The 54,364-nt window shown below is 70.5% G+C and carries 60 protein-coding genes, 1 pseudogene and 2 riboswitches (1 of these 63 cut by a window edge); of the genes and pseudogenes, 33 read left to right on the forward strand and 28 right to left on the reverse strand.

Annotated features, from left to right (window positions below; genetic code table 11):
* Positions 1-153 precede the first annotated feature (153 nt).
* Positions 154-282, reverse strand: a complete 129-nt coding sequence (locus ABZ953_RS28510; protein WP_361729362.1) for an LPFR motif small protein — start codon at positions 280-282, stop codon at positions 154-156.
* A gap of 196 nt (positions 283-478) precedes the next feature.
* Between ABZ953_RS28510 and ABZ953_RS28515 the strand changes: the two genes are divergently transcribed.
* From ABZ953_RS28515 to ABZ953_RS28525, 3 genes are read left to right on the forward strand one after another with little or no spacing between them, the layout of a single operon-like run.
* A complete protein-coding gene (locus ABZ953_RS28515) occupies positions 479-1,012 on the forward strand; it encodes a 2Fe-2S iron-sulfur cluster-binding protein (RefSeq protein ID WP_361729365.1) in 534 nt (177 codons plus the stop codon).
* On the forward strand, positions 1,009-2,004 hold the full coding sequence (locus tag ABZ953_RS28520; protein ID WP_361729368.1) for a xanthine dehydrogenase family protein subunit M: 996 nt from the start codon (positions 1,009-1,011) through the stop codon (positions 2,002-2,004). The genes ABZ953_RS28515 and ABZ953_RS28520 overlap by 4 nt, the downstream gene beginning before the upstream one ends.
* Before the next feature lie 30 nt (positions 2,005-2,034).
* A complete protein-coding gene (locus ABZ953_RS28525) occupies positions 2,035-4,143 on the forward strand; it encodes a xanthine dehydrogenase family protein molybdopterin-binding subunit (protein WP_361729371.1) in 2,109 nt (702 codons plus the stop codon).
* 16 nt (positions 4,144-4,159) lie between these two features.
* Here ABZ953_RS28525 and ABZ953_RS28530 read toward each other — a convergent pair whose 3' ends face one another.
* On the reverse strand, positions 4,160-5,188 hold the full coding sequence (locus tag ABZ953_RS28530) for a PHP domain-containing protein (protein ID WP_361729743.1): 1,029 nt from the start codon (positions 5,186-5,188) through the stop codon (positions 4,160-4,162).
* Between the two features lie 138 nt (positions 5,189-5,326).
* Positions 5,327-5,554, reverse strand: a complete 228-nt coding sequence (locus ABZ953_RS28535; RefSeq protein WP_361729374.1) for a DUF5133 domain-containing protein — start codon at positions 5,552-5,554, stop codon at positions 5,327-5,329.
* Between the two features lie 185 nt (positions 5,555-5,739).
* Between ABZ953_RS28535 and ABZ953_RS28540 the strand changes: the two genes are divergently transcribed.
* From ABZ953_RS28540 to ABZ953_RS28550, 3 genes are all read left to right on the forward strand, one after another.
* The gene (locus ABZ953_RS28540; protein WP_361729377.1) at positions 5,740-6,231 is read left to right on the forward strand and encodes a hemerythrin domain-containing protein; all 492 of its coding nucleotides are present in this window, start codon (positions 5,740-5,742) and stop codon (positions 6,229-6,231) included.
* A gap of 247 nt (positions 6,232-6,478) precedes the next feature.
* Positions 6,479-7,360: an SGNH/GDSL hydrolase family protein gene (locus tag ABZ953_RS28545; protein ID WP_361729380.1), complete on the forward strand. Its 882-nt coding sequence runs from the start codon at positions 6,479-6,481 to the stop codon at positions 7,358-7,360.
* A gap of 196 nt (positions 7,361-7,556) precedes the next feature.
* Positions 7,557-8,399, forward strand: a complete 843-nt coding sequence (locus ABZ953_RS28550; protein ID WP_361729746.1) for an endo alpha-1,4 polygalactosaminidase — start codon at positions 7,557-7,559, stop codon at positions 8,397-8,399.
* On the opposite strand, the gene ABZ953_RS28555 is transcribed toward ABZ953_RS28550, so the two are convergent.
* The 4 genes from ABZ953_RS28555 to ABZ953_RS28570 are packed head-to-tail and all read right to left on the reverse strand — an operon-like array spanning position 8,378 to position 11,037.
* The gene (locus ABZ953_RS28555; protein ID WP_361729382.1) at positions 8,378-9,232 is read right to left on the reverse strand and encodes an ATP-binding cassette domain-containing protein; all 855 of its coding nucleotides are present in this window, start codon (positions 9,230-9,232) and stop codon (positions 8,378-8,380) included. The genes ABZ953_RS28550 and ABZ953_RS28555 overlap by 22 nt on opposite strands.
* Positions 9,229-9,978 carry a cobalt ECF transporter T component CbiQ gene (gene cbiQ, locus ABZ953_RS28560; protein ID WP_361729385.1) on the reverse strand — a complete coding sequence of 250 codons (750 nt, stop codon included), beginning with the start codon at positions 9,976-9,978 and terminating at the stop codon, positions 9,229-9,231. Before cbiQ ends, ABZ953_RS28555 begins: the two co-directional genes overlap by 4 nt.
* Before the next feature lie 7 nt (positions 9,979-9,985).
* On the reverse strand, positions 9,986-10,327 hold the full coding sequence (locus ABZ953_RS28565) for an energy-coupling factor ABC transporter substrate-binding protein (RefSeq protein WP_361729388.1): 342 nt from the start codon (positions 10,325-10,327) through the stop codon (positions 9,986-9,988).
* The gene (locus ABZ953_RS28570) at positions 10,327-11,037 is read right to left on the reverse strand and encodes an energy-coupling factor ABC transporter permease (protein WP_361729391.1); all 711 of its coding nucleotides are present in this window, start codon (positions 11,035-11,037) and stop codon (positions 10,327-10,329) included. The genes ABZ953_RS28565 and ABZ953_RS28570 overlap by 1 nt, the downstream gene beginning before the upstream one ends.
* Positions 11,038-11,066: 29 nt before the next feature.
* Positions 11,067-11,251, reverse strand: a riboswitch (cobalamin riboswitch).
* A gap of 133 nt (positions 11,252-11,384) precedes the next feature.
* Between ABZ953_RS28570 and ABZ953_RS28575 the strand changes: the two genes are divergently transcribed.
* Positions 11,385-11,828, forward strand: coding sequence for an alpha/beta fold hydrolase (locus ABZ953_RS28575; RefSeq protein WP_361729748.1), 444 nt, complete (start codon positions 11,385-11,387; stop codon positions 11,826-11,828).
* Positions 11,818-12,081: a hypothetical protein gene (locus ABZ953_RS28580; RefSeq protein ID WP_361729394.1), complete on the forward strand. Its 264-nt coding sequence runs from the start codon at positions 11,818-11,820 to the stop codon at positions 12,079-12,081. Before ABZ953_RS28575 ends, ABZ953_RS28580 begins: the two co-directional genes overlap by 11 nt.
* A gap of 26 nt (positions 12,082-12,107) precedes the next feature.
* On the opposite strand, the gene cobF is transcribed toward ABZ953_RS28580, so the two are convergent.
* A complete protein-coding gene (cobF, locus tag ABZ953_RS28585) occupies positions 12,108-12,884 on the reverse strand; it encodes a precorrin-6A synthase (deacetylating) (RefSeq protein ID WP_361729397.1) in 777 nt (258 codons plus the stop codon).
* Positions 12,885-13,083: 199 nt separating this feature from the next.
* Here cobF and ABZ953_RS28590 point away from each other — a divergent pair, with 199 nt between their 5' ends.
* Entirely contained in the window at positions 13,084-13,425 is a 342-nt protein-coding gene (locus ABZ953_RS28590) for a hypothetical protein (RefSeq protein ID WP_361729765.1), read from the forward strand.
* A gap of 10 nt (positions 13,426-13,435) precedes the next feature.
* Positions 13,436-14,017 carry a histidine phosphatase family protein gene (locus tag ABZ953_RS28595; protein ID WP_361729400.1) on the forward strand — a complete coding sequence of 194 codons (582 nt, stop codon included), beginning with the start codon at positions 13,436-13,438 and terminating at the stop codon, positions 14,015-14,017.
* 10 nt (positions 14,018-14,027) lie between these two features.
* Here the strand turns inward: ABZ953_RS28595 and ABZ953_RS28600 are convergent, their stop codons facing one another.
* Genes ABZ953_RS28600 through ABZ953_RS28610 form a run of 3 tightly spaced genes read right to left on the reverse strand, consistent with a single transcriptional unit; the run spans position 14,028 to position 15,374 of the window.
* A complete protein-coding gene (locus ABZ953_RS28600) occupies positions 14,028-14,330 on the reverse strand; it encodes a hypothetical protein (protein ID WP_361729403.1) in 303 nt (100 codons plus the stop codon).
* A gap of 37 nt (positions 14,331-14,367) precedes the next feature.
* On the reverse strand, positions 14,368-15,129 hold the full coding sequence (locus ABZ953_RS28605; RefSeq protein WP_361729406.1) for a CbtA family protein: 762 nt from the start codon (positions 15,127-15,129) through the stop codon (positions 14,368-14,370).
* Positions 15,130-15,152: 23 nt separating this feature from the next.
* Positions 15,153-15,374, reverse strand: a complete 222-nt coding sequence (locus ABZ953_RS28610) for a CbtB-domain containing protein (protein ID WP_361729409.1) — start codon at positions 15,372-15,374, stop codon at positions 15,153-15,155.
* A gap of 36 nt (positions 15,375-15,410) precedes the next feature.
* A riboswitch (cobalamin riboswitch) is annotated at positions 15,411-15,553 on the reverse strand.
* A 219-nt stretch (positions 15,554-15,772) separates the two neighbouring features.
* Between ABZ953_RS28610 and ABZ953_RS28615 the strand changes: the two genes are divergently transcribed.
* Positions 15,773-16,765: a DUF3048 domain-containing protein gene (locus ABZ953_RS28615; protein ID WP_361729412.1), complete on the forward strand. Its 993-nt coding sequence runs from the start codon at positions 15,773-15,775 to the stop codon at positions 16,763-16,765.
* A gap of 140 nt (positions 16,766-16,905) precedes the next feature.
* Here ABZ953_RS28615 and ABZ953_RS28620 read toward each other — a convergent pair whose 3' ends face one another.
* Positions 16,906-19,125 carry an MMPL family transporter gene (locus tag ABZ953_RS28620; protein WP_361729415.1) on the reverse strand — a complete coding sequence of 740 codons (2,220 nt, stop codon included), beginning with the start codon at positions 19,123-19,125 and terminating at the stop codon, positions 16,906-16,908.
* Positions 19,126-19,600: 475 nt separating this feature from the next.
* On the opposite strand from ABZ953_RS28620, the gene ABZ953_RS28625 reads away from it, so the two are divergent.
* Entirely contained in the window at positions 19,601-20,419 is an 819-nt protein-coding gene (locus ABZ953_RS28625) for an arylamine N-acetyltransferase (RefSeq protein ID WP_361729418.1), read from the forward strand.
* Positions 20,420-20,481: 62 nt separating this feature from the next.
* Positions 20,482-20,958 (forward strand): VOC family protein, encoded by a 477-nt coding sequence (locus ABZ953_RS28630; RefSeq protein ID WP_361729421.1) that lies wholly within the window; start codon positions 20,482-20,484, stop codon positions 20,956-20,958.
* A 17-nt stretch (positions 20,959-20,975) separates the two neighbouring features.
* Here ABZ953_RS28630 and ABZ953_RS28635 read toward each other — a convergent pair whose 3' ends face one another.
* A complete protein-coding gene (locus ABZ953_RS28635; RefSeq protein WP_361729424.1) occupies positions 20,976-21,707 on the reverse strand; it encodes a class I SAM-dependent methyltransferase in 732 nt (243 codons plus the stop codon).
* Positions 21,708-21,857: 150 nt separating this feature from the next.
* Between ABZ953_RS28635 and ABZ953_RS28640 the strand changes: the two genes are divergently transcribed.
* The gene (locus ABZ953_RS28640; protein WP_361729427.1) at positions 21,858-22,691 is read left to right on the forward strand and encodes a hypothetical protein; all 834 of its coding nucleotides are present in this window, start codon (positions 21,858-21,860) and stop codon (positions 22,689-22,691) included.
* A 132-nt stretch (positions 22,692-22,823) separates the two neighbouring features.
* Positions 22,824-23,669 (forward strand): slipin family protein, encoded by an 846-nt coding sequence (locus tag ABZ953_RS28645; RefSeq protein ID WP_361729430.1) that lies wholly within the window; start codon positions 22,824-22,826, stop codon positions 23,667-23,669.
* On the opposite strand, the gene ABZ953_RS28650 is transcribed toward ABZ953_RS28645, so the two are convergent.
* The gene (locus tag ABZ953_RS28650; protein WP_361729433.1) at positions 23,577-24,062 is read right to left on the reverse strand and encodes a GNAT family protein; all 486 of its coding nucleotides are present in this window, start codon (positions 24,060-24,062) and stop codon (positions 23,577-23,579) included. The genes ABZ953_RS28645 and ABZ953_RS28650 overlap by 93 nt on opposite strands.
* Before the next feature lie 118 nt (positions 24,063-24,180).
* Positions 24,181-24,762 (reverse strand): winged helix-turn-helix domain-containing protein, encoded by a 582-nt coding sequence (locus ABZ953_RS28655; RefSeq protein WP_361729436.1) that lies wholly within the window; start codon positions 24,760-24,762, stop codon positions 24,181-24,183.
* A 58-nt stretch (positions 24,763-24,820) separates the two neighbouring features.
* Between ABZ953_RS28655 and ABZ953_RS28660 the strand changes: the two genes are divergently transcribed.
* Complete coding sequence (locus ABZ953_RS28660) at positions 24,821-25,774, forward strand: S41 family peptidase (RefSeq protein WP_361729439.1); 954 nt, start codon at positions 24,821-24,823, stop codon at positions 25,772-25,774.
* A 72-nt stretch (positions 25,775-25,846) separates the two neighbouring features.
* Here the strand turns inward: ABZ953_RS28660 and ABZ953_RS28665 are convergent, their stop codons facing one another.
* A complete protein-coding gene (locus ABZ953_RS28665) occupies positions 25,847-28,642 on the reverse strand; it encodes a hypothetical protein (RefSeq protein WP_361729442.1) in 2,796 nt (931 codons plus the stop codon).
* A gap of 204 nt (positions 28,643-28,846) precedes the next feature.
* Here ABZ953_RS28665 and ABZ953_RS28670 point away from each other — a divergent pair, with 204 nt between their 5' ends.
* The 3 genes from ABZ953_RS28670 (at position 28,847) to ABZ953_RS28680 (ending at position 29,939) form a co-directional block, all read left to right on the forward strand.
* Positions 28,847-29,290, forward strand: coding sequence for a DUF3093 family protein (locus ABZ953_RS28670; protein ID WP_361729445.1), 444 nt, complete (start codon positions 28,847-28,849; stop codon positions 29,288-29,290).
* A 147-nt stretch (positions 29,291-29,437) separates the two neighbouring features.
* On the forward strand, positions 29,438-29,710 hold the full coding sequence (locus ABZ953_RS28675; RefSeq protein WP_361729447.1) for a hypothetical protein: 273 nt from the start codon (positions 29,438-29,440) through the stop codon (positions 29,708-29,710).
* Positions 29,652-29,939, forward strand: coding sequence for a hypothetical protein (locus tag ABZ953_RS28680; protein WP_361729450.1), 288 nt, complete (start codon positions 29,652-29,654; stop codon positions 29,937-29,939). Before ABZ953_RS28675 ends, ABZ953_RS28680 begins: the two co-directional genes overlap by 59 nt.
* Positions 29,940-30,027: 88 nt before the next feature.
* Here ABZ953_RS28680 and ABZ953_RS28685 read toward each other — a convergent pair whose 3' ends face one another.
* From ABZ953_RS28685 to ABZ953_RS28700, 4 genes are all read right to left on the reverse strand, one after another.
* Positions 30,028-30,486 carry a MaoC family dehydratase gene (locus ABZ953_RS28685; protein ID WP_361729453.1) on the reverse strand — a complete coding sequence of 153 codons (459 nt, stop codon included), beginning with the start codon at positions 30,484-30,486 and terminating at the stop codon, positions 30,028-30,030.
* A 63-nt stretch (positions 30,487-30,549) separates the two neighbouring features.
* The gene (locus ABZ953_RS28690; RefSeq protein ID WP_361729456.1) at positions 30,550-32,097 is read right to left on the reverse strand and encodes a long-chain fatty acid--CoA ligase; all 1,548 of its coding nucleotides are present in this window, start codon (positions 32,095-32,097) and stop codon (positions 30,550-30,552) included.
* Positions 32,098-32,108: 11 nt separating this feature from the next.
* Positions 32,109-32,996: an amidohydrolase family protein gene (locus ABZ953_RS28695; RefSeq protein ID WP_361729459.1), complete on the reverse strand. Its 888-nt coding sequence runs from the start codon at positions 32,994-32,996 to the stop codon at positions 32,109-32,111.
* A gap of 1 nt (position 32,997) precedes the next feature.
* Positions 32,998-33,909: an SDR family NAD(P)-dependent oxidoreductase gene (locus ABZ953_RS28700; protein WP_361729462.1), complete on the reverse strand. Its 912-nt coding sequence runs from the start codon at positions 33,907-33,909 to the stop codon at positions 32,998-33,000.
* 209 nt (positions 33,910-34,118) lie between these two features.
* Between ABZ953_RS28700 and ABZ953_RS28705 the strand changes: the two genes are divergently transcribed.
* A complete protein-coding gene (locus tag ABZ953_RS28705; protein WP_361729465.1) occupies positions 34,119-34,532 on the forward strand; it encodes a MarR family transcriptional regulator in 414 nt (137 codons plus the stop codon).
* A 60-nt stretch (positions 34,533-34,592) separates the two neighbouring features.
* On the opposite strand, the gene ABZ953_RS28710 is transcribed toward ABZ953_RS28705, so the two are convergent.
* Positions 34,593-35,054, reverse strand: a complete 462-nt coding sequence (locus ABZ953_RS28710) for a DUF3237 domain-containing protein (RefSeq protein WP_361729467.1) — start codon at positions 35,052-35,054, stop codon at positions 34,593-34,595.
* A gap of 335 nt (positions 35,055-35,389) precedes the next feature.
* On the opposite strand from ABZ953_RS28710, the gene ABZ953_RS28715 reads away from it, so the two are divergent.
* Both ABZ953_RS28715 and ABZ953_RS28720 read left to right on the forward strand, forming a co-directional pair.
* Positions 35,390-37,036 (forward strand): ABC transporter substrate-binding protein, encoded by a 1,647-nt coding sequence (locus ABZ953_RS28715; RefSeq protein WP_361729470.1) that lies wholly within the window; start codon positions 35,390-35,392, stop codon positions 37,034-37,036.
* A gap of 29 nt (positions 37,037-37,065) precedes the next feature.
* Positions 37,066-38,505: an amidase gene (locus ABZ953_RS28720; RefSeq protein ID WP_361729473.1), complete on the forward strand. Its 1,440-nt coding sequence runs from the start codon at positions 37,066-37,068 to the stop codon at positions 38,503-38,505.
* Positions 38,506-38,693: 188 nt separating this feature from the next.
* Here ABZ953_RS28720 and ABZ953_RS28725 read toward each other — a convergent pair whose 3' ends face one another.
* Complete coding sequence (locus ABZ953_RS28725) at positions 38,694-39,260, reverse strand: TetR family transcriptional regulator C-terminal domain-containing protein (protein ID WP_361729476.1); 567 nt, start codon at positions 39,258-39,260, stop codon at positions 38,694-38,696.
* A gap of 282 nt (positions 39,261-39,542) precedes the next feature.
* On the opposite strand from ABZ953_RS28725, the gene ABZ953_RS28730 reads away from it, so the two are divergent.
* The 5 genes from ABZ953_RS28730 (at position 39,543) to ABZ953_RS28750 (ending at position 44,988) form a co-directional block, all read left to right on the forward strand.
* Positions 39,543-41,216 carry a CocE/NonD family hydrolase gene (locus ABZ953_RS28730; RefSeq protein ID WP_361729479.1) on the forward strand — a complete coding sequence of 558 codons (1,674 nt, stop codon included), beginning with the start codon at positions 39,543-39,545 and terminating at the stop codon, positions 41,214-41,216.
* A 128-nt stretch (positions 41,217-41,344) separates the two neighbouring features.
* Complete coding sequence (locus ABZ953_RS28735; protein WP_361729482.1) at positions 41,345-42,295, forward strand: ABC transporter permease; 951 nt, start codon at positions 41,345-41,347, stop codon at positions 42,293-42,295.
* On the forward strand, positions 42,292-43,149 hold the full coding sequence (locus tag ABZ953_RS28740; protein WP_361729485.1) for an ABC transporter permease: 858 nt from the start codon (positions 42,292-42,294) through the stop codon (positions 43,147-43,149). The genes ABZ953_RS28735 and ABZ953_RS28740 overlap by 4 nt, the downstream gene beginning before the upstream one ends.
* Positions 43,146-44,141 (forward strand): ABC transporter ATP-binding protein, encoded by a 996-nt coding sequence (locus tag ABZ953_RS28745; protein WP_361729488.1) that lies wholly within the window; start codon positions 43,146-43,148, stop codon positions 44,139-44,141. Before ABZ953_RS28740 ends, ABZ953_RS28745 begins: the two co-directional genes overlap by 4 nt.
* Positions 44,134-44,988 carry an ATP-binding cassette domain-containing protein gene (locus ABZ953_RS28750; RefSeq protein ID WP_361729491.1) on the forward strand — a complete coding sequence of 285 codons (855 nt, stop codon included), beginning with the start codon at positions 44,134-44,136 and terminating at the stop codon, positions 44,986-44,988. Before ABZ953_RS28745 ends, ABZ953_RS28750 begins: the two co-directional genes overlap by 8 nt.
* Positions 44,989-45,019: 31 nt before the next feature.
* Here ABZ953_RS28750 and ABZ953_RS28755 read toward each other — a convergent pair whose 3' ends face one another.
* Positions 45,020-45,277, reverse strand: a complete 258-nt coding sequence (locus tag ABZ953_RS28755) for a hypothetical protein (RefSeq protein ID WP_361729494.1) — start codon at positions 45,275-45,277, stop codon at positions 45,020-45,022.
* Positions 45,278-45,766: 489 nt separating this feature from the next.
* Here ABZ953_RS28755 and ABZ953_RS28760 point away from each other — a divergent pair, with 489 nt between their 5' ends.
* From ABZ953_RS28760 to ABZ953_RS28775, 4 genes are read left to right on the forward strand one after another with little or no spacing between them, the layout of a single operon-like run.
* On the forward strand, positions 45,767-46,111 hold the full coding sequence (locus tag ABZ953_RS28760) for a DUF6192 family protein (protein ID WP_361729751.1): 345 nt from the start codon (positions 45,767-45,769) through the stop codon (positions 46,109-46,111).
* A 16-nt stretch (positions 46,112-46,127) separates the two neighbouring features.
* Positions 46,128-46,472, forward strand: coding sequence for a DUF6192 family protein (locus ABZ953_RS28765; protein WP_361729496.1), 345 nt, complete (start codon positions 46,128-46,130; stop codon positions 46,470-46,472).
* A gap of 2 nt (positions 46,473-46,474) precedes the next feature.
* On the forward strand, positions 46,475-46,597 hold the full coding sequence (locus tag ABZ953_RS28770) for a hypothetical protein (RefSeq protein WP_361729499.1): 123 nt from the start codon (positions 46,475-46,477) through the stop codon (positions 46,595-46,597).
* A complete protein-coding gene (locus ABZ953_RS28775) occupies positions 46,597-46,860 on the forward strand; it encodes a hypothetical protein (protein WP_361729501.1) in 264 nt (87 codons plus the stop codon). Before ABZ953_RS28770 ends, ABZ953_RS28775 begins: the two co-directional genes overlap by 1 nt.
* Positions 46,861-47,238: 378 nt before the next feature.
* Here ABZ953_RS28775 and ABZ953_RS28780 read toward each other — a convergent pair whose 3' ends face one another.
* The 3 genes and pseudogenes from ABZ953_RS28780 to ABZ953_RS28790 all read right to left on the reverse strand — a co-directional run.
* On the reverse strand, positions 47,239-48,171 hold the full coding sequence (locus ABZ953_RS28780) for a hypothetical protein (protein WP_361729504.1): 933 nt from the start codon (positions 48,169-48,171) through the stop codon (positions 47,239-47,241).
* Positions 48,172-48,720: 549 nt separating this feature from the next.
* On the reverse strand, positions 48,721-49,155 hold the full coding sequence (locus ABZ953_RS28785) for a hypothetical protein (protein WP_361729507.1): 435 nt from the start codon (positions 49,153-49,155) through the stop codon (positions 48,721-48,723).
* Between the two features lie 469 nt (positions 49,156-49,624).
* A pseudogene (locus ABZ953_RS28790) lies at positions 49,625-49,729 on the reverse strand (short-chain dehydrogenase); the annotation flags it as partial.
* 49 nt (positions 49,730-49,778) lie between these two features.
* Between ABZ953_RS28790 and ABZ953_RS28795 the strand changes: the two are divergent.
* A complete protein-coding gene (locus ABZ953_RS28795; RefSeq protein WP_361729509.1) occupies positions 49,779-51,242 on the forward strand; it encodes a hypothetical protein in 1,464 nt (487 codons plus the stop codon).
* 81 nt (positions 51,243-51,323) lie between these two features.
* Here the strand turns inward: ABZ953_RS28795 and ABZ953_RS28800 are convergent, their stop codons facing one another.
* Positions 51,324-52,007, reverse strand: coding sequence for a hypothetical protein (locus ABZ953_RS28800; protein WP_361729512.1), 684 nt, complete (start codon positions 52,005-52,007; stop codon positions 51,324-51,326).
* A 785-nt stretch (positions 52,008-52,792) separates the two neighbouring features.
* Here ABZ953_RS28800 and ABZ953_RS28805 point away from each other — a divergent pair.
* Positions 52,793-53,323, forward strand: coding sequence for a VOC family protein (locus ABZ953_RS28805; RefSeq protein WP_361729515.1), 531 nt, complete (start codon positions 52,793-52,795; stop codon positions 53,321-53,323).
* A gap of 447 nt (positions 53,324-53,770) precedes the next feature.
* Here ABZ953_RS28805 and ABZ953_RS28810 read toward each other — a convergent pair whose 3' ends face one another.
* Positions 53,771-54,364: the end of a DNA/RNA non-specific endonuclease gene (locus ABZ953_RS28810; protein ID WP_361729518.1), read on the reverse strand. The gene runs 1,296 nt beyond the window's last position; 594 of the gene's 1,890 nt are visible here — the last part of the coding sequence; its start codon lies beyond the right edge, outside the window — the gene reads right to left on this strand; it ends in the stop codon at positions 53,771-53,773.

Here is a 54,364-nt window from a genome sequence, read left to right on the forward strand (position 1 = left end):
GCCGAAGGGCTGGTCGTCACCCGCCCCGGCGCGGGCGTCTTCCGCGCCGAGGCGCCCGCGCCCGCCGAGCCCGTCGGCGAGGCCGGAGCAAGTGCTCCGGCCCCCTCTCACGGGCTACGTCGGCCTTACGGGCTACGTCGGTCGTGTCAGCCGTCAGTGATGACCGTGAGCGCTGTCGGAAGCGCCTCCGAAGAGCCGCGCGACCGCGCGGAACGGCAGGGTGACCACCGTGGCAATGGCTCCACCGATGGCACGGAGAACGTCTGCAATGGCCTTCAGCATGAGGGGCCTCCATAGAGCACTGGCTCGATAGTGGTCAATTGCTGTACGTCGCTGTACAGCCTTGCCTCTGTCGCATGCCCCACCGACGCCGGAGAAAACAGTCCGGCCGCTCCCGGCATGCCGGAATGCGTGTTCTGACTCAGGCTGGACAAACGATGTCGCCACAGACCGGTTCAGGACGAGGGAGCAGTGCGCCATGGGAACCGATGTGTTCCATTCAGAAGTGCCCATGACGGTGAACGGAAAGGGCCGCACCCCTGCCGTCGATCACCGTTCGACACTGCTGGACGTCCTGCGGGAGCAGCTGGACCTGACCGGCGCCAAGAAGGGCTGCGATCACGGCCAGTGCGGCGCCTGCACCGTCCTCGTCGACGGACGCCGCGCGAACAGCTGTCTGCTGCTTGCCGTCGCCGCCGAAGGGTGCGAGATCACCACCGTCGAAGGGCTGCGGTCCACCGACGGTGAGAGCCCGCACCCGCTGCAGCGGGCCTTCCTCGATCGCGACGCCTTCCAGTGCGGATACTGCACCCCCGGGCAGCTCTGTTCGGCCGTCGGCGCCATCGCCGAGGCCGAGGCGGGCCACGCCTCGTACGTGACGGATCCGGCCGACGCGGCCGGTCCACCCGTACGGCTGAGCAAGGACGAGATCCGCGAGCGGCTCAGCGGCAACCTGTGCCGCTGCGGCGCCTACCCGCACATCGTCGAAGCCGTCGAGGACGTGGCCCGTTGAAGACCTTCAGGTACGTACGCGCCCACAGCGTCGACGAGGCGACCGCGGCCCACGCAGGCCGCCCCGCCTCCCGCTACCTCGGTGGCGGAACCAACCTCGTCGACCTGATGAAGCTCGGTGTCGAGGCCCCGGGGACCCTGATCGACGTCAGCTGGCTGCCGCTGGACACCGTCGAGGAGCTCCGCGACGGCTCCGTCCGTGTCGGCGCCACCGTGCGCAACAGCGACCTCGCCGCCCACCCGCTGATCCGTGACCGCTATCCCGTGCTTGCGCAGGCACTGCTCTCCGGAGCATCGGGCCAGCTGCGCAACGTGGCCACGACGGGCGGGAACCTGCTGCAGCGCACCCGCTGCCCCTATTTCCAGGACCTGAGCAAGCCGTGCAACAAGCGTGCGCCCGGCACCGGCTGCGGCGCGCGCGACGGCGTCAACCGTGACCACGCCGTCCTCGGGCACTCCCCGCAGTGCGTCGCCACGCACCCCTCCGACATGGCGGTCGCGCTCGCCGCGCTCGACGCGCGGGTCGAACTGCGGGGAACGCGGGGCGCGCGCACGCTGCCCGCCGCCGAGTTCCACCGGCTGCCCGGCGACCGGCCGGACCAGGACACCGAGATCGCGCACGGTGAGCTCATCACCGGCGTGCTCCTGCCGCCCTCGGGCGCCGGCCTCCCTTCGGCCTACCGCAAGGCGCGCGACCGTGCCTCGTACGCCTTCGCACTCGCGTCCGTGGCGGTGGTGCTCGGCGTCGAGGACTCCGTCGTACGCCACGTGCGGATCGCGTTCGGCGGCCTGGCCCACCGGCCCTGGCGCGCCCTGCGTGCCGAGGAGGCGCTGCTGGGCGGTGCGCCGACGGACGAGGCCTTCCTGCGGGCCGTCGACGCCGAACTCGCCGCCGCCGAACCCCTGCGGGACAACGCCTTCAAGGTGCGGCTCGCCCGCAATCTCGCCTGTGACGTCCTGCGGCGCCTGGCCGCCTCACCCACCGCGTCCTGACCCCGCCACATCCGCTTTCAGGGAGAACTCATGCCGGACACCGTCAGTGCTCTCGGGGCGCCCACCGAGCGCAGGGAGGGTCCCGACAAGGTGGCCGGGGCCGCCCGCTACGCCGCCGAGCACACGCCCGAGGGGTGCGCCTACGCCTGGCCCGTCCCTGCCACGGTGGCGCGCGGTGAGGTCACTGCCGTCGACGACGAGGCGGCCTTGGCGCTGCCCGGCGTCGTCGGTGTCCTCAGCCATCTGAACGCGCCGAGCCTGGCCGAGCCGGACGACGCGACCCTCGCCGTACTGCAGAACGCCCGGGTCCCGCACCGCGGCTGGTACGTCGCGCTGGTCGTCGCCGACACCCTGGAGGCCGCACGCGAAGGCGCCGCGGCCGTACGGATCACGTACTCCGAAGAGCCCCACGACGTCACCCTGCGGGCCGACCACCCCGACGCGTATGTACCGGAGGACACGGACGGCACCTCCGGTGAGCACGCACGCGGCGACGCCGAGAAGGCCTTCGCCGCCGCGCCCGTGCGCGTCGACGCCGAGTACCGGGTGCCGCCCCTGCACAACCACCCCATGGAGCCGCACGCGGCCACCGCCCGCTGGCACGACGGGCACCTGACCGTGCACGACTCCAGCCAGGGGGCCACCACCGTCCGCGACGTCCTGGCCGGCCTGTTCGAGCTGCCGAAGGACCGGATCACCGTCGTCTCCGAACACGTCGGCGGCGGCTTCGGGTCCAAGGGCACGCCCAGGCCGCACGTGGTGCTCGCCTCGATGGCCGCCCGGGTGACCGGGAGGCCGGTGAAACTCTCCCTCCCCCGCCGACAGCTGCCGGCCGTCGTGGGCCACCGCTCCCCGACCCTGCACCGGGTGCGGCTCGCCGCTGAGGAAGACGGCACGCTGACCTCCGTGATCCACGAGGTGACCGCGCACACCTCCCGGCTCAAGGAGTTCATGGAGACGGCCGCCGCCGCGACGCGCGTCATGTACCCCTCCGCGCACGGCCGCACCACCCACCGCGTGGTGCCCCTCGACGTGCCGAGCCCCTCCTGGATGCGGGCGCCGGGTGAGGCTCCCGGCATGTACGCGCTGGAGTCGGCGATGGACGAACTCGCGGCGGCGGCCGGCCTCGACCCCGTCGAGCTGCGGCTGCGCAACGACACCGACAAGGAACCCGACAGCTCCCTGCCGTTCAGCAGCCGCCACCTCGCCGAATGTCTGCGGGACGGGGCCCGTCGGTTCGGCTGGTCCGAGCGCGACCCGCGACCCCGCGCACGCCGCGAAGGGCCCGTCCTCGTGGGCACCGGCGTCGCCTCGGCGACGTATCCGGCCAGTGCCGTGCCCTCCCGGGCCGCCGCCCACGCCTACCCCGACGGCAGTTTCGTGGTTCAGGTCAACGCCACCGACATCGGCACGGGCGCGCGCACCGTGCTCGCCCAGGTCGCCGCCGACGCGCTCGGCGTGCCGGTGGAGCGGGTGCGCGCCGAGATCGGGAGCAGCGACCTTCCGGCGGCGCCGCTGGCCGGAGGCTCCATGGGGACGGCCTCCTGGGGCTGGGCCGTCCACGAGGCCTGTACCCGCCTCGCCGAGCGGCTCGCCGGTCAGCAGGGGCAGCCACTGCCCACGGAGGGCGTCGGCGCCACGGCCGACACGGCGGGCACGGCCGACGCCGACAGCGACTACGCCCGGCACTCCTTCGGCGCCCACTTCGCCGAGGTCGGCGTCGACACGGTGACCGGCGAGGTCCGGGTGCGTCGCCTCCTGGGGGTCTACGCCGCAGGACACATCCTCAACTCCCGTACCGCCCGCTCGCAGTTCATCGGCGGCATGACCATGGGCCTTGGGATGGCGCTGACCGAGCACAGCACGATGGATGCGGCCTTCGGGGACTTCGTGGAGTCCGACCTCGCCGCCTACCACGTGCCGGCCCACGCCGACGTGCCGGTGATCGAGGCCCACTGGGTCGACGAAGACGACGCCCACCTCAACCCGATGGGGAGCAAGGGCGTCGGCGAGATCGGCATCGTGGGGACGGCGGCGGCCATCGGCAACGCGGTGCATCACGCGATCGGGGTGCGCCTGCGCGAACTGCCGCTCACCCCGGACCGGGTGCTGACGGCGCTGGAAGACGCCACCACCTGAGTCGTCTTCGGGCCCTTCAGGACGCGGACCGGGCCCGGCTCTTCCGCGTCCAGGCCAGAAGTTCCTCCGCCGGCCAGGTGTTCACGACCCGCTCGGCGGGGACGCCGCACTCCTCGGCCCTGGCGCACCCGATGACCTGCCAGTCCAGCTGGCCGGGCGCATGGGCGTCGGTATCGACGGCGAACAGCACCCCGGCCGCCACCGCCCGGCTCAGCAGTCGGCGTGGCGGGTCGAGCCGCTCGGGGCGGCTGTTGATCTCCACCGCCGTGCCCGCGGCCGCGCACGCGGCGAACACCTCGTCCGCGTCGAACTGCGACTCCGGCCTGCCCCGCCCCGCGACCAGCCGTCCGGTGCAGTGCCCGAGGACGTCGGCCCGCGGATCGCTGACCGCGGCGACCATGCGGCGCGTCATCGCGGCCGCGTCCATGCGCAGCTTGGAGTGCACGGACACGACCACCACATCAAGGCGGTCGAGCAGTTCCGGCTCCTGGTCGAGCGATCCGTCGTCGAGGATGTCGCACTCGATGCCGGTGAGCAGCCGGAAGGGGGCCCAGCTCGCATTGAGCGCGGCCACCACCTCCAGCTGCTCGCGCAACCGTTCCGGTGACAGGCCGCGGGCGATGGTCAGTCGCGGCGAATGGTCCGTGAGCACCGCCCACTCGTGGCCGATCGCCCGTGCCGCCCGGCCCATCTCCTCGATGGGGCTGCCGCCGTCCGACCAGTCGGAGTGCAGATGGCAGTCGCCGCGCAGCAGCGCCCTGAGTGCGGTGCCGCCCTCGGCGATCGGGGTGCGTGCCTCGTCCTCGAGCCGCTCCAGATAGCCCGGCACACCACCGGCCAGCGCCTCACGGACGACACCGGCGGTCTTGGGCCCGATCCCCTTGAGGGACTCCAGGGAGCCGTCGGCGGCACGGCCCGCGGCCTCGCCCTCGGCCAGCCCCGCGACCACGGCGGCCGCGGTGCGGAAGGCGCGCACCCGGTAGGTGGGCGCGCGGCCCCGCTCCAGCAGAAAGGCGATCCGTTCCAGCGCCTCCACGGGCTCCATCGACACCTCGGGCCTCCGGGACTGCGGCGTACGTACGCGCTCTCGCGCTCCGGCACTCTCCAGCGTGGCGCAGGCACGGGCGCGCGGCACGGCGAACCGGGGCAACGAACCGGGGCGGCGGTCCCGGCGGCCCCGCGGTCAGGCCGCCAGGTCCGGCATGTCGTCGAGGGCCGGTGCGGACAGCTGGGCCGTGGCGGCCGCGACGGCGGCTTCCACGGTCCGCGTGCCGGTGGATACGCACAGCGTGTACGAGACGTCGTCCAGCCGGCGACGGATCTCGGGTGAGTCCTCGGCGACCTGCTGGGCTCGCAGGGTCGAGTAGGTGTTGAGCAGTGCGTCCAGAATCGCCGGGTCGGGCCTGAGCACGCCGTACTCCTTCCACGATGTGAAATTTCGCTGGTGTTTTTCTCCTGTACCCGCACTTCTGGGCCATACGCATCCGAAATGTCGATCCACGGGTAAGCGCCGGTCACGGGGTACACAGCTACCTGAACCCGAGACCGGACGGGCCGGGCGGTGCTGCGCGCCGCGGCCCAGGAAAGGCGGATCCCATGCCCCCGACGCAGGACGTCGTCGAACTGATCCTCCAGGACCACCGCACGATGGAGGACCTCTTCCGCGCCATGCGCAGCGTGGAGGCCGACCGGGCCGCCGCGCTCAGCGAGTTCGCCGACCTGCTGATCGCGCACGCCCTGGCGGAGGAAGCCGAGGTGTACCCCGCGCTGCGCCGGTACAAGAACATCGACGACGAAGAGGTCGAGCACGGCGAGGAGGAGCACGAGGAGGGCAACAGGGCGCTCCTCGAACTGCTCCGGGTCGAGGACGTCGGCTCGGACGAGTGGGACGAGAAGCTGGAGAAGCTCGTCGAGGCCATCGCCCACCACACCGACGAGGAAGAGCGCACCATCCTCAACGACGCCCGCGAGAACGTCGCCATGAAACGGCGCGAGGAGCTCGGCTCGGCCTTCCTCGCGGAGCGCGAGAAGCAACTCGCCGCCCGACGCGGGAACGTGGACGACGTCCGCGGCATTCTCGAGAAGTGACGGCGTGACGGGGCACTCGTAGGCGAAGTCCGGTAGCGGCAGTCACTCCTCCACTGCCGCTACCGCTGCCCGGGTCGAGGCCTGTCCGGCGCATCGGGCTTGTCACCCGGATGCCAAACCATCGCGCGCGGACGCGCATGCACGCACGTAGTGAACGGTCCCGTTCTGCACTACGTTGCACACGCCCCACCTCTGGAAGCCTCGCCAGCCCCCACCCTCGCTTCCCCCTGCCCGGAGGAGAAACCCCATGCGCATGCCCACGCCGCATCGCACCGTCGCGGTCGTCGCCGCCGTCACCGGAGTCGCCGCGCTCGGCCTCGCCGCGGGACCCGCCGCCGCCGACACCGCGGAGCCGTTGCGCTACGTCGCCCTCGGCGACAGCTACAGCGCCGGTTCGGGCGTGCTCCCCCTCGACCCCGGGGCGCCCCTCCTCTGCGCCCGTACGTCGAGGAACTACCCGCATCTCCTCGCCGCCTCGCTTCGCGCGAAGCTCACCGACGTGACCTGCGGAGGCGCGCAGACCACGCACTTCACCACGGCCCAGTACCCGGGCGTCGCCCCGCAGTTCGACGCCCTCAAGAGCGACACGCAGCTGGTGACGCTCACCATCGGCGGCAACGACAACAACACGTTCATCAGCTCGATCCTGGCCTGCGGCAGCGCGGGCATCCTCTCGGGCGGCAAGGGCAGTCCCTGCAAGGACCGGTACGGGGACACCTTCAAGGACGAGGTCGAGTCGAAGACGTACCCGGCGATCAAGGCGTCCCTGAACCAGATCAAGAACAGATCACCGAAGGCGAAGGTCGCGATCCTCGGCTACCCGTGGATCACCCCGGCGAAGTCCGTGCCGGGCTGCTTCCTCAAGATGCCCCTCGCGGAGGGCGACGTCCCCTACCTCCGCGATCTGCAGGCCCACTTGAACGGGGCGGCGCGGCGGGCCGCCGCGGAGACCGGTGCCACGTATGTCGACATGGGTGCCGCGTCCGACGCGCACGACGCGTGCCGCCCGGCGGGCCAACGCTGGATCGAACCCGTCCTGTTCGGCACGAACTTCGTCCCCGTGCACCCCAACGCCGCCGGTGAGGCGGGCATGGCGGAACAGACGGCCAGGACGCTGAACCTGACCTGACCCGGCCTGACCTGACCTGAACCGGTCCCCCTGGCCCGACCTGCCGCCCGCCGCATGTGCCTCGGGCGCGAGCTGCGATCCTGGTCGGGTGACCGTGATCAAGTGGCTTACCAGCAAGAACCGCTCCGCGCAGGCCGATGAGACCCATCCCGTGCCGACCACCCGGGCACGGGCACGGGCAGGCGCACGGCATTCCGTGCGGATCGGCCTGGGCGGCGCGGTGCTCCTCGCCCTCCTCGCCGGATGTTCCACCGGCGACTCCGGTGGCTCCGGCGACGCCGACCGCCCCGAGCGACACGAGCGCGCCGGGGGCGATGTCCGGCAGCCGCCCGTCGACGCGACGTTCGACTACCAGCTCGGCGGCCCGTACACGCCCCCGTCGAAGGTGCGCGCCGTCTCGCGCGACCGCACCGCCGAGCCCGCCCCCGGCCGCTACAACATCTGTTACGTCAACGCCTTCCAGGCCCAGCCGGGCAAGAAGGCGACCCGCTGGTGGGAGCGCGAGCACCCCACTCTCGTGCTGCGTGACGACGAGGGGGACCCGGTCGTCGACGAGGACTGGAACGAGCCGCTGCTCGACATCTCGACGGCGAAGAAGCGTGCGGCCCTCGCCGAGATCGTCGGCAAGTGGATCGACAGCTGCGCGGAGGCGGGCTTCGACGCGGTGGAGCCCGACAACCTCGACTCCTACGAGCGCTCCGACGACCTCCTCACCCCCGACGACGCGGCGGCCTTCGCCCGGCTCCTCGCCCGGCGGGCGCACGACCAGGGCCTGGCCATCGCGCAGAAGAACACCACCGACCTGCTGGACCGGCGCAAGTACATCGGCTTCGACTTCGCCGTGACCGAGGAGTGCGCCCACTACAAGGAGTGCCCCGACTTCGCATCCGCGTACGGCGGGAAGGTCTTCGACATCGAGTACGTGCGGAAGGACTTCGACGCCGCCTGCCGCACCTGGGGCAAGGACCTGTCCATCACGCTGCGCGACCGCGACGTGCGGCCCGCGGGCGAGGAAGGCTACGTGTACCGCCACTGCTGAGCCGACCCGGTCACCAGGGCGGCCAACTCCTCTGCGGTGCGCGGCCCTTCGCCCGTACCGACCGGCAGGCCGTGCGTCCGCAGGAGCTCCCCGACGGCGATCCCCCACGGCAGGTGGAGCCCGGCCTGCGCCAGCAGGTCCCGCCTGCCCAGCATCCCGGCGACCGGCCCGGTCCGCACCCCGGCGGGGGTGAGCAGTGCCGCGTCGTCGGCCCAGCGCAGGGCCAGGTCCACGTCGTGGGTCGCCATGACCACGGTCGTCCCGCCGTCCCGCAACCCCTGGAGCGTGGCGAGGAGGCGCTCCTGGCCGTCGGGGTCGAGTCCCGCGGTCGGCTCGTCGAGGACGAGGACGCGCGGGCGCATCGCCACGGCCCCGGCGATGGCGGTCCGTTTGCGCTGGCCGTAGGAGAGCAGGTGGGTGGGGCGGTCGGCAAGCGCCGTGATGTCGAGTGCGGCGAGCGCCTCGGCCACCCGTGCCCGGACCTCGGCGTCGGGCAGGCCGAGGTTCAGCGGCCCGAAGGACACGTCCTGCTCGACGGAGGCGGCGAACAGCTGGTCGTCCGGGTCCTGGACGACCAGCTGCACGGTGGTGCGCAGCCGGGTCAGGCCCTTGCGGTCGTACGTCACGGGGACCCCCTCGACCGTCAGACGGCCCGCGGCGGGGCGCAGTCCGCCGCTGAGCAGCCGCATGAGGGTGGTCTTGCCGCTGCCGTTGCGTCCGAGCAAGGCGAGGGCGCGGCCCGCGACGACGTCGAAGTCCAGGTCCTCGAGGACGGTGGGACCGTCCTCGTAGGCGTAGGACGCGGCGCGCAGACCGACCACGGGCTCGGTCATGGAAGGAACCTTTCCAGTACGAGGGTGAGGGCCACGAGGCCCGCGAGCAGTACCGCCGCCGCGGCCACGAAGCGCCGCGAGATCCGCGCGTCGGGCACGAGGACCCGCAGCGTGCCGTCGTAGCCGCGTCCGGCGAGTCCGGCCTGCAGCCGGCTCGCCCGGTCGAAGGCCCGCACGAACGCGGTGGCGCCGAGACCGGCGAGGGAGCGCCAGGTGGCGGCGCGGGTGGTGTGGCCGAGCCGGGCGGCCTGCGCCTGGCGGATCCGGCTCATGGAGTCCAGGAGCAGGAAGCTCATCCGGTACGTGACGAGTGCGACGTCCACGACGGGTGCGGGCACGCCCGCCTTCACGAGCCGCGGCAGCAGGTCCGACATCGGCGTGGTGAAGGCGAACAGGAGCACGCCGAGCGAGGCGGCGGAGGTCCGCAGGAGCAGGCCGCCGGCGCGCGCCGGGCCGCCGTCGGCGAGCGTCACGAACCCGTCGGGGGCGCCGAGTTGGACGAGCAGGGTCAGGGCGCTCGTGACGCAGAAGCCGAGCGGCACCCGGTAGGCGCGCCACAGCTTGCGGGGCGGCACGCCCGCGGGCCCGACCAGCAGGACGAGCGCCGCGAGGAGCACCAGGGCGGCGCCAGGCCAGGGCGGCAGCGAGATGGCCAGGACGGTGAGGCCGAGCCCGAGAACGGCTTTGTCCACGGGGTGTCGGCGGCGCCAGCGGCTGCTGTGCGCCGCCGCGTCGATGGGCAGCACGGTCGGGTCAGACCTGCTCGGTCTCGGGCCGCTCGCCCTGCTCGATGAGCTGCTCCGCGCCCTGACGGCGTCCCTTGCGCAGCCCGAAGTAGTACGCGAGCACGCCCGCGCCCAGGGCCGCCTGGAGGGCGAAGAGCGCCGACTCGACCTCCCCGGAAGGGGGTTCGTACAAAGGCGAGAACCACGGCTTGTAGTCCGGCTCGATCTCGGTGATCGCCGTCTCGGCCTGCGCGTCGGCGCCCGCGAACGGCTCCTCCTTGTCGTCGCCGAGCCCGAGTGCCAGGGGCAGTACCGCGAGTGCGGCGACGACCACGAGCAGCAGAATGTTGATCTTCGCGTTCCGGCTCATCAGGCGTTGGCCCCCGTCTCCGTCTTGGCCGTCGACACGGTCCGCTTGCCTTGCAGCAGCACGCCGAGCCGGGTGAGCTCGCCCTTGCTGGACTGCACGAGCAACCGCATCACCAGGACGGTGAGCAGTCCTTCGCTGACCGCGAGCGGGATCTGGGTGACGGCGAAGATGCCGCCGAACTTGCCCAGGGCGCCCAGGAATCCGCTGCTGGGGTCGGGGAACGCCAGTGCCAGCTGGACGCTGGTGACGCAGTAGGTGGACAGGTCGGCGACGAACGCCCCGAAGAACACGGCGACCATGAGCGGCACGTCGTACCGCTTGAGGAGCCGGTAGACCGCGTATCCCGCCCAGGGCCCGACGATCGCCATCGAGAACACGTTGGCACCCAGGGTGGTGAGCCCGCCGTGGGCGAGCAGCAGGGCCTGGAAGAGCAGGGTGATGGTGCCGAGCACCGTCATGATGGGCGGCCGGAACAGGATCGCTCCGAGCCCGGTGCCCGTCGGGTGCGAGCAACTGCCCGTGACGGACGGGATCTTCAGTGCGGACAGGACGAATGTGAAGGCCCCGGAGGCGCCGAGGAGCAGCGTGCTCTCCGGGTGCTCCTTGACCTCACGGGTCAGGGAGCGGACTCCGTGGACGACGAACGGCGCGGACGCTACGCCCCAGGCGATCGCGTGCGCCGGCGGGAGGAAACCCTCGGCTATGTGCATGGCTCGGCAGACCCTCTCCAGCACCTCGTGGATGGACAACGCGCCTTGGCCGGTCTCCTGGCTGACGGGTCGTACCGACCGGACTCCGCCTTCCCGGGTACGTGAGTACCCAGTGGCTGCCGCGAGGGCTGGAGCCGGACTTCCCGATCACAGTGGCGAGGGCCGCACCGGCATCACACCGGATTTCCCGTGCACCAAGGCGTGGTGACATTAGTGCGCAATTGATCTGCTGACAACTTGCGCCGTGGGTGTGGGGGTGTCACACGCGAGCGCGTATACCACCGCGTACGCCCCTGTTCAGAGGCCGTATGCGGGGAACTTCCCGGTAGGTTTGCGCGGTGACATCGATGGAGACCCAGGGCCTCGCACCGATGAGCGACGGGACGCGATTGCACTGGGCGGCGCTGCGGGGCACGGCACGGCGGACGCCCGTGGTCATGCTCCACGGCGGTCCGGGGCTGCCGGACTATCTGGGTGAGATCGCCCCCATGGTCGCGGACCTCGCACCCGTGTACCGGTACGACCAGCGTGGCACCGGCCGGTCCCCGTGGGAGGGCCGCCATTCCCTGGCGCGGCATGTCGACGACCTCGCCGGGCTGCTCGACGCGTGGAACGCGCCCGACGCCGTGTTGATCGGGCACTCCTACGGCACCGACCTGGCCAGCCGGTTCTGCCTGAAACACCCTCACACTGGCCTGGTACACCGACCACGCCGACCCCGAACGCGGCTGGGCCTGGGCCGCGCGGGGCGCCCGGCGCCGCCGTCCGGTCAACTGGGCGATGAACCGTGACCTCGGCAGGGAAGGACGCGCGGACCCCCTCGACGAGCATCTCGACGCACTGTCCACGCGCCTGCCCGCGCGAACGGAGCTTCTCGGTGGAGCCGACGATCCGCGCCCTGTGTCGTCACTGGCTTCACTCGCGCTCCGGCTCGGTGTTCCGCTGACGCGGATCGAGGGCGCCGGGCACGAACCCTGGCTGGAACGGCCCGGCGCCGTGCGTGCGCACCTTCGGCGCTTCGTGCGGAGCACGGTGGGTGCGTAGGCATGCGGAGGGTCGGCCGACCGGTCTCAGCCCTTGATCCGCAGCAGATACGTGTCCATGATCCAGCCGTGCCGCTCCCTGGCTTCCGCCCGGACCCGCCGGATGCGGTCGGACACCTCGCGCAGCGGCCCCGCGATGAGCAGTTCGTCGGGAGTGCCCAGATAGGCACCCCAGTAGATCCACACGTCCGCGCCCTCGACCTGGGTGAACGACTCGTGTGCGTCGAGCATGACGACGATGTCGCCGTCGTCGTTCTGGCCCACGTCGGCGAGGCGCCTGGCCGGGGTGATGTGCACCGGATGTCCCACCTGGTTCAGCGGGATGCGGTGCCGGGCGGTCAGTGTGGCGACGCTGGTGATGCCGGGGATCACCTCGACGGTGACGTGGAGCGCGCCGCGGTCCTCGATCTCGCCGAGGATGCCGAGCGTGCTGTCGTACAGGGAGGGATCGCCCCAGACGAGAAAGGCCCCCGTCTCACCGGCCGTCATCTCCTGGCGCATGGCGCGCTCGAAGATCTCCCCGCGCCGCTCACGCCAGTCCAGAACGGCCGCGGTGTAATCGGACCGGTCCATCGGCCGCCGGTCTCGGCTCGGGTCCTCGACCTCCACCACGCGGTACGGACCCGGCGCGTGCTCCTCGATCATCTGGTGACGCAGATCCGTCAGGGACGCCTTGTGGGGACCCTTGCCGACGATGAAGAAGACGTCGGCGCGGCGGATCGCCTTCACCGCCTGGAGGGTCAGGTGGTCGGGGTCGCCCGCCCCGATGCCGATGACGAGGATCGCGCGCTGTTCCGTACTCATGAGGGCAGTCTCCCAGGGCCGCATGGCGCTCACGGAAGCGGGCGCCGGCCCGGGCCGTCGTACGAAAGCTGGGCGCCGTCAGGGAGTTCGCCGTACCAGAGCACGTGGGCGACCTCCTCGAAGGAGCGGCGGGTTCTGCGGATTATGCGAATTGTGCGGATGTTAGATTCACCGGGACCGGTGCCTGGACGGCCAGGAGGTGCGTGGTGCCCGAGCGGATTCCCGTACGCAGGATCTACGCCCAGGGAAGCTGCACCGCGTCGCGGAGGGCTTCGGCGTGGACACGGAGTACTTCTCCGGCGCCGACGAGGACCGCCTTGCCACCGACCTGCGGACGGCGCTCGCCGATGAGGCCCGCGGCGGGCCGCTGCCCGACGCGGACGACCTCAGCCGCCCCGCAGGCGGCGCCCGGCACCGCCCTGCACCCCGGCGAGCCGCACGACGAGGTGGCAACCGACTGACGGTCACCCCGGACCGGCGCGCCTTCGTCCCCTGCCCCGTGGAGGGGCGTGACCGGTCATCCCCAACGCCCGACCAGTGAAAGGACGTCCGTGACCACGCGCGTACTGCTCGTCTCGCCTGCCATGACCGCCGCGGCGCGGCGCGGCGTGTTCGGCGACGACGAGCCCCTCGACCCGCCCGGCGCGGCGCAGACCCGCCGGGCGGCCGGATCCCTGCCCACGGGATGCCGGGTCCTCCTCTCCCCCGGTGTGCGCTGCGCGCAGACGGCGGACGCACTCGGCCTCGGAACGGGCCTGGAAGTGCCGTCGCTGGCCGGCCTCGACCCGGGCAGGTGGCGCGGCAGGCCACTGGCGGAGGTGAGTGCCACGGAAGCGCAGGCGGTGGCCCGTTGGCTGACCGAGCCGGAGACGGCGGCCCCGGGCGGCCAGTCCGTGGCCGACGTGTGCACACGTGTGGGCCGGTGGCTGGATGCGCCCCGGACGGACACTCCGTCCGGACGCGTCGTCGCCGTCGTGGAGCCCGAGGTGGTGCGGGCGGCCGCCGTTCACGCCACGGGGGCTCCGCTGTCCGCGTTCTGGCGATTCGACGTGCTGCCGTTGTCGACGACCGAACTCAGCGGACGCTCCGGACGCTGGAACATCCGGCTCGGCGGGCCGCTCGGCGCCGCGTGACGCGCGCGGTTCAGCGGCCCTGGTCACGGTGGCGGGCCAGCAGCACGGCCACCGTGCACCGCACGCAGGCGGTCTGCGGGGCCGCCGGATCGCCGACGGCGCACCTTTCCGCCGGGCAGGCACCGACCAGTTCCTCCAGGTCGCGCAGGAGCCGCTCGGTCCGCTTGGCCTGCTGGGCGAGCACCCTCACCCGTGCGCTCTGCCCGCCGATCTGCCGACGGCTCGCGATCAGTTGCGCGTACTCCTCGGGGGTCAGCGCGACCGCCGCATGTCCGCCGAGGGTGATGTGGCGCGGCTCGGGGTGTCCGGGCACTCCGCTCCTCGATTCGTCGCCGTGCCGTGTCCCGGTCCTACCGATCCGCCGCGACCGACTTCCCGGACGTCGGCGCCGCGGGCTTCGGCAGCAGCAGGCGCTGCGCCAACTCCCCGAAGATCAGGCCGAAGGCGCACCACAGAGTCGCCTGCATGGCGAGGGCGGAGAGGCGGAAACGCCACAGCAGCGCGGCCGGGAAGTGCTCGGGAACGTCGTTGATCACCGGCAGGAACTCATAGGCCAGTCCGATGGCCACGGCGAAGCCGAGCACGGCCGCGACGGTCGCGTACCAGGCACCGAGCAGGGGCGCGAGCCGCTTGCCCAGCAGGGTCGCGGCGACCGCGAGGAGCACGCTGAGCACCATCATCAGCAGATACAGGGAGGTCCGCTTGCCGATGGTGTCGGGGTTGCCGACAGCGGGCGGGTTGGCCGGGTACTTCAGGAACGGCACGACGTAGACGGCGAGCAGCGCGCAGCCCGAAAGGAGCAGCGCCGTCGCCCGCGGGCCGAACCGGCCGACGCGGCCGAGGGCGAAGCTGTAGGCGAGCGCGGCGATTCCGCCGAAGGCGACCCCGTAGACGAGGACACCGGTGGCGAGGCCGGCCGTGGACTGCAGGCTCCGCGAGACGAGTTCGACCTCGTCGCCGTGCGAGTGGCCGGCGTGCGCCTCTTCGAAGCCGATGGCGGCGTCGACGTTCGGCTCACCGAGCCAGTAGGCGATGACGAGGGCGAGCACGCCGGCCCCAAGACCGGCGAGCATGCCTCGAACGAGCAGGTTGCGTACGGTTGTCGAGTTCATGAGCGGGCTTCGGTTCCCCCTGGTCAGTGGCAGGGGAAGCCGAGCAGATGGCGGGCGTCGTGCACCCACTCATGGACCTCCGCGCCGCTGAACACGGAGGTGGCGCCCTGTTCGGCGCCGACGAAGTACAGCAGGATCAGCATCAGGATCCCGAAGAAGACCGCCCACGGGGCGATCACCTTCAACGGCAGCTTGAGCGGTACGGCAGGTGCGTCGGCGGTCGGCTGAGCGACATGGTGCGCCATGGCGGTGCCTCCTTCGGGAGTTCGCGTCCCGTCTCGGTGGTGCGGAGGACGACAGCCACGGGTCTGACTCACGAGCGGTAGGGGTACCGCTCGCACACAGTGGCGCGACCGTGCCGGGCTCACACCGGCTTCCGTCGAGCTGTCGTCGATATCGCAGTGACGGTACCGCGTGGCGCGTTCATGGCCAAGGCCGGCCGACGACGGCGCACCGGGGAGGAGTGGACACGCATGCCGGAGCGCCGTTCGGGGCGGAGCCGCGCGGAAGGTCCCCGGAAAGCGTGATGTGGCGGTGGTGGATGGCCCAGCGGCGATTGGGGCCGGGGTCCGGGGCGGTAAACCTGCGGCTGCCTCAGGCAACACCGGTTCCGCCGCGAATGGACACGAATGGAGACGCCCCCATGGCAGCCAGGACAGTCCGGGCCACCCGCCGCACCCGTCTCGGCACACGCGTGCTCGCACTGGTCGCCACGGCGACGCTCGCCGTGAGCGCCCCCTCGTCCGCGAGCGCCCCGGCGCACGGGGACGGTGTCGCGCACCGGACCCCCTCGCCCTTCACCGGGCAGCTCGCGAGCCAGGGGCCGGTCCTCGCCGTGAAGTTCGACAACTCCCGGGCAGCACGGCCGCACACCGGTCTCGACCAGGCGGACATCGTCTACGTGGAGAAGGTCGAGGGCGGCATGAGCCGTCTGATGGGCGTGTACTCCAGCAGAGTGCCGGAGTCCGTCGGCCCGGTGCGCAGCGCGCGTGAGTCCGACACCGAACTCCTCCGCCAGTTCGGCCGGCCCGTGCTGGCCTACTCCGGGGTGCGCAGCGCCCTGCAGAAGGTGCTCAGGGAAGCCCCGCTGTACGCCCGCCCGCACGACCGCGTCCCGCGCGCCTACTTCCGTGACAGCGCCAGGACCGCCCCGCACGACCTCTTCGTACACCCGCGGGCGCTGCTGCGTTCGGCGCCGCAGGCCGGCCGTCCGACCGACATCGGCTTCCGCTTCGGCCCGGCTCCGGCGGGGGGCGCCCCCACCGGGAGCCGGACCGTCCGCTACTCCGGCGCCAGCCACACCTTCGACTGGTCGCCGCGGGAGCGCCGGTGGCTCGCCTCCTTCGACGGTGCCCCGGCGCTCAGTACGGCGGGGACCCGGCTCGGCGCTCCCACCGTCGTGATCCAGTACGTGAACATGCGCCCTTCGCGCTTCAAGGACGTCAACGGCGCGGTGACGCCGTACATCGAGACGGTCGGCAGCGGCCGGGCGCTGGTGCTGCGCGACGGCCAGAGCTATGCCACGCGCTGGAATCGCGCCGCGGCCACCGGGGGCACCGCGTTCACCCGCGCCAACGGCGAGCCGATGCCCTTCGCCCCGGGGCAGGTCTGGATGGTCTACGCGGACCACGGCTGAGACGCGTCCCTGTCGGGACCGGTGGGTGCCGGATCCGACCGGGCCGGAAAACCGGAAAAGAGACCGGGCGGGCCGGCCGAGGCACTCCCCATCAGAGAAGGGGTGCCCCGGCCGGCCCGCCCGTGCCGGACCGTCGTGTCTCACCTGCCCGCAGGGGCGAGCTCCCGGTCCGTCTCGGCGTCGGGTGCCCCGGTGTCACCGAGGTTCTTGTGCAGCTTCTCGCCCTCCACGTCCACGTTGGGCAGGAGCTTGTCCAGCCAGCGCGGCAGCCACCAGGCGGACTTGCCGAGCAGGGCGAGGACCGCGGGCACGATCGCCATGCGGACGACGAAGGCGTCGAAGAGGACGGCGATGGCCAGGCCGAAGCCCATCATCTTGATCATGTCGTCGTTCTCCATGATGAAGCCGGAGAAGACGCTGATCATGATGATCGCGGCCGCGGCCACGACCCGTCCGCCGTGGGTGAAGCCGGTCACGACCGACTCGCCGGGGCGCGCCCCGTGGACGTACGCCTCGCGCATCCGGGTCACGAGGAAGACCTCGTAGTCCATCGCCAGGCCGAAGACCACACCGATCATGAAGATCGGCATCATGCTCATGATCGGACCGGGCTGGTCGACGCCCACGATGTCCGCGAGCCAGCCCCACTGGAAGACCGCGACGACGGCGCCGAGCGCGGCGGCCACCGAGAGCAGGAAGCCGAGCGCCGCCTTGAGCGGGACCAGGATCGAGCGGAAGACCAGCATCAGGAGCAGGAACGCCAGGCCGACGACCAGTCCGAGGTAGGGCAGGAGGGCGTCGTCCAGGGTCTGCGAGAAGTCGATGGTCATCGCGGTCTGGCCGGTGACCAGGATCTCGGAACCGGTGTCGGACCCGAGGCCGTCGGCGGTCGAGCGGATCGACTTGACCAGTTCCTCGGTCTCGTGGTCGCTCGGCCCGGTCTTCGGGACGACGTTCATGATGGCGGTGTCGCCGGCCTTGTTGGACTGGGCCGGGGTCACGGCGGCGACTCCGTCGATCTTGCCGATCGAGTCGCCGACGGTCTTGGCGGCGGCCGCCACTCCGGAGTCCTTGCTGACGGTGACCATCAGCGGGCCGTTGAAGCCGGCGCCGAAGGACTCGGACAGCATGTCGTACGCCTTGCGCTGGGTGGTGTCCGGCGCCGACGTGCCCTCGTCGGGCAGGCCGAGTTCCAGGCTGGCGGCCGGGACGGCCACGGCTCCGAGGCCGAGGACGGCGACCACGAGCACGGAGAGCGGGTGGCGCAGCACGAACCGCGCCCAGCGGGTGCCGAGCTTCGGCTTGGCGTGCGGGTCGATGAGCGAACCCGCGGGCTTCTTGCGGTCCTTGCGGCGCAGCACCTTGCGGCCCGCGAAGCCGAGCAGCGCGGGGATCATGGTGAGCGCGATGAGGACGGCGATCACGACGGTGCCGGCCGCGGCCAGACCCATCTTGGTGAGGATCGGGATGTTGACGATCGCGAGGCCCGAGAGGGCGACGACAACGGTGAGACCGGCGAACACCACGGCGGAGCCCGCGGTTCCGGTGGCCCGGCCCGCCGCTTCCTCCGGGGTACGGCCCTCGGCTATCTCCGCTCGGTAGCGGGAGACGATGAAGAGGGCGTAGTCGATGCCGACGGCGAGGCCGATCATCATCGCGAGCGTGGAGGTCGTGGCCGAGAGGTCGAGGGTGCTGCCGAGCGCCGCGATGCCGGAGATGCCGATGCCGACGCCGATGAGCGCGGTAAGGAGCGGCATGCCCGCGGCGATCAGCGAGCCGAAGGTGAGGATCAGGACGACCGCGGAGATCGCGATGCCGATGAGCTCGGCGCTGCCGCCCATCTCCTGTTCGGCCATGACGGCGTCGCCGCCGGTCTCGACCGTGAAGCCAGCGTCACGGGTGGTGTCGGTCGACTTGGTCAGCGCGTCCCGGGCGTCGTCGGTGAGCTCGGTGGCGGGCACCTTGTAGGTGACCGACGTGTACGCGGTGGTGCCGTCCTTGCTGACGGACTTGGCCGCGTAGGGGTCGTCGACGCTCGACACCTGCGGGCCCTTGCCTATCGCGTCGACGAGCCTGTCGACCTCACTCTTGGGCTTTCCCTCGGTGAGCTTCTCGCCCTTGGGGGCACGGATCACGACACGCGCGCTCGCTCCGTCGGCACTGGCGTCGGGGAAGTGCTCCTCAAGGCGGTCGAAGGCCTTCTGCGACTCCGTACCCGGCATCGAGAAGGAGTCTTCGGGCGGGGCTGGAGCGGCCGAGGAGGCGAAAATGGCCCCCGCCAGCGCCACCACCCACAGCAGCGCCACGTAGCGGCGTCGCCGGAAGGCGAAGCGGCCTAGTTTGTACAGGAACGTAGCCACGGCGAAGGGGACTCCCGTCGAGTCAGGTGCGGACGACCCTCTGCCGGTGCGATCGGCGCACGTCAGCGGGTCCAGCAGGAATAGCTCCATCCTCACCGCCGATCGAGGGGAACAAGTCCGCCTGCGAGCCGGACTATCGACCCACGGCCGCTGTACTGCGCCGCGCGCGGAGTCATCCCCTGGGAGGAGAGCCGATCTCCCTTTCTCAACCACAGGGTGCAGTCACGTGTCAACAACTTCTGCGTCATTGGCGCGGAACTTTCCGCTCCCCTTTTGCCGGGCCGTACCGCCGCCCATTTACCTGCATCGTTCACGCATTGACGCCGGTGCCGCGTGCGGGGATGCGCGCCAGGTGGCCTGTTTCCGCTGTCCGAGAGATCAGCGCCTGTGCGGGAAGCACCTTGTCCACGGCCTTGCCCGGCCTCCTGCCGGAGCTCGTTTCCGCGGACGGCGCTCCCCGACCACACTGGTGTCCATGGACTCCGAACAGATCGACGCCTACCTGCGGCGCATCGGCGCCGGGCGCCCCACCGCGCCCACCGGCCCGGCCCTGCACGACCTGCACGTCGCGCATCTGCGCAGCGTTCCCTTCGAGAACCTCTCGGTCCATCTCGGGGAGGACATCGAGCTCACCGACAAGGCTCTGGTGTCGAAGGTCGTTAAGGCGCGCCGGGGTGGCTTCTGCTACGAACTCAACGGTGCGTTCGCCGCGCTCCTCACGGCTCTCGGCTTCGACGTCACGCTGCTGCAGGCCCGGGTGTACGGGGACGAAGAGGTGCTCGGCATCCCCTACGACCACCTGGCGCTGCGCGTGCGCACCGAGGACGGCGGCGACTGGCTCGCCGACGTCGGTTTCGGTGCCCACAGTCTGCTGCCGCTGGCCTTCGGCGACCGGGGCGAGCAGGCCGACCCCGCGGGCACGTTCCGCATCACCCAGACGCCGGAAGGTGATCTGGAGGTCGCCCAGGACGGCAAGCGGCAGTACCTCGCCGAGCCGCGGCCCCGCGCGCTCGCCGATTTCAGGGGCGGCGCCTGGTACCACCGCACCTCGCCCGACTCCCACTTCACGCGGTCCCTGGTCTGCTCCCTGCTCACCGACGACGGACGCGTCACCCTCAGCGGCCGCACCCTGACCACCACCGCGGCGGACGGCGAGCGGCAGACCACCGAACTGGCCACGGAGGCCGAGGTGCTCGCGGCGTACGAGCAGTACTTCGGCATCGTGCTGGAACGCGAACCGCAGGTGCGGGACACGAACCCGTCGGCGCGTGGCGATGAGTTCCGGGCGGTATGACGGTCCACATAGGCAGACGCGAAGAGCGGACAGGACCGCCGCGTATGCGACAGGAGAGCGCCATGCCCAGGATCACGCCCAACCTCTGGTTCGACCTGCAGAGCGAGGAGGCCGCGCGGTTCTACGTCTCGGTCTTCCCGAACTCGGAGATCAAGAACGTCTCGTACTACGGAGAAGGCGCCCCGCGCCCGGCCGGAACCGTCCTCACCGTGGACTTCGTGCTCGACGGCCAGCCCTGCACGGCGATCAACGGCGGGCCGGAGTTCACCTTCAGCGAAGCCGTCTCCTTCCAGATCGGCTGCGCGGACCAGAAGGAGGTCGACCACTACTGGACGGCGCTCTCCGAGGGCGGCGAGGAGGGCCCCTGCGGGTGGCTGAAGGACAAGTACGGCCTGTCCTGGCAGGTCGTACCCGTCGTGCTCGGCGAGCTCATCGCCGATCCGGATCCCGGGCGGTCCCAGCGTGCCATGCAGGCGATGCTCGGCATGAAGAAGCTGGACATCGCCGCACTGCGGGCGGCAGCCGACGGCACGGAGTAGGGGCGGCGGGGCACCCCCTACACCTTCCGGGCCACCACCAGGCGCCAGTGAGGGCTGCCGTCGGCGCGGCGGCCGAACTCCTCAAGGGGGAGCAGCCGCACGTCGAACCCGGCGTCGGCGAGGTCCGCGCGCACACCGCCGAGCGGAAACGTCCGGTAGTACATGACGAACCGCGGGCGCCACAGCAGGTTGCGCACGCGCATCGCGCCGTCGAAGGCGTGCAGCCCCCAGTACCAGGGAGAGCCGAAGGGCCGCGGAGCGCCGATCGGGAACGCGAAGAGGCCGCCGGGGCGCAGCGCCCGGTGCACGCCGGCGAACAGGGCGGGGCGCTCGGCGGGCAGGAAGTGGCCGAACGCCCCGAAACTGACGGCCAGGTCGTACCCCTCGGCGAAGGGGAGGGCGCGGGCGTCGGCGCGGACCCGGTCGAGCACGGGGCCGCCCGGGCCGGGTTCGGGCACCGAGTCGGCCGCGGCGGTCAGCATCCCCGCGCTGAAGTCCACACCGGTGATCCGTTCCCGGCAGAGCGGCAGCAGCGCTTCGGTTCCCGCGCCGGTCCCGCAGCACACGTCGAGGCCCGCGTCGAAGGGGCCGAGGGGCTTCAGCGCGTCGGCCGTCGCCGCCAGAAACCGGCCAGGCGTGCGAAAGGGGGTCCGGTCGAACTTCGGGGCGAGCAGGTCGTACCCGTGCTCGATGGACGAGAACGCCTGAACGGCGAGCTCACGCAGCGTGGGACCCTGGGAGGAGAACATCGGCTCCAGAGTAGTCAGCGGGCGGCCGCGCGGGCCGACGCCGGGGTGGTGTCGTGGCCGGATAGCGCCACGAGGTCTATCGGGGGCGGTGCGGGTCCGGTAGAGGTTCACCCCTGCCCCAGACCCGTTCCTCGCTCCCGGAGGTGCTCCATGGCCACAGACCGGCACAGGACAAGGACCGCATCGGGCAAGACCCGATTCGACGACATCTACGACCAGCCGGACCCGCGCACCTACTTCCGCACGCTGGCGCCGTACGAGTACGAGATCCCGCAGCACGCGCAGGCGGTCTTCCGCCGCACCCGCGACCTGCGCGCCCGGCTCGCCGACGGCGAAGGTCCCGTGACGGTCCTCGACCTGTGCTGCTCGTACGGCATCAACGCGGCGCTGCTCAACCACGAACTCACCCTCGCCGACCTGTACGCGCACTACACCTCCGACGAGGCCGCCGCGCTCACACCGGACGAACTCATCGAGCGCGACAAGGAGTTCTACGCCTCGCGGCGGCGCCCCGACGCCACCCCGGTGATCGGCCTGGACACGGCGGCCAACGCCACCCGCTACGCGCTGGACGCGGGGCTGCTCGACGAGGCGTATGCCGAGAACCTGGAGCGGCATCCGCCCAGCGACGGGCTGCGCCGCGCGGTCGCCCGCACAGGTCTGATCACGGTCACCGGCGGGATCGGCTACATCTCGCACCGTACGTTCGACGCGCTGCTCGACTCCGCGCGGCAGCCGGTGTGGGTGAGCGCGTTCGTGCTGCGGACGGTGCCCTACCGCCGTATCGCCGACACCCTGACCGCGCACGGCCTCACCACCGTGACGGACTCCTCGCGCACCTATGTGCAGCGGCTCTTCACCAGTCCCGAGGAGCGTCGCGACGCCGTCCGGCAGGTGATTCTCGCCGGTGAGGATCCCACCGGGTACGAGTCGGACGGGCGCTATCACACCCGGCTGCACGAGTCGCGGCCGCGCACGGACTGAGCCAAGGTCGCCCGCGAGCTCCCGGCCGCCCCGGAGCCGCCGGTCCGCCGACGGTTCCGGGGGCTCGACCTGAGGACATGTACGGGCATATCGTGAAAGCAGTGATCGGCTCGGACCTTTGGGGGTCGCGCCATGGTCGAGGAACTGCTGACAGCCGGCGCCGCGGCCGCCTCGGGCTGTCTGCTGTACACGATGGCCGCGGCACGCGTGATCAAGCAGTACGAGCGCGGTGTGGTGTTCCGTCTGGGCCGTCTCTCCGGCCAGGTGCGCGGCCCCGGTTTCACGATGGTGATCCCCGGATTCGACCGGCTGCGCAAGGTCAACATGCAGATCGTGACGATGCCCGTGCCCGCGCAGGACGGCATCACCCGGGACAACGTCACGGTCCGGGTGGACGCGGTCATCTACTTCAAGGTGGTCGACGCGGCCAACGCCGTCGTGGAGGTGGAGGACTACCGGTTCGCGGTCTCGCAGATGGCGCAGACGTCGCTGCGCTCCATCATCGGCAAGAGCGATCTGGACGACCTGCTGTCCAACCGCGAAAAGCTCAACCAGGGCCTTGAGCTGATGATCGACTCCCCGGCCATCGGCTGGGGCGTGCAGATCGACCGCGTCGAGATCAAGGACGTCTCCCTGCCCGAGACGATGAAGCGCTCCATGGCCCGCCAGGCCGAGGCCGACCGCGAGCGACGGGCCCGCGTCATCAACGCCGACGCCGAACTCCAGGCCTCCAAGAAGCTCGCCGAGGCCGCCCACGAGATGTCCGAGGAGCCCGCGGCGCTCCAACTCCGGCTCCTGCAGACCGTGGTGGCCGTCGCCGCCGAGAAGAACTCCACCCTCGTCCTGCCCTTCCCCGTGGAACTCCTCCGCTTCCTGGAACGGGCGTCAGAGCGTCAGGGCGAAGCCCGTCCCCGGGACGCCGCTCAGCCGCACCTCGCCGACCGGCACGAAGCCGGTGCGGACGAGCACGGCCCGTGAGACCGGGTTGTCGTTCGTCACCGAGGCGCGCAGTCCGGTCAGCCCGTACGAGGTGACGGCGAGGTCGCAGATCCGCCGGACGGCCCAGGTGGCGAGCCCCTGCCCCGCGGCCTTCTCCGCGATCCGGTAACCGAGCTCCGCGCGGCCGTCCACCAGGTCGAGCAGGTTGATCCGCCCGACGATCTCTCCTCCGTCGGCCACCAGCACGTGGAAGCGGCAGACACCCGCGGCCTGCTCGTCGAGAAGGGCACGCAGGCGCGCCTCGAAGTCGCGGAAGAAGGCGTCGCCGCGGTCGGGGACCGATGCGGCGAAGTAGGCGCGGTTCGTCTCCTCGAAGGCGCGCAGGGCGGGCGCGTGATCGGGGTGCAGAAGCTGCAGCTCGGGACGGGGCATGGGGGCGGGCATACGAGAGCCTGGACCTGGTGCGGACATAAGGGAACCTTACGGATTCCGTCGGCAGGGAGCGACGGGATATTCGGGAAGTGTGGTCGACGTCCCGGGGTCCGCCCCGTCAGTCGGCGCCCGGTGGCCGCGCGTGCTCGTACAGCGCCACCAGCACGCCGTGCACCGGCTGTTCCTCCGCGTCCTCCGCGTCCTCCGCTTCCTCCGCTTCCTCCGCAGCCTCCTCGGCCTCGTCGACGAGGCGGGCGAGGGTCTCGGCTAGTTCGCGGGCCTTTTCGGGGCTGAGGCGGACGTGGCGCAGGGACAGGGCCGTCTGCGAGGAGCGCGCCAGCTCCTGGGCCACGGCGCCGAGCATCGCGGCGGTCCCCTCGGCCCGGGGCTCGGCGACCTCCATCCGCCGGGCCACCCGCTGGTAGTACTGCTCGGTGCCGCCCCTGACCTTGCGGGTCTCGGCGACATGGACGAGCCCGGCGGTGCGCAGCACCTTCAGGTGGTGGGCCACATTGCCCTTGCCGGTGTTCAGGGTCGCCGCCAACTGGCTGGTGGTGGCGGGGCGGTGGTTCAGCGTGAAGAGCAGGCGCTGTCGCAAAGGGTGGGCCAGTGCGGCGTGCTGCTCGGGTGACTCGATCTCCAGGACCGGGTCGGGCGGGGGCTGCTGAGGCCGTGGGGGCTGCGGGGGCTGATCGGACATGCATCAAGTGTCTAATGCTCTTGACGCTTTTGGAAGAGGGCTGGTCTACTCCCCTGCCATGACCACCGCCTCACCTGCCACGACCACCAACTCACCTGCCACGACCCCTTCCACCGAGTTGCCCAGCGCCGCCCCCGTCATCGAGGAGACCGCCCAACTCCTCCTGGCGCACTACGTGTTCCCCGAGGTCGCCGAACAGCTCGCCGCACTGCTGCGGCGCCGCGCGACCGAGGGCGCCTACGACGTCACCTCGCCCGCCGAGCTGGCCCGGCTGGTCACGGCGGACCTGCAGTCCCTCAACGGCGATCCGCACCTGCGCCTCAAGCACCACCCCGAGCCGGTTCCTCCGGAGCAGGGGGCTGCCGCCCTGGCGGCGATGCGCACGAAGTTCGATGCGTCGCTGGGCGGCGTGCCCCGGGTGGAGTTGCTGGCGGGCAGCCAGGTCGCCCTGCTGGAACTGGGCCCGGCCCTGTTCCCCCTGGCCTGGGCCGCCGAGCCCCTCGGCGCCGCACTCACCCTGGTCGCGAAGGCCGACGCCCTCATCATTGATCTGCGCGGCAACACCGGCGGAGACCCGGACACGGTCGCCTTCGTGTGCGGTCATGTGCTGGACGAACGCACCCATCTCAACACGATGTACTGGCGCGACGGTGAGCGCCTCGAACAGTCCTGGAGTCCCGCGCACGTGCCGGGCGCGCGCTTCGGGGGCAGCAAACCGCTCTACCTGCTCACCAGCGGGCGCACCTTCTCGGCGGCCGAGGAACTCGGCTACGACCTGCAGCAGTTGGGGCGGGCCGTCGTCGTCGGGGAAACGACCGTCGGCGGGGCGCATCCGCGCGACGGCTGGACGGTGCATCCGAATCTGGAGGTCACGGTCCCGGTGGGCCGGGCCGTCAATCCCGTGTCGGGGACCAACTGGGAAGGCACGGGCGTGCGCCCGGACGTCCCGTGCGCCGCCGCCGACGCACTTGACCGGGCGTATGCCCTGGCAGTGGCCCGGCTCGGCGGCTGAGCCGATGCGGGGCCGACCTGGGTGGCCGGCTCGGCGGAGGGTCCCGCCGAGCCGGCCACGTCCGTCGACGGGCTACGAGGCGTCGCGCACCGTTCCGGTGACCTCGGGGCCCGGCTGCGGCTCCCACCGCTCGTCGTAGATGTCGAGGCGGCCCTTCATGGACTCGGTCGGCTCGCGCACCGCGTCCTTGACGGTGGGCACGCGCACCTCGGCGCTCTTCTCACCCGCGGCCACGAAGACGGACAGGCCCTGCTCCTTCGCCATCTGGGACAGCGGGCGCTCCGGCCGCGGCTCCGCCCCGAACTCGTCCTTCACCCAGCGCGGGTCCACGTCCAGCGTCGACAACTCCTTGCCGCCGTCGACCGGCTGGAAGGTGAAGCTGGCCATCATGTCCACGTCGACCGGCTCGGACAGTGTCATGCGCCAGATCAGCGGCTTGCCCTCGGTGACCCGGTCCTTCACGGGTTCGAGGGTGATCTTCGGCATCGGGTCGTCGTTCTGTGCCGTCACGCCGCCGCGGTACGAGCCGACCACCGCGCCGCGCACCGCCTTGACGAGCGTGTCGTGTGCGATGTCGTGGCCGTAGCGGGTGTCGCCGCGCACCTTGACCGGCACGTCGACGCGGTCGCCCGGGTGCACCGTCACCGTGCGGTGCTTGGTCTCGCCCGCGACCGGGTCGAGCGCGAACACCCGTACCTGGCCGCTGCCCTTGCCGGAGACGGACACCGGGACGTGGTAGGTGCGTACTCCGGAGTCGCCTTCCTTGACGGTCATGCGGCCGATGTCGACGCGCGGCAGCTCGGCCGGTTTCACCGCGGGCGTGCCCGGCCGCCAGCCCCAGGCATCCATCAGCCACGCCTTGCCGGAGCCGGTGCGCGGGGTGAGTTCGAGGGACTTCACGTGCTTGAGGTCCAGCTTGTCGCGGACCGCCGCCGACAGCGGCACCCGCACCTCACGCCCCCAGTAGGAGGAGGTCCGGTCGCTGCCCGGCAGCCCGTCGACCCGGACCCTGCCGAGTCCGGCCCGTCGCCCGGAGGAGTCGACGAGGGACACGTCGAGGCGGGTCCCGGTGGTGTTGGGCGGCACGATCACCCGCAGTGCCACGTCCTTGGCGCCCGCGAGGGAGACAGGGCGCGCGGGGCTCATCCGCACCGGCGAACCCGCCCGCGACCAGCGCATGGCCACGGCTTCACGGCCCGGTTCCGGCGAGACCTCCCAGCGGGCGAAGTGCGGCGACGACGCGGCCGTTTGGGGCGACAGGCAGGCGCGGGCCGGATCCGCTGGCACCTGGTCGCACAGCCGGGCGCCCTTGACCTTCGTACTGGAGTCCGGCAGCAGGGCCTGCGTGCGGTGCGCGCCGACGGCATGGGTCAGCACCCGGGCGGGTCCCGCCGAGGGGGCGCGCCGGTCGGAGCCGTCGAGAAGGGGGCGCACCCGGTCGTCGCCCGCGACGAACAGCCGGGCCGCCGCGGCTATGTAGGTGGCTCCCGCGGTCTGCTGCTGGGCAGCGGTCAGCCGGGTCGCGGTGCCCTTCGAGCAGACCGGGTCGGACGTGCCGTCGGAGGAGAAGTCGTCCTCGCTGGGCGCCGTCGACTGACCCGGAGTCCACTCGCTGTTGAAGAAGTTGTGGTTGGCGCCGACCATGTACACCGCGCTGTGCAGGGCGGTGCCGCGGCTGACGCCGCGTGTTCCGTCGACGTAGATCTCGCCCTGCAGGTCGGAGACGTCGCCGTCGCAGCCCGGCAGGATCGTGGCGGAGGGGACGTCGGGGGCCGGGTTCTGTCCGAAGACGGTGGGGCCTATCAGGACGTTGCCGCGTATCTTCCAGCGCACCGGTCCGCGGTAACCGTCCTGGTCGGCGGGCGGCCGGTACAGGCTGTCGAGGGCGGCGCGGTTGACGCCCTCGCCGCCCCGCGAGTGTCCGACGAGGAGGACACGGGAGAGGTCGGCCGGTGCGACGGCGCGCACCGCGGCCGGAGCGGTGGACCGCTTGTCGGCCCACTGTGCCCAGCGGGCGAGGTGGAGCCGCACCAGTGAGGAACGGGCCTGAGCGCCACCGTCCTCGGCGACGTCGTCCTGGCCGTTGATGCCGTTGGCGGCGATGGACACGGTGACGTATCCCTGCGAGGCGAGGAGCTTCTGGGCCCGCAGGTAGCCCGCGTGGCTCGGCACCGGTTTCGTGCCTCCCGTGCAGGGCCACCCCATCCCCTGCCCGTTCCCGGCGCCGTAGCAGGTGTAATGACGGCCGTGCAGGAACAGGGCCAACGGCCGCTTCCCCGGCGCGTCGACGGGGCCGACCACGTTGGCCCGCATCTCGACCGAGTCCGGAAAGCCGGGCAGCCGCACCGACTTGAGCGTGTAGTCGCCGGTGACCGTGCGGTAGCGGCCCGGCTTTCCGGGGTCCACCTCGTTCGCGGGCGGCGTCGCGGGCCGCGCGCCCGTGACGGATCGCGGCCCGCGCGCCGACGCGTCGGCCCCGGCCTCGTCCAGGCGGCGTCCGGCGGCCAGCACCTTCAGTTGCTTCGCCGAACCGAGGCGCGCGCCGTGCAGCGGCAGCCGGAACGAGCGGCGGTCCTGCGCGGCCACGGGCCGGCCGAGGAGCTTGTCGCCGGAGTAGAACTCGACTCGCGCGTCCCCCATGGGGACGGGGTCGGGCGAGGCCCACACGAGCTGTTTCCCGGCGCCCTCACCCGCCAGCCGCCACCCCTGCGGCAGGCCCTTGCCGTCCTCCCCCGCCGTCGCGGGTACGGGGGGTGGCGCGGGTACCGGCGGGTCGGCGGTCGGCCCGGCCTGCGCTGCGCCCGGCGACACCGCCGCGAGCGCGATCACCGCCAGGGCCGTGGTCGCCACGCGTGCGACACGTCTCAACGTGGTCCTCCTCGTCATCACTCACATCAGGGCACGCTTTCGAACTCGCGTGCCCTGCCTACCTCTTCGATGACGGGAATCGGTGGTCAAGAGTTGCTTCTCGGCGCAGGACGGCGGCAAGAGAGAGACGCGTCAGGGGAGATGGGACGCCTGCCCTGGGAACCCCGTGTCGGCAGGGCCTGCCCCGCCTGCCAGGATGCGGTCATGCACATCTACGAAGAGCGGCTCAGCGTGCCCCGCTCCTGGTGGGGACTGATCGCGCTGGGCGGAGCCGGGCTGGGGATCGGGGCGATTCCCTTCGGCATGTTCGTCGCGGTGACGGCGGCCGCGGTCGGTATCACGGTCTCCGCCGCGCTCGTGCACGCCCACGGAAACGTGCGCATCCTCGTGACTCCCGGCACCCTCGTCATCGGCAAGCGGGCCATCCCCATCGAGGCGCTCGGCGCGACGGAGATCCTCGACGAGCGGGAGGCCTTCGAGTGGCGCACGGTCAGGGCGAATCCGTACGCGCTGCTGCTCCTGCGCTCCTACGTCCCGACCGCGCTGCGCATCGAACTGCGGAACGCCTGGGGAGGCGCGCCGTATGTCTATGTGTCGACACGGCAGCCCATGAACCTGGCCGCCGTGCTGGCGTTCTCCCGCGGCTGACGAACGCCTCCCGGCGTCGCGCCGGGGCAGGGACTGGACCCGGAGTGTGGCCGAGCCGCACGCTGGTTCAGTGATCGATCCAGAGACCGACTCCGTGGCCGGACACTCCTTCCCGCTCCCCTGATACGCACACCCCGCCGCACGCGCGTGGACCCGCGCCCCCCCCCGGCCGACGCCTGGGACTTCCACACCTCCCTGCCGGAGTACGCACCCACTCCCCTGCGCGAACTCCCCGCTCCCGCGCGGGAGTTCACGGTGTCGAAGGTCTTCGTCCAGGACGAGTCGACGCGACTCGGCCTGCCCGCCTTCAAGGCGCTCGGCGCGGCTGATCACCGCGACCGACGGCAATCACGGCAGGGCCGTGGCCGGATCGCACGACGCTGCGGTGCGCGCGGCGAGGGCCGCGGCCGGGGCGCCTGACGCGGTGCTCGTCCAGGACATGGCGCGGGAGGGGTACGAGGAGATCCCGGCGCTGATCGTCGAGGGGTATCGGACCCTGTTCGCCGAAGTGGACGCCCAACTGGACGCGGCGGTCGCGGTCACGGACGCCGACGGCATGGTGGCCGCGCGCGATCTGGCCCGCCTGGGCGTCGCGTCCGGTCCGTGCGGCGCCGCCGCACTGGCCGGGGCGCGCGCCGCACGTCCATGATCACTGTTACGCGGACGGCCTGGACGGTAGTCAGAGGCGAAGGCTCTCGACGCCGTCACCTCATAGCAGGCTCGCGGTCGCGGCACTGTCAGGCGTAGTGACGGTAGACGGCCTGGGCCACACAGGCCGGCTTGCCCTGGCCCTCGACCTCGACGGTGAACGTGAGCGGCATCTGCACGCCATTGCCCTTGACCTCCTCTACCGCGCCGACGACACCGTGCAGGCGGATCTTGGCGCCGACGGGGACGGGGCTGGGGAAGCGGACCTTGTCCAGGCCGTAGTTGACGCTCATCTTGGTGCCGGTGATGCTGAGCAGCTCGCCGAAGAGGGGGATGATGAGGGAGAGGGTGAGGTAGCCGTGGGCGATGGGGCCGCCGAAGGGCCCGTCCTTGGCCCTCTCCGGGTCCGTGTGAATCCACTGGTGGTCGTCGGTGGCGTCGGCGAAGGTGTTCACCCGGTCCTGGGTGATCTCGCGCCACTCGGTGCGGCCGAGGTCGGCTCCACTGAGGGACGCGAGACCGTCGAGGCCGTCGGCGATGGTGGGCATGGTGTGTTCTGCCTTTCGAAAGCACAGGCACGGTAAGCGCGGCCTGCGGGGTGGCATGTCTGTTTACCGACGGGGACGGTCGGCGGGATCGATCGCGAAGGTGTCGCGCACGACGGGCTTGAGGATCTTTCCGGAAGCCGTACGGGGCAGGGTGTCCGTTACGACAAGGGACTTGGGAATCTTGTACTTGGCGAGCCGGCCCCGCAGATGGCCCAGGATGTCGTCCTCGTCGACCTGAGTGCCGGGCCTGAGGACGACGACCGCGCGGCCGACCTCGCCCCAGACCGGGTCGGGCACGCCGATGACGGCGCATTCGGCGACGTCGGGGTGGGCGAGGAGCGCAGCCTCGACCTCGGCCGGGTAGACGTTTTCGCCGCCCGAGACGTACATGTCCTTCACCCGGTCGACGATGTAGGTGTATCCGTCGGCGTCGGTCCGGGCGACATCGCCGGTGCGCAGCCAGCCGCCGTCGCTGAAGGCGGCCTCGGTGTCCCCGGGCCGTCTCCAGTACCCGGTCATGACGTTGGGACCATGGACGAGGATCTCGCCGGGCTCTCCGGGGCCTGCCTCGCGGCCGTCGGGCAGGACGACCCGTGTGTCGGTGAAGAAGTGCGGGACTCCGGCGGAGCCCGCTTTGGCCGTGGTCTGTTCCTTGTCGAGGTAGAGGGCTCCGGGAGACGCCTCGGTCATGCCGTAGCCCTGGCTGAAGGCGAGACCGCGGGAGAGGTAGGCGCTGATGGTGCGCTCCGGTACTGGGGCGCCGCCGCAGTTGAGGGTGCGCAGGCTGGACAGGTCCGTGGTCGCCCAGCGGGGCCGGGCCGTCATGGCGTCGTACATGGTGGGGACGCCGAACATGTACGTCACGCGCAGGTCCTCGATCAGTTCCAGGACGCGCTCGGCGTCGAAGGCTCCGAGGAGGACCACCCGGCCGCCCTTGAGCAACGTGGGAAGGCACGTCATGTTGAGTCCGGCGGTGTGGAACAGCGGGGCCACGACGAGCGTCACCTCGTCGCCGGCGAGGTCGGTGTCGACGAGGACGTTGACGCTGTTCCAGGTGATGTTGGTGTGGGAGAGGACGGCGCCCTTGGGATGGCCCGTGGTGCCGGAGGTGTACATGATCATGCACGGGTCCTCGGGCGCCACGGCCTCGTCGAGCGGGCTGGTCCCGGCGCCGGCGAGCAGTTCCTCGTAGTCGAGGGCTGCGTCCTCGTCGGGGCCGGCGAGCGCGACTCGGTGTCGTAGGCCTGCCTCGGCCGCCGCGGCCCGGGCCGTCCCGGCCTGCTCGGGGGCGTGGACGAGGACGGTGCTGCCCGAGTCGGACAGGTTGTAGGCCAGTTCAGGCGCCGCGAGCCGCGTGTTGAGCGGAGCGAAGACCGCCCCGAGCGTCCCGGCGGCGAACAAGGTCTCCAGGAATGCCGGGTGGTTCGGGCCCAGATAGGCGATCCGGTCGCCCCGTGCCACCCCGAGCGCGCGCAGGGCGTGGGCGAGGCGCACGACGCGCTCGTGCAACTCGCGGTAGGTCAGGGAGCGGTCGTCGTGGACGACGGCGATCCGGTCGGGTGTCTTGCGGGCCCGGCGCGCCGGCCATGAGCCGATGCCTTGGTTCAACACGGCGGTCTCCCTCAGTCCGTGAGCAGGCCGAGTAGCCGGGCTGCGTTCTCCTTGAGGATCTTCGGCCGGACCTCGGGCTTGATGTCGAGCTTGTCGAAGTCGGCGAGCCACCGGTCGGGCGTGATGACCGGGTAGTCGGAGCCGAAGAGCACCTTGTCCTTGAGCAGGGTGTTGGCGTAGCGGACAAGCTGCGGCGGGAAGTACTTCGGCGACCAGCCGGACAGGTCGATGTAGACGTGCGGCTTGTGGGTGGCCACCGCCAGGGCCTCGTCCTGCCAGGGGAAGGACGGGTGGGCGAGGATGATCCGGAGCTCGGGGAAGTCCACGGCGAGGTCGTCGACGAGCATGGGGTTGGAGTACTTGAGCCGGATGCCGCCGCCCCCGGGAACGCCGGCGCCGATCCCGGTCTGGCCGGTGTGGAACAGGGCGGGCACGCCGAGTTCCTCGACGGCGTCGTACAGCGGGTAGGCCATCGGGTCGTTGGGGGAGAACGCCTGGATGCTGGGGTGGAACTTGAAGCCGCGTACCCCGTATCGCTCCACCAGGCGGCGGGCTTCACGCACGCCGGCCCGCCCCTTGTGGGGGTCGATGCTGGCGAATGGGATCAGGACGTCGGCGTGGGCGGCGCAGCTCTCGGCGATTTCCTCGTTGGCGATCCGGGGGTGGCCGGTGGCGTGTTCGGCGTCCACGGTGAACACCACGGCCGCCATGTGGCGTTCGCGGTAGTGCTCGGCCATCTCCGTGATGGTGGGCTGTCGGTGGCCGTGGGCCTTGAAGTACGCCTCGGAGGCGCCGAACAGCTCCGGGCTCAGGGCTCCGTGGCCGTCCTTGGACACCTCGGCGTGCGTGTGCACGTCGATGGCGGTGATCCGGTCGAGGTCGAGCGCGAGGTCGCCCATCTCACGCCTCCGGGGCCTGGGGCGCGGGGATGCCGTAGGTCTCGGGCTCGGCGCCGACGCCGTCCGCCCATCCGGTGGCGATGGCGTCGGCGCTCCAGCCGCCGTCGGCGAAGGCGACCGCCTTCTCCTTGGGGTGCGCCCACAGGGCCAGCCGGTCGCCGCCGATGCCGATGGCCTGCCCGGTCACTCCGTCGGAGGCGTCCGAGGCCAGGAAGGTGATCAGGGCGGCGACGTCCTCGACGGTGCCAAGGCCCTCGTCCTTGCGCAGCCAGTCCGGCAGCGGCTTGCCGGTGCGTTCGGCCTCCTCGATGACGGGGGCGAACGCCGGGATGGTCTTGGTCATCTCGGTGGCGGCTACCGGCACGACGGCGTTGACGGTGATCCCGGCGCGGCCCAGCTCCATCGCCCAGGTCCGGGCCATGGCGACGACGCCGGCCTTGGCGGCGGCATAGTTGGTCTGGCCGAAGTTGCCGCGCTGTCCGGCCGGGGAGGAGATCAGGACCATCCGGCCGCCGGTGCCCTGCTCGCGCATGCGGACGGCGGCGGCGCGGGCGCAGGTGAAGGTGCCGCGCAGATGGACGCGGAATACGGCGTCGAAGTCGTCATCGGTCATCTTCCACAGCACGCGGTCGCGCAGAATACCGGCGTTGGTGACGAGCACGTCCAGGTGCCCGAACTCCTGAACCGCGGCGTCGACCAGCTGCTCGGCCGCCTCGCTGTCGCCCACCGCCGCGACGACACCGGTCGCCGTGCCGCCCTCGGACGTGATCGAGGCGACGGCGGCGTCGACGGCGGCCTGGTCGACGTCGTTGACGACGACGGCGGCGCCAGCGGCGGCGAGAGCCTGCGCGTAGGCCAGTCCGAGACCGCGTCCGCTGCCGGTGACGATGGCGACTCTGCCCTGGAGATCCATGAGAGGGGCCCCTCGTAGGTGGTGGAAGAGGAATGCCGAAAGCGCCGACACAAGCCGGGATCGACAGGAATCCTGATGAACGCGAGTCTGGCCAGTCAACAGGATTCCTGTCAATGCCCTAGGGTGGTGGCGTCCGCCGCCCCGGCGGCGGTTGCTGCGGAGAGCGGCACGAACCGCCCCGCGCGGACCCTCACCACAGGAGGACGAACGTGAGCACCTCGCTGCTCTATCTGGTCAAGCGGACGGAGCTGGCGGTGCGCGCCCGCCTGGAAGAGGTGCTCAAACCCGCCGGCATCACGGCGCTGCAGTACACCGCGCTCACCGTGCTGGAGCGGCATGACGGGATCTCCGCCGCCCAGCTCGCCCGCGACTCCTTCGTCACCGCCCAGTCGATGGCCGACATGGTCCGCGCACTGGAGTGCCGCGATCTGATTCGCCGCGAACCCAACCCCGTCAACCGCCGCGAACGCCTCATCCAGCTGACCGACGCAGGGCGCCGCCTGCTGGCCGACTACGCCGAACCGGCCCGCAGGCTCGAGGAACGCATGGTCGGCCAGCTGAGCGCCGAGGAGGCCGGCGCCTTCCGGGCGGCACTCAACGAGGCATGGCGGTCCTTGTCCTGACCCGGCTCAGACTCCCCGGCCCCTCGGCTCGCTCCAGCACGCGCGCACCGGGAGAGGGTGCTACTTGAGTGCGTACATACGGATAACGACGGCGTTGTCGCCGTCCGGGCGGGCAAGACCGACGAACACCGACTCCGCGAGCCAGCGATGCGCGGGTGCGTCCGTGCGGAACACCGGTGAGGTGCGGTAGTAGTGCCCGGCCTCGGAGACCTGCAGGTCTCCGTCGAACTGGTCCGGGGCAGCGGCCCTAGGGCTGTAGTAGCCGCGGTTGACGATGTCGATGACGGCGCCGTCATCGGCCTGGAGCAGGTAGCGGGCCTCCAGCTCGCACACCTTTCCACGCGTACTGCTCCAGTCACCTCCGCCCGGAAGGACCTTCCCACGCAGTGCGGGCCCGTCCACGCGGCCGCCGACGATGGGGGTGAACTCGGTGACCTCGCCGTCACCGTTGCCGATGCGCAGGGTGTCGGCCAGCTCGGCACGGATCTCGAAAGCGAACTCGAGAGCGGGCGTGGAATGCATTGCGTTCTCCGCTTCTGTGCGATGAGGCGGCGCGATCCTTCGCGCCGCGCAGGCGGGGACGATCGACCAGGCAGCCGGCCGCGGTCGCCTCCACAAGGGCCGCGCGGGCATCGTCGCCGGTCAGGCCGGGTGCGCAGCCAGGGCCGGGCCCGGCGGGCCGAAAACCTGACCCGCGAGATGGCCGCGCCTTGCTCTTGACGCGTTAGCTCACCAGATGCAAGCGTGACATGCAACAACGTTATATGACGTTCGTTTACGACGGCTCGTCGACGCTTGTCCTCCCCCCATCGCGAGCGTTCCCCTTCCTTCCTCACTCCTCTCGGCAAGGAGCAAGCATGGCTGTGAAGAAATCGGTTCTGACGCTGCTGACGGGCGTGGGCGTGCTGGCCGCTGCGGCCTGCAGCAGCTCGCCCAGCGGAAACGGTGAAGCCCCGGGGGCCGAGCGTCTGACCACCACCACCGCGCCGGGCGCCTCTCAGGTGGACCGGGTGACCTGGGCACTGCCCTACGGCGAGCCGACGACGCTCGACCCCGCGAAGATCGGCGACTATTCGCCCCAGACGGTCGGAGCCAATCTCTGCGACACCCTGACCCGGATGAACGCGGACTTCTCTCTCAGTCCCGGTCTCGCTCAGAAGGTCGCGTGGGCCGATGGCCGCACCCTGGTGCTCGACCTGCGCTCCGACGTCAAGTTCTGGGACGGCTCCCCCATGACGCCGCAGGACGTGGTCTATAGCCTGGAGCGTCAGCGGGACCCGAAGACGCAGGCGCTGTACGGCAACTACTTGGCCGCCGTGAAGTCGATCAAGGCCACCGGTCCCCACGAGGTGACACTGCGCACCAAGGGGCACGACCAGACGCTCCCCAAAGCGCTGTCCACGTCGTTCGGCGCAATCAGCAAGAAGACGTACACCGGAAAGGCCGGCCCCGCCTACGGAACGGCTAATGGCGGCCTGATGTGCACGGGGCCGTTCAAGCTCGGTTCCTGGAAGTCCGGTACCTCCATCACTCTGGAACGCAACGACGCGTACTGGGACAGCAAGCTGAAGCCGAAGGCGAAGCAGGTCAAGTTCCAGTTCATCACCAACAGCAACACGCTGACCAGCGCGCTTCTGTCCGGCGCGGTGGACGGCGCCTACGAGCTGCCGCCCAGCAGCGCCACCGCACTCGCGAAGTCGAAGAGCGGCGCCATCCACCTCGGCCCGTCGACCCAGAACGTGCTGCTGATCCCCGCGAACGCCGAGTCGCCCGCCGCCGACCGCAAGCTCCTGGACGCCCTGGCCCTGGTCATCGACCGCGAGGCGCTGATCAAGAACGTCTTCGGCGGCGACGCCACCACCCTGAAGTCACTCGTCCCGCCGCTCACCTGGCAGGGCGACCCGGCCGCCGACGTGTTCGACACCGCCTACAAGGCGCTCCCGGACGTCCCCAAACCCGACGAGAACGAGGCGAAGAAGCTGGTCAAGGAGGCCGGCCCGCTCTCGCGCCCGCTGGTGGCCGCCATCCCTGCGGGTGACCAGCGCGGACTCCAGGCGCTGACCTTCATCCAGGCCGCGGCCAAGAAGATCGGCGTCGAGATCACGATCAAGCAGCTCCAGCCCACCGAGATGTCCTCGCTCTTCTACGACCCCTCGGTCCGCAAGGGCCTCGACTTCGTCCTGACCTTTGGATACGTCGCCATGCCCGACCCGGCGTCCTACGTGGCCGAGATGGTCAACCCCCGCGGCCTGTTCAACTGGACGAACTACAACAACCCCGACGCGACCCGACTGCTCGCCAAGGCCCGGGCCGCTTCCGACCCCGCCGCATCGGCCAAGGCATACGGCGAGGCTCAGGCCCTGTTCACCACCACCGTCCCGGCCGCCTACCTGGCCACCACACACGAGCGGATGTTCATGAACAAGCGGCTCAGCGGCGCGCCGACCTCATTCGCTTACATGGGCATGCCCTGGGCCGCACACCTCGGCGGCGCCACCAAGTGATCGCCACACCTTCACCTCGGGAGACGACGATGACCGACACCACTGGCGACAGGCCGCTGTGGGACCACTCGGCCGCCGAACTGGCTGCCGGCATCCGCACCAAGACGTTCTCGGCGACCGAGGTGGCCGAGGCGTTCCTCGCCCGCATCGACGCGACCAACCCGACGCTCAACGCCCTCGTCGACATCCGGTCCGAGGAGGCGCTCGCCCAGGCCGCGACCGCTGACGCGGCTGTCGCCGCGGGCGGGCAACTGCCTCCACTGCTCGGGGTCCCGGTATCCACCAAGATCAACACTTCGCAGCGTGGCTACGCCAGCTCGCACGGAGTCACAGCCTGGGCCGACGCCGTCGCCCAGGACGACGCCGTCTGCGTCGCGGGCCTGCGCGAGGCCGGCGCGACCCTGCTGGGCCGCAGCAACAGTCCGGCTTTCGCAGTGCGCTGGTTCACCGGCAACGACCTGCACGGCACGACGCTCAACCCGTGGAACTCCGGCCGCACTCCAGGCGGCTCCTCCGGCGGCGCCGCCGCCTCGGTCGCCGCCGGCATGGCCCCGATTGCCCAGGGCAACGACATCGGCGGCTCCATCCGCTTTCCGGCCTACTGCTGTGGCGCCGTCGGCCTGCGCCCCACCATGGGACTCGTCTCCGGAGTGGAGCCCCGCGGCGCGGAGGAGTTCGACAGCCCCCTGTCGTTCCAGACCATGGCAGTCCACGGCGCGATCGGCTGGACCGTCGACGACGTACAACTCGGCCTGCACGCCATGGTGAGTCCCGACCTGAACGACCCCGTGGGACTCCCGGTACGCCCCCCGCTGGGCAAGCCGGGCCGGGTCAAGGTCGCGGTCGTCCGCGAGGCAGGGAACGCCAAGCCCCACCCCGCCGTGAACGCCTCCATCGACGACGCGGCCCGCTGGCTCGCCGAGGCCGGCCACGAGGTGGAGGAAATAGAGATGCCCCTGCTCGGCGAGGCCGCCCAGCTGTGGTCGCTACTGCTCTACCAGGAGCTGAAGACGATGATGTCCGAGATCGAGATGTTCGGTGACGATGCCGTACGCGTCTCCCTCGCGTCCTCCTTCGCCGCCGCCGCGGAAACCTGGGGCGAGCAGCCCACCCTCACCGACTACATCCGCGGCTACGCCCGCCGCGGCACCCTCATCAGCCGCCTCCAGCAATTCCTGGGCCAGGACCGGATCGTACTGACGCCGGTCACCACCGAGCCGCCGTTCGAGCAGGACGCCGACCTCGCGGGCGACGCCCGCGTGAGCGAACTGCTGGCCGCGCAGTGGCCGATGCAGGCCGTCCCGGTCCTCGGGTTCCCGGCCGTCTCCGTGCCCACCGGGCTGCGCGACGGGCTGCCATCGGGCGTGCAGTTGATCGGCGGCCGCTTCCAGGAGGACCTGCTGCTCCACGTCGCCTCCGCGATCGAGGCCCGGGCCACGCGCACGCGGCCCACCCTCGCGCCGGCGTAGGCGAAGTGGAACGTGGCTGTCTGCCCCGCCCGAAGCCCGGGCATGAGCCGTCACACCAGGGTGATCGGCAAGATGATTTCCCTGGTGCGGTCGCTTCGGGCGCGGCCTGTCGGCCCTCGGCGCGCCGCCGGTCCACGTCCGCAGCCACGTCCGCAGCCGCGTCCGCAGCCGCAGGAGACACGCTGCACTCAACCTCCGATGAGGGCATCCACGACAGCTTGGGCGACGCGGCTGGCCCGCTCGGAAGTCCAGTAGGCCGGCTCCTCCATCGTGGATACGTAGTATCCACGGGTCAGTAGGGAGAGGACGTCGACTGCAAGGTCGACATCGGGCACTCCTGCCGCGGTGGATGCGGCGAGGAACTCCTGACGTGAATCGCGCGGCTCCTGATGGTCGACGTTGTCGGGGTCGATTTGCGCCGACGAGAGCATCTCGACCCAGAGCGCGCGCAGCAGCAGGTCCTCGGGTTCGGTGCTGAGGTGCCATTCCACCGTGGCCCGCAGCCGCTCCGCCCCTGCCAGGTCCCCTACATGGGCTTCCAGGTCCTCCCGCCACTGGGATTCCGCCGCGCGGACGGCATTGGTGATCAGAGCCGTTCGGGTGGGCACGTAGTTGGTGACCATGGCCGTGGAGCCGCCGAGCTCCTTGGCAACAGCGCGAATTGTCACCGCACGCGCGCCTTCACGGGCGGCGACAGCGAGGGTCGCCTGGGCGATCGCCTGGAGGCGCTGGACCTCATCGACATCGATCGGCATGGAGAGAACCTAGCTCACAGAGGGGTGTCGCTGAAGACTCGAAATGTAACATTGTTATATCACGACGTTTTGCGAAATGTCACATGCGACCAAGAGGGGCCGACGGCAGACCGCACGACGCCCGGAAGGATTCGCCGAGGCCCTCGCCGCGTCCGGGCCCCGCCCCACGCCTGGCCGCAGACCCGTCTCCGAGCACCCGCCCGGAGGGCTTGACGTTGAGCACCCCGAGACGCAACGTTGTTGTATGACGATGTTTTCCATCGGTTCGCCATGGAGGGCCGCATGAGCTTTCCCGTCCAGCGCGTCACCCCGCAGCCCGTCCCTCCGCACGCCAAGCCGCACATGGTGCGCATGCGCGACGGGGTGCTGCTGGCAACCGACGTGTACGCCGCAGATCCGGGGACGCCGACGCCGACCGTCCTGGCCCGCCTGCCCTACGACAAGAACAGCCGCTACGTCTTCTTCGACAAGATCGCGGATCGATTCACCGCTCACGGCTACACCGTTGTCGTCCAGGACGTCCGCGGCAAGTTCCGCTCACAGGGCCAGACCCTCGGCTGGACCGGGGAAGTCGACGACGGCTACGACACCATCGACTGGATCGTCCGCCAGCCCTGGTCCAACGGAATAGTGGGCATGTTCGGCGACTCGTACTACGGATTCACCCAATGGTCGGCAGTCTCCAGCGAGCACCCCGCCCTGCGCGCCATCGTTCCCCGCGTCACCTGCACCAGCAACGGCCCCGGGATCGCCACCTACGACGCCGGCTCCGGTACGCAGCCGCTGTGGCTGGAAGGCACCACCTACCAGGCGCAGATATGGGTCGACAACGACAGCTACGAGTTCGACATCGACTTGTCCAGACGCCCGATCGCCTCCGCCTACGAACAGGCATTCGGCGCGATCGGAAAGCGCTCGGCCGGCTTCGACCTCATCGCCTCGGGCATCTCCCTCGCCCCCTACAACGGGCCGCATCCCTACGACGCGCGGCCGGTGCCGGTCCTGCACTGCGTGGGCTGGTTCGACAACCTCGGCATCGCCCACATGCGCGACTACACCGAACTGGCACGACGGCCCGGATGGTCTGCACTGCAGTACCTCGTAGCCGACACCACCGACCACGAGAACTACTTCCTGGAGAACGCCCCGGTGGCACCGGACGACGACCACCTGGTCGACGCCACCGCCTTGGAGCGCATGCTCGATTCCTACACCGGTCCCGCGATCGAGTTCTTCGACGTCTTCCTCAAGGGCACTGCCCAGCCTGATTCGCTTCCCCGGGTGCGCTGGAAGCTCGCTCACGTGGGGTGGCGCACCTCGAGCACCTGGCCGCCGCCGCAGGCCGCCGAGACCGAGCTGTACCTCGACGATCCGGCGGACGCCGCCGGCGCGGTCCCGGGCGGGACGCTCGCCCTCAGCCCGACCGCCGGAACGCGATGCGCGCAGTGGCGCTACGACGCCGACGATCTCGTACCGTCGGCCGCGGCCGACACCTTCATGCAACTGCGTGACCATGTGGACGAGCGCCGCACGCTCGACCGGGACGACGTCCTGGTGTTCACCAGCGCCACTTCGAACGCCCCGCTCGTCCTGGCAGGCCCGGTCCACGCGGTGCTCCACGTGGAGAGCACGGCGCCCACGTTCGACGTGTTCGTCCGTCTCCTCGACCTGGCGCCGGACGGCACCGCGCGCCTGGTCGTGCGCGGCTGCGTCCAGGCCGACAGGCCAGGTGAGGTGGAAATAGCCCTGGGCCACACCGGCTACCGGGTACGCCCCGGCCACCGCCTCGCGCTGATGATCGCCGGCAGCGACTTCCCGAACCACCTGCCGAACTCCGGCTCGCTGGAGAACCCGTGGCTGACAACGGCGCCCAAGGCGAGCCTGCAGAAGCTGCGGACCGGATCCACCCACCCCTCACGCCTGCGTCTGACCGTCCTGCCCGAAAGCGGCGAATAGCCCCTGCACCCTGGAGGGCTCATGCTCCCTCTGCGACACGTACTGCCTGCGCCCCCGGAACGCCGGCGCAGCCGTGCACGCCCGGCCCGCGCACCGCGACGTACGCGGTGTGAAGGAGGCGGTCCGACATGACGCTGCGGTTCGTCGCCACCCGGCTCGGCATGCTGCTCGTGACCGTGTTCGTCTCCAGCCTGGCCATCTACGGCGCCATGTTCCTCACCCCCGGAGACCCCGCCACGCTTCTCGTCGGCGGCAGCCGGAACCCCGACCCAGCCGTGCTGGCTCAGATCCACCGTGAGTACCACCTGGACGACCCTTTCATCCGGGGCTACTGGCACTGGCTGAGCAACTGCCTGCAGGGCGACTTCGGCAAGTCCCTTGTCTTCCGCGCCTCTGTCGCGGACCTCATCGGCTCACGCGCGGGCGGCACATTCGCGCTGGTCGCCTACGCCGCCGTCCTGGTCCTCGCCATCGGCACCGTCATCGGCACGATCGCCGCGCTGCGCGGCGGCAGGACGGAGACGCTGACCACGGCCCTGACAGCGGGCGCAATGGCGGTGCCGACCTTCGTCATGGCGGTCCTGCTCATCTGGCTCTTCGCCGTCCAACTGCCGTGGTTTCCGGTCTACGGCTCCGGTGAAGGCTTCGCCGGCACCCTCTCCCACCTGACGCTGCCCGCCGTCGCCCTGGCGATGACCTGGATCGGCTACGTCGCCCAGGTCACCCGGACCGCCGTTCGCGCCGAGATGCGCTCGGAACACGTGGAGACCGCCCGCAGCCGCGGCGTCCCCGAACGCATCGTGATCCGGCGGCACATCCTGCACAACGCCTCCGGCCCCGTCTTCGCCGTCTCCGGCGTCGGCGTCGCCGGCATCATCGCCACCGCGGCCGTCGCCGAGCAGGCGTTCGGCACCGGCGGGCTCGGAGCCCTCATGATCGAGGCCGCGTCCAAGCAGGACATGGCCGTGGTCCAGGCGATCTCGCTGCTCTTCGTGGCCGTCTTCGTCGTCGTCAACACCGCCGTCGACCTGGTCAGCGCCGCCCTCGACCCTAGAGCCACTCAGAAAGGGGCCCGATGACCGCCGCCCTGTTCGCCCGCACCGCCGCGAAGCCCCGCGCCGTGCGCCCGCGTGACCGCGTGACGCTTGCGGCTGGATGGGTGGTCGGCCTGGTCGTCCTACTGGCCCTGTTCGGCCCGCTGATCGCCCCGCACGATCCGAATGCGGTCGACCCTCTGAACGTCAACGCCGCGCCGACGGCCGGCCACCTCCTGGGCACCGACGACACCGGACGCGATCTCTTGTCGCGCCTGATCGCGGGGGCCCGTGCCAGCATGGTCGCCCCCACCGTCGTGATCGTCGTCTCCACCACGCTCGGCACGCTCTTGGCGCTGTCTGCCGCTTGGTTCGGCGGATGGCTCGACCGGTGCGTCTCAGGGGCGCTGGAGATCGTCTTCGGCTTCCCTGGGCTGATCATGGCCGTCCTCGTCGCTGCCGTCTTCGGCGCCGGGCTCACCGCGCCGATCGTGGCCCTGTCGATCGCCTACCTGCCCTTGATCACCCGGGTCGTGCGATCCGCCGCGATCAAGGAACGCGACCTGCCGTACGTGGCCGCGCTGCAGCTTCTCGGCGCGCCCACCGCCCGCGTCTGGCTGCGGCATCTGCTGCCGAACCTGTTGCCGCTCGTCCTGGTCCAGGCCGCCATCGGCTTCGGATACGCCCTCCTCGACGTGGCCGCAATCTCCTTCCTCGGCCTCGGAAGCCAGCCCCCGAACCCTGAGTGGGGACTGATGGTGTCCAACGGAGCGCCCTCGATCCTCGCCGGCCAGCCGCAGCAGTCGCTCTACGCGGGCCTCGCCATATTGACCACCGTCGTGGCGTTCAACCTGCTGGGCGCGGGACTGTCGCGACGTCTGCTGGGAGAGAACGCATGAGCCCGACACCTCTGCTCCAGATCGACGCGCTCAGGATCGACCTGCCCCTGGACGGGGCCCTGCGCACCGTCGTCCACCGCGCCGACGTGAGCATCCCCGCGGGACAGGCCGTCGCCCTCGTGGGCGAATCCGGGTCGGGCAAGTCCCTTACGGCCCGATCCGTCATGGGCCTGCTGCCCCGACAGGCCCGTATTCAGGGGGACGTCCTGTTCGACGGGGAGTCCGTACCGGGGATGAAACCGGAGCGCCTGCGGGCGTTTCGCGCCTCGGACGTCGCCATGGTGTTCCAGGACCCGCGGGCCCACATCAACCCGGCCCGCAGCATCGGTGACTTCCTGATCGAGGGCCTGACCACCGCGCGCGGAGTCCCGGCCGCCGAGGCGGTCAACAAGGTCATCGGGATCCTGCGGGAAGTGGACATCAGCGACGCCGACCGGCGCATGCGCCAGCGGCCCCACGAGCTGTCCGGCGGCCTGCTGCAACGCGTCATGATCGCAGCCGCGCTGGCCACCGAGCCGCGTCTGCTGCTCGCCGACGAACCGACCACCGCTCTGGACGTCACCACCCAGGAGGAGGTGATGGCCATCATCGCAGAGGCCCGCGAGGCCCGCGGGCTCGCCATGCTGTTCATCAGCCACGACCTGGAACTCGCGGCCGCCGTGTGCGACAGGGTCGCGGTGATGTATGCGGGCTCGACAGTGGAGGAGCTGCCTGCCACCCAGCTGCGCGGCCGCGCCGCACACCCCTACACGCGGGCCCTGCTCGCCTCCCGCCCTTCGGTCGACGACGTCGGCGCGGGGCTGCGTTCCATCGAGGGCAGACCGCTGTCCGGCTTCGAGGTGCCGCAGGGCTGCGCCTTCAGCGACCGCTGTCCCGGGGTGCAGGATCTGTGCCGCACCGACCTTCCGCAGCCAAGTGCCGCGGGTGACGGCACAACGGCCTGCCACTTCCCCCACACGTTCTCGTCCGGGGAGGCCGGCAGCCATGCTTGAGGTACGCGACCTGCGCAGGACGTTCGGTGACTTCGTCGCGGTCGACGATGTGACCTTCTCCCTTCCCGAGGGCGGCTCGCTGGCGGTCGTCGGCGAGTCGGGCTCCGGCAAGACGACCACGGCCCGCATGGTCGCCGGGCTGGAGACCCCCAGCTCGGGGCAGATCCTCGTCGGCGGCAAGGAACGCGGCGGGGGACGAGTGGGATCACGGGAGCGGCGCGCCCGGGGCAGGCAGATACAGCTGGTCTTCCAGGACCCCTACTCCTCCCTCGACAGGCGTCAACGCGCGTACGACGCCGTCGCGGAGGCGGTCCAGCTGCATCAGCGTCCGTCCGCGGACGAAGTACGAGCTCGCGTAGCCGAGCTGATGGACATGGTGGGCCTGGACGACCGGCAGGCCCGGTCCCTGCCGAAGTCGCTGTCGGGCGGGCAGCGACAGCGCGTCGCCATCGCGCGCGCCCTGGCCGCCGAACCGCGAGTGCTGATCCTGGACGAGGCCGTCGCGGCCTTGGACGTGTCCATACAGGCGCAGATCCTGGGCCTGCTCGCCCGGATCCGAAGGGACACCGGGACCGCCCTGCTGTTCATCACGCACGACCTCGGAGCCATCCGGCACATCAGCGACGACGTGCTCGTGATGCAGGGTGGGAGGGTCATCGAGCAGGGCCCCGTGGCCTCGGTCCTCGAACATCCTCAGGAGGCGTACACGCGCCGGCTCATCGAGTCCATCCCAAAGCCTGGCTGGACACCGCAGAAGAGGGCGGGCAAGGCAGCCGCCGGCGCGCGGACGATTCGCGAACCGAGACCGCGGTCCAGCGGCGGGCGCCGCCGTCTGTCTACCAGCTGACTGCACGGCCGGCCGGCCTTCGCTCGGGGCGTCACGCGGTCTGGACCGGAGCCCCTTTCCTGGCGGGCGCGGCGGACCGGCCTTCGATGATGCCGGTCAGCCCGGCCAGCCCCGGGCCGTACTGCTCGTTCAGCGCGTCGCCGAGATCGGTGTAGATCTGCTGGACGTACATGTCGTGGCGGACATAGCCCTTGACAAGGGAGGCGAACAGCGGGTCGATGACCCACCTGCTGTCCCGGTCCTTGCCGCCGGGTGCCAGCGCCCACAGCGCCGCCTCGCCGTCCGCCACGACGGGCTAGGTGCCGGGCCTGGTGGTGGCGGTAGACGAAGCCTTCGGTACTGGCGTGGCGGAGGGTGCGGCCCGGCAGTTCGAACGGCGGGGCGCCGAAGCAGAGCAGATGAGGCAGGTTGGGCTGTCTGGAGAACCGTCGCGCCTGGGCTCGCAGTACCAGCCATCGCCTCCGGGCGGGGCGAAAACCTGCTGCGCCAGCGCCACAATGACCGGGTGATCCACACCCCGCTCTCTCCCCCTGTCCCCTGTCCCACGCAGCCGCGCGGGTGTGACTGAGCGGCCCTGTCTGGCCCCGATCGACAGCTCGCCCCGCCCTCGCGTACCGCGGCGGCTGGCCGCCTGGGCGGTGCGAGGGCGAGGACGTCCAGTCGGTGGGGAGACCATGCGCCGGTTCGCCGACGACATCGGAGTGAACGTCTCCAGCATCATGAATTACCGATACACCGCGGGGCACTGGCCGCCCGAGCACCGGGTCAGGGGGTCTCCCTGGACGTCCACCGGATCCTGATCGGGCATCCGGACCGGTTCGAGATCATCCGTAATCCGCCGTTCAATCAGCGCTACGGCGTCAAGCGGTGGACCCAGGACGCGGCCAAACGGGCCCGGGGCTGGAACGTCCAGCATCCGGTGTCGGTGCAGGAGAAGGTGACCGCGATTCACGGTCTGGCGGCCGATGACCAGGTGGCCACGCAGGTCGCGGCGGATCTGCCGCGCAAGCCGGCGGTCGCCGACGAGGTGCCGGCCAAGGCACGCATCGAGGCAATCCGCGATCTCGCGCACGATGAGCAGGTGGCCTCCGAGGCCGCCACAGATCTGCTGGACCGCCCCTGACGTCGCCTTCAAGGCCATGTCGGATGACCGGGCCAGGCAGTCAGTCAACCACGCCCAGGTCGAGCGCGGCCGCCAGGCCCGCGAGCAATACGAGCAGACCAGCGAACTCGCGCCCGCCATCGAGCGATTCAAGCGATCCAGCGAGCTCTTGGACCTGGTCACCGCCTGCCACACCTTCGTGGCCGCCGTCGGCCGGGTCGTCCCCGGACCGCGCGGCCGCGCCGTCTCGCCCGAGGAACGCTCGCTGCTGCACGAGAACATCGCACGCTGCCGGGCCACCCTGCACTGGATGGAGCACGCCGTTGACACCGGCGTCGTCGACGTCGACGACGCACTGGCCCGGCTGCTGCGAGGCGAGTAGCCGTGCCGCGCTCCAAGATCCGGGAGCGTGACCGGCGCCGTTCACCCGCCGCCGCGCGTCACGCCGACACCATCCGGCTCGCCTTGATGGAGACCGCACCGGCCGGGTTGCAGAAGCCCGGCTGATGGTGGTCACCGAACTGTCCCGTTCCCAGCTGGTGCGCGGTCTCGCCGCCTACCGCGAGCTGGCCGGAGACAAGACATGGCCGCCGCTGCTGTGGTCGTTCGAGGCCGGCTATCACTTCTGCGAGGACACCGACGCGCTGGAGCGGTGGGAACGCCAGCGGGCCGACTTTCCGGTCACCGCGGGCAGCCCGATCCACGGCACGATCTGCTTGGCCTGCATCGGCTTCGCGGCGTCGGTAAGGACCTCGATGATGTCCCGATAGACATCCGGCAGCACCGCATCCGACAGCCCCTGGCGCCAGTGCGGCACTGTGATCGCCCCGACCACCCGCACCCCGGGGTGCACCGGGTTCTCCGGCTCCGCGCCGCGGGGCCACCGGTGCGGTCGCTCCGGACCCGCCCAGATCCATGATCACCTCGGCCACCGTCTCCCGGGCGATCCGCAGCCGCGACCATGCCTCCCGCTCGTCCTCCAGACGGGCCGTCAGCCGGGCGAGCTCCGCTTCGAGCGCCTCCACCCGGGCCCGGGCCGCCGCCGCCCGCGCCTCCAACTCCGCGATCAACGACCCCATCGGCGTCGCCTCCTCCACCCACACGGTAGAGACCCGACCACGCCGCCGCCCCTCATGCGCAGTCGTACGTCAGCCCGCCCGCTCATAGGTAAGGACGGTCTTCGGGTGGTTGCCGATACTGCGTAGGCGCAGCGGGCCGTCCGAGGACTTCACGTCGAAGTTGTACTTGAGCTCCTCCGGCGGGCAGTTGACGGTCCTGGTGCCCTGATCGAGCTTGAAGTTGCTCATGGACAGGTTGTACTGGCTGCTGCCGGTGACAATGACGCTGCCCTTGCATCGCGGGCCGGTGAGGGACTCGATGACCACGCGTGCCCATCTGCCCGGCTCGACCTGGTGGACGGTCAGCTGCTGGCTGCCGTCCGTGGCTCGCCACCGGCCCACGAACCAGGGGTGGATGGGCTTGTGCTCCGTGACCACCTCGGCGAATCCGGAGCCTTTGCGCCAGGTCAGCGTGGTGGTTTGCAGGCTGCTGGGATGGACGAAGTCCACTCGGGTGCCACCGTCGCTGATGCGGGCCTTCGGCCAGTAGATGTAGCTCTTGGTCGGTTTGGTGGTCCAGGAGGAGAGGTCCCCGGTGGCGACGGCCGCGATCACCTCTTCCGGTTCTTCGCCGTCGCTGCAGTACGTGCCGAAGCCGGTCGCGAGCCACACGGTGTCCCGGTACGCCTTTGCCCTGATGCTGCTGCACGGTTTGGTGCTGGTCTCATAGACGGTCTTCGAGGCGGACCAGGCGTCGCCAGAGGCGTCGCGATGCTGTGCCTCCAGGCCGCGGCGAGTGAAGCGGAGGGACACCTGCCGGCCGTCGGACAGTTCGAGGACGGTGTGGTCGTCGTCGTCCTCGACGACCCGTGAATCAGGCTTGTCCTCGGGTTCGCGGAGGGACTTCGTGTGCTTCGCGCCGCTGCCGGACGGTCCCCTGTCCGATTGCTCGGCGCAGCCGCCGACGGCTGCGCCGAGCATCAGCACCGCTACCGCCCACGCCGCTGCGCTCTTCGTTCTCATGCCGTGTTAGCTCCCTGTACGCCGTGCCGCGATGCCCGGGCCGGTGGGTGGCACGAACTCGGCGATGCTAGTCGGTGGGCAGCCCGCCCCGCTCGGCCCCCGGCACGGTGCGGCCCCGGCGGTTCCGTCACTCGTCGAGGACGGCGGCGACCGCACCCGGGCCCGGGCCGCCGCCTCCCGCGCCTCCAACCCCCCGATCAACGACCCCATCAGCGTCGCCGCCCCCACCCACACGGTAGAGACCCGACCACGCCGCCATCACCCACAACCACGGTCTGCCAGCTCAAACCATCGGGGCCGTCCCCGGAAGAGAGCTACACCCAAGGCCGGCTGACCCACCCGCTACCGCCGTCGCATCGCAACCGGTGTCCGGGCCGGTACGGCCCAGCGCGATCCGCAGGTGCGGCAGGTGCGGCAGGTGCGGCAGGTGCCCTAACTGGCCTGTATCCCGTCAACTGGTACAAGAAGATCGGGTCCTGACGCGGTCACCCACCTGATGGCGTGAGCCCGCCGCACCCGATGCTGCGAACCCTCGCCACCTTGCGGCGACTACTCGACCTTGACCAGCTCGAAGACCCACCCCAGGGCGGACTCGCGTGACAGGTGCAAACGAGGCGGATGGATCTGTATTGGGGCGATCCCCATGGCCAGGTCGCTACCGTTGGCAGCAAGGCGGAACGTGAATCCGGGGGCGATGGCGACGTGCCAGTTGCAAGGAGGGAACTCGGAAACCTGCAGCCGGAGTATCGCGCCATCGCGCGGCGCGTCGGGCGCCCCCTGGTAGCTCAGGTACCGGGCAGGGAAAACATGGGAAGCCAAGTGGATCGCATAGCCGTCCGAGGTCGCCTGGGCCTCGAAGCTTTGCCCCTCGCCCCCTGGAGGCAGAAGGGTGAGGTCATCTCCTCCTGAGTTGGTGAGACAAAGCTGCTCGCCGTCGAAGGGGGATGTGAGGATGCGAAATACGCCGTTGGGCACATTGCTCATGAATGACTCCTTCTGTTCGCGGCGGTCACGGCGATGGCTGACTTCGGAGACAGATTGGTATCGCAGCGAGACAGCTGACAGAGGACGCTTCCACAAGCGGCTCAAACCCGCCTTCTCTCGGAGACCAGCAATGTCGCCTGCTCGCAAGGTCACCGGGCACAGAACGTGCGGCCTGGATGTTCTCCACCCCTCCGAATGAAGTCTGGAAGCCAGCGCTCCAAGCCAGCTGCACCGATAGCTCTACAGACCCGCCAGCTTGTCACGGCCGCCGTCATTCGCATGCTGCCTCTCAACAGGCGCAGACAACAGCATGACCACTTCTGCACTCACGCACCCCCAGAGCTCAACTCTGGGTCCAAGAGCAGCTTCTGACCGGCGAGCGGTGAAATCCCGCTGCCCTGGCCCCGCCCGTCGCCGGCCGGGGCATCATCCGCAGGCCCGCCAAAACCCTCTCCCCGCATCCGTTTGACTACCCAAGACCGCCGTTGCTCTGGAGAAGCCGGGCATTGATCCATCCGCCCTCCGCCGAGCAGAGGAACGTGACCAGATTCGCGCAGTCCTGAGGCACACCGACACTGAACGTCCGCACCGCCAACGATGGCGGAGCATCCGACGCCGTCAGCGTGGCGTTCAGCGGAAACGGCACCAGCACCGGTGGCGATTACTCCGTCGACCTCAAGCTCCCCGATTCGGATACGAACAGCCCGAACCCGGACCAGTCGGCACAGGTCCCCACCGGCCTGATCACCCGGCCCCTCGGCGCCCCCGTCTCCAGCAGCCCGACGGCGAGGAAGACCCCGCTCAACGAGCAGTGCGGCGGCCCGGTCGACAAGAACGGCGCCCAGGCGTGCTTCGGCCCGTCCCTCACGTTCGACGAACTGCCCCCCGAGGTCCAGCAGAAGCTGAAGGAACAGCAGAAGCGGGTCAAGGAGAAGGCGGCACGCGCGCCGGGGCCCCGAGCCGCCAACGGCATGACCGACTGGTGCGTCACCAACCCATCGGGTGAGAGCAGGGCCGCCTTCGCGACCCGCACTGTCGAGTGCGAGAGCAAGACGCTCCCCGCCTACTACAAAATGGACGGTAAGCCGTACGCCACCGCGTACTTCAGCATGACCCGCGAGATCTCGCTGGACGGCACCACCTCGCCGCTGTTCCGGGCCATCGAGATGGTCATGAAGGACCAGTCCTGCACCGGCCATACGCAGTGCAAGGACCCCGGCAAGGCGCCGTACGAGGACTGGGGCGGCAAGCCGCTGTGGATGTCGGCCGCCGAAACCCGCGAAGCCAACCTCAAGACCACGTTCACCTGGGACGACACGGAGAAGGAGCGGACCTTCGACTTCCGCACCGACTTCCGCATCGCGGGAATTCTTCAGGCCGGTAACACGCCCGGCGTCCAGGACGTCGGCTACCAGTGGAGCATGGACGACCCGTCCGACCTCGAAATGATCCGCTGCGACACGAAGAAGACCTTCGGCAAGAGCGGCTGCATCTTCGTCAACGTCGCCCCCACGTATACGTTCAACGCGGCCAAGTTCCCGCAGGCCGCAGCACACGCCTGGCTGCTGCAGGAGAAGCTGCCGAACACCATGGGCGTGAAGACCCGTGACACGCCGCTCTACTACCTGCCAGGTGGCCGCAACGGCAAGAACCGTGCCGTGGTCTGCGACGAGGACGGCTGGGCCAACAAGTACGGCGACCTGGGCGCGATGCAGGATGCGACCGACAAGCCGAACTGCGACGAGTTCGCGTTCAACGCCTCGTACAACAGCGGCGGCCAGCCCCAGAGCGAGGACGGCCTCAACCCGGTGGCTTCCGGCTCCGAGTGCGTGCAGACCTTTGCGAAGAAGCAGGCCGACGGCGTGCACCTGCTCAACATCGACGGTATGAAGCCGACCTGGAAGGAGGTCTGCGGACGCTCGGCGATCTCCGGAAAGCACAACTCCGGTTCCATGTCCGCGTTCTCCGCGGGCTTCGCGAAGAAGCTCCGTCTCGACGACCGCGATGCGTACTGGCTCGAGACCGGCATGAGCGGCGACTGCGAGGACAAGAACGGCGTCTTCAAGTGCACCATGAAGACGAGCTGACCCCGTAACAGCACAGGGGAGGGGCGGCACACCAGCCAGGCGTGCCGCCCCTCCCCTCTTTTCTTTGTGTCCTGGTCGCGTCTACACGGGCTCCGGCAGTACCACCGCGGGCAGCTGTCCCTGTTCGACGTCGTCCCGGTCGATCCGGATGCCGAACAGGCAGCCGACGGCCCGATACACGGCCGGCGCCCAGTCCGACAGGCCCATCTCCGACCACGGACGGGCCGGAGGAGCGAGCCGGGCATGGACGGCACCGTAAGCAGCGAGCCTGTCGTCAAGAACGGACAGGCGGGCCGCGGTGTCTTCGGGAAGCGCGGAGTATCCGTCCAGGAAGGCCGTGCCGAAATCAGCCGACCATGCCATCCGGTCATCGGCCGGAGAGGAGTAGAGGATCGTGGCAGGCGCATCGTGGCGGTTGAGCGTCACGCACACCATCTCCTCTCCTTCACGGGACAGAACGTCATCGTTGTCGAACTGGGACAGGAACACAGTGGCCGCGTCCCCGTCCTCCAGGACAAAGGACCAGTCGCCACTGGTTCCCACCATGGCGAGCGACCCTTCGACGTCGTCCGGGATGGTGTAGTCCCGGTACGCGACCGGCGTACCGGTCGTGACAGCGCCCAGGCGGTCGAGCCACGCGGACGTGTCAATGCCGCGTATCGCGGTCAACGAGATCCCGTCACGCATACCTGGTGTGCCGCGAGACGGCGTGTCGGCGTAGGCGTGCTCGCCGATCCAGGAGAGGTCATGGTGATCGTTGTGCATCCCCCCACGGTATCCGTCGGTCCGGGTCAGAGAATCAGCTCACCGACAGGAAGGCCGCAGGCCACGCCTGGCAGGGCAGCGGCCACGGCCTGGCCTTCACCACCAAGAACGGCACGCCCGTCGAGCCGCGCAACCTGAACCGCTCCTTCGAGGTGCTGTGCGTCCGGGCCGGCGTGCTGAGGCCGACACAGGCCCCGCCCTGGGGGGCCTGTGCTCGGTGTTGGTGTGCTGGGTTGAGCGTCCGGGGCCGCTACCGACAGTCCCGGGCGCGTACGGCCGGTCGGACAGGCTTGTTCGCCCCCACCTTCACCGCGGGCATCGTGAAGTTCGGCGCGCCCCTGCCCGATGCCGAACCGGGGTCATCAGCGGCGGAGGCGCCCGCGGCCGACAGCAGCGACAGGGTCAGGGCGCCGGTGGCGAGAGCTGCCGCCGTGGCGAGGCCGGTTTCCTGTTTCGGGCACGCGAAACACGCGCACCTCTGGTGCGTTGCATCAAGGCTTTCCCCCACAGGAAGACACATCTCGCAGACCCCAGCGGTCACGAGGTGCGCACAAGTTGCCACACATTCCACACAGTTCGCGCAGCCGTGCCCCCGGACACCCGTACTGCACGGGGTGGAACTAACCGCGCTGACCCCAGGTCGACGACTTGGCGCTCCAGCGCGTGAACAATGGCTCATAGTGATTTAATATTCAACCTGTGTAGGAGGCATGCTGATTGGAGCAACCGGATACCACCCCGGTCTTCGGTTCAACACCCCAGCCGATCAACGGAGATGACCCCACATGAGCCAGGCCCTGCCGCTCCGCCTTCACCACCACGCTTGGATCACCGACGACCAGGAGGCCAACCGGCACTTCTACGAGGACGTCATCGGCCTGCCCCTGGTGGCCACCTGGACCGAACGCGAGGTGCTCTCCGGGGCCGAACGCGCCTACAGCCACGCCCTCTACGGCATGGCCGACGGCAGCGCGCTCGCCTTCTTCCAGTTCGCCGACCCCAAGGACCAGGAGGAGTTCAAGACGGACCTCAATGTCACCCCCCTGCGTCACATCGCCTTCAAGGTCGAGACGGAGACCCAGGAAGCCATACTCAAGCGCGTCGACGCGGCCGGCTACGCCGATGCGAACGCCCACGTACTCGACCACGGCTTCTGTGTCTCGCTGTACGTCACCGACCCCAACGGGCTCATCCTGGAATTCGCTGTCGACCACCCCGACGTGGAGAAGATCGACGCCGAGCGACGCGCCACAGCACACGCCGACCTCGCTCGCTGGGTCGCCGGCGACCACACCAGCAACAACCACTGGCGCTGACCCCTGCCACCGGACAGACCAGGACCTGGAGCAGATCACCGGCAGCAGGGCCACCGACGCCTTCGGCCCACGGGCGGTCGGCATTGATCCGCTGTTCGGCCGCCCGTTCCCCGGGTGTGGCCGCGGGCGCCTGGGGGGCGTGGTGCTGTCGGGCTGCCGCTGCTCTCTGGTTGCGGCGCAGCAGCCGTACGCAGTCCGGGCAACAGGGCCGCGTTGGCCCCGTCTCGTACGTGCGGCCCTTCACAGGGGGACCACGGCTCGTCGGCGGGCCACAGGAGCGGCCCGCCGACCGAGCTGTCGTGCACGGATGGAGACCCGGGGCGGGGCGGCAGCCGGGGCGCCGCGCGTGCCAGTGAGGCCAGTTCAGGCAAGAGCGCGGTGACGTCGAACGGCCGCAGCGGGGCGGTGCGACTCACGCTGGCTCACGAAGGCATGCACTGACCGAGATCAGTTTCCGAGGTTGAGCAGCCCGGTGGTGCCCTGGGTATTGGTGATGTAGACGTCGGGGAACAGCACCTCGGTTGTTCCGTCCGCCCGTTCTATCGTGGCGCTCATCGTGACTCCCACCGGAATCGTGCTGGTGGCGTCCCGGTAGACGGGCGTCACCTGGTAGAAGATCGCGTCATTCTTGCCGAAGCTGTCGTCTGGCACCTTCTTCTGAGCCTTGGCCTCGTAGGTCCGCATGCTGGGCGTGCCTGTGTTCATCCCGACCTGCCAGCAAGGGACGAGGTTCTTCTGACCGCCGTCCTTGATCCTGCCCTTTCCGCCGAGGATGTTCGCGACCAGGTGACACCGGGCCTGGCCGGGTGCAGGCGGGTGCGCTTGGGCGAACAGCTGCGCGTCCTGCCAGCCTGTGATGTCGCCCGTGGCCTCGCTGCCCTTGCCGAGTGTCTTACCCAGGCATGCCTGTGCCAGGGTCGGCCGTTTGCCTGCTGGGCCGAGGGGGGTGGTGGTCTTGTTGACGTGGTCGACCGGTTCGGTGGTGTTCCTGATCCACCCGTCGCCGGAGGGAAGCGCATCGTCCGGCGTGGTGCCCAGGCA

This window comes from Streptomyces sp. NPDC046465 (assembly GCF_040646035.1).
Lineage (GTDB): Bacteria > Actinomycetota > Actinomycetes > Streptomycetales > Streptomycetaceae > Streptomyces.

Bases quoted from the DNA above. Each gene is read 5' to 3' on its own strand.
- ABZ953_RS28640 (WP_361729427.1), top strand. From the start codon at position 21,858: ATGGCCACAGACCGGCACAGGACAAGGACCGCATCGGGCAAGACCCGA.
- ABZ953_RS28635 (WP_361729424.1), bottom strand. From the start codon at position 21,707: ATGTTCTCCTCCCAGGGTCCCACGCTGCGTGAGCTCGCCGTTCAGGCG.
- ABZ953_RS28660 (WP_361729439.1), top strand. From the start codon at position 24,821: ATGACCACCGCCTCACCTGCCACGACCACCAACTCACCTGCCACGACC.
- ABZ953_RS28530 (WP_361729743.1), bottom strand. From the start codon at position 5,188: ATGGAGCCCGTGGAGGCGCTGGAACGGATCGCCTTTCTGCTGGAGCGG.
- ABZ953_RS28715 (WP_361729470.1), top strand. From the start codon at position 35,390: ATGGCTGTGAAGAAATCGGTTCTGACGCTGCTGACGGGCGTGGGCGTG.
- ABZ953_RS28555 (WP_361729382.1), bottom strand. From the start codon at position 9,232: ATGACCGAGCCCGTGGTCGGTCTGCGCGCCGCGTCCTACGCCTACGAG.
- ABZ953_RS28725 (WP_361729476.1), bottom strand. From the start codon at position 39,260: ATGCCGATCGATGTCGATGAGGTCCAGCGCCTCCAGGCGATCGCCCAG.
- ABZ953_RS28570 (WP_361729391.1), bottom strand. From the start codon at position 11,037: ATGCACATAGCCGAGGGTTTCCTCCCGCCGGCGCACGCGATCGCCTGG.
- ABZ953_RS28805 (WP_361729515.1), top strand. From the start codon at position 52,793: ATGAGCCAGGCCCTGCCGCTCCGCCTTCACCACCACGCTTGGATCACC.
- ABZ953_RS28730 (WP_361729479.1), top strand. From the start codon at position 39,543: ATGAGCTTTCCCGTCCAGCGCGTCACCCCGCAGCCCGTCCCTCCGCAC.
- ABZ953_RS28685 (WP_361729453.1), bottom strand. From the start codon at position 30,486: ATGCCCACCATCGCCGACGGCCTCGACGGTCTCGCGTCCCTCAGTGGA.
- ABZ953_RS28700 (WP_361729462.1), bottom strand. From the start codon at position 33,909: ATGGATCTCCAGGGCAGAGTCGCCATCGTCACCGGCAGCGGACGCGGT.
- ABZ953_RS28645 (WP_361729430.1), top strand. From the start codon at position 22,824: ATGGTCGAGGAACTGCTGACAGCCGGCGCCGCGGCCGCCTCGGGCTGT.
- ABZ953_RS28740 (WP_361729485.1), top strand. From the start codon at position 42,292: ATGACCGCCGCCCTGTTCGCCCGCACCGCCGCGAAGCCCCGCGCCGTG.
- ABZ953_RS28580 (WP_361729394.1), top strand. From the start codon at position 11,818: ATGAACCGTGACCTCGGCAGGGAAGGACGCGCGGACCCCCTCGACGAG.
- ABZ953_RS28515 (WP_361729365.1), top strand. From the start codon at position 479: ATGGGAACCGATGTGTTCCATTCAGAAGTGCCCATGACGGTGAACGGA.
- ABZ953_RS28625 (WP_361729418.1), top strand. From the start codon at position 19,601: ATGGACTCCGAACAGATCGACGCCTACCTGCGGCGCATCGGCGCCGGG.
- ABZ953_RS28650 (WP_361729433.1), bottom strand. From the start codon at position 24,062: ATGCCCCGTCCCGAGCTGCAGCTTCTGCACCCCGATCACGCGCCCGCC.
- ABZ953_RS28615 (WP_361729412.1), top strand. From the start codon at position 15,773: ATGGCAGCCAGGACAGTCCGGGCCACCCGCCGCACCCGTCTCGGCACA.
- ABZ953_RS28775 (WP_361729501.1), top strand. From the start codon at position 46,597: ATGGTGGTCACCGAACTGTCCCGTTCCCAGCTGGTGCGCGGTCTCGCC.
- ABZ953_RS28750 (WP_361729491.1), top strand. From the start codon at position 44,134: ATGCTTGAGGTACGCGACCTGCGCAGGACGTTCGGTGACTTCGTCGCG.
- ABZ953_RS28610 (WP_361729409.1), bottom strand. From the start codon at position 15,374: ATGGCGCACCATGTCGCTCAGCCGACCGCCGACGCACCTGCCGTACCG.
- ABZ953_RS28785 (WP_361729507.1), bottom strand. From the start codon at position 49,155: ATGAGCAATGTGCCCAACGGCGTATTTCGCATCCTCACATCCCCCTTC.
- ABZ953_RS28720 (WP_361729473.1), top strand. From the start codon at position 37,066: ATGACCGACACCACTGGCGACAGGCCGCTGTGGGACCACTCGGCCGCC.
- ABZ953_RS28525 (WP_361729371.1), top strand. From the start codon at position 2,035: ATGCCGGACACCGTCAGTGCTCTCGGGGCGCCCACCGAGCGCAGGGAG.
- ABZ953_RS28745 (WP_361729488.1), top strand. From the start codon at position 43,146: ATGAGCCCGACACCTCTGCTCCAGATCGACGCGCTCAGGATCGACCTG.
- ABZ953_RS28545 (WP_361729380.1), top strand. From the start codon at position 6,479: ATGCGCATGCCCACGCCGCATCGCACCGTCGCGGTCGTCGCCGCCGTC.
- ABZ953_RS28670 (WP_361729445.1), top strand. From the start codon at position 28,847: ATGCACATCTACGAAGAGCGGCTCAGCGTGCCCCGCTCCTGGTGGGGA.
- ABZ953_RS28575 (WP_361729748.1), top strand. From the start codon at position 11,385: ATGGAGACCCAGGGCCTCGCACCGATGAGCGACGGGACGCGATTGCAC.
- ABZ953_RS28565 (WP_361729388.1), bottom strand. From the start codon at position 10,327: ATGAGCCGGAACGCGAAGATCAACATTCTGCTGCTCGTGGTCGTCGCC.
- ABZ953_RS28735 (WP_361729482.1), top strand. From the start codon at position 41,345: ATGACGCTGCGGTTCGTCGCCACCCGGCTCGGCATGCTGCTCGTGACC.
- cobF (WP_361729397.1), bottom strand. From the start codon at position 12,884: ATGAGTACGGAACAGCGCGCGATCCTCGTCATCGGCATCGGGGCGGGC.
- ABZ953_RS28780 (WP_361729504.1), bottom strand. From the start codon at position 48,171: ATGAGAACGAAGAGCGCAGCGGCGTGGGCGGTAGCGGTGCTGATGCTC.
- ABZ953_RS28540 (WP_361729377.1), top strand. From the start codon at position 5,740: ATGCCCCCGACGCAGGACGTCGTCGAACTGATCCTCCAGGACCACCGC.
- ABZ953_RS28710 (WP_361729467.1), bottom strand. From the start codon at position 35,054: ATGCATTCCACGCCCGCTCTCGAGTTCGCTTTCGAGATCCGTGCCGAG.
- ABZ953_RS28655 (WP_361729436.1), bottom strand. From the start codon at position 24,762: ATGTCCGATCAGCCCCCGCAGCCCCCACGGCCTCAGCAGCCCCCGCCC.
- ABZ953_RS28800 (WP_361729512.1), bottom strand. From the start codon at position 52,007: ATGCACAACGATCACCATGACCTCTCCTGGATCGGCGAGCACGCCTAC.
- ABZ953_RS28695 (WP_361729459.1), bottom strand. From the start codon at position 32,996: ATGGGCGACCTCGCGCTCGACCTCGACCGGATCACCGCCATCGACGTG.
- ABZ953_RS28630 (WP_361729421.1), top strand. From the start codon at position 20,482: ATGCCCAGGATCACGCCCAACCTCTGGTTCGACCTGCAGAGCGAGGAG.
- ABZ953_RS28510 (WP_361729362.1), bottom strand. From the start codon at position 282: ATGCTGAAGGCCATTGCAGACGTTCTCCGTGCCATCGGTGGAGCCATT.
- ABZ953_RS28605 (WP_361729406.1), bottom strand. From the start codon at position 15,129: ATGAACTCGACAACCGTACGCAACCTGCTCGTTCGAGGCATGCTCGCC.
- ABZ953_RS28765 (WP_361729496.1), top strand. From the start codon at position 46,128: ATGTCGGATGACCGGGCCAGGCAGTCAGTCAACCACGCCCAGGTCGAG.